The organism is Bordetella bronchiseptica (genome assembly GCF_900636925.1).
Lineage (GTDB): Bacteria > Pseudomonadota > Gammaproteobacteria > Burkholderiales > Burkholderiaceae_B > Bordetella > Bordetella pertussis.
This window is the reverse complement of the sequence record NZ_LR134326.1, coordinates 2499379-2555167: the sequence shown is the minus strand read 5'-3', so window position 1 is coordinate 2555167 and position 55789 is coordinate 2499379. Positions and strand designations below refer to the sequence as shown.

The 55789-nt window shown below is 69.7% G+C and carries 53 protein-coding genes (2 of these 53 running past the window's edge); 25 read left to right on the top strand and 28 right to left on the bottom strand.

Translation table 11 applies throughout. The features are described from left to right. The 6 genes in view from EL288_RS11940 to EL288_RS11915 are tightly spaced (at most 30 nt apart) and all read right to left on the bottom strand, a layout consistent with a single transcriptional unit that may run on beyond the window. Positions 1-1724: the 5' portion of a 3-hydroxyacyl-CoA dehydrogenase NAD-binding domain-containing protein gene (locus EL288_RS11940; protein WP_033459398.1), read on the bottom strand. It extends 361 nt beyond the left edge of the window; the window shows 1724 of its 2085 coding nt (coding positions 1-1724); the start codon lies at positions 1722-1724; its stop codon lies beyond the left edge, outside the window. A gap of 10 nt (positions 1725-1734) precedes the next feature. Beyond that, positions 1735-2709 (bottom strand): Bug family tripartite tricarboxylate transporter substrate binding protein, encoded by a 975-nt coding sequence (locus EL288_RS11935; RefSeq protein ID WP_003811487.1) that lies wholly within the window; start codon positions 2707-2709, stop codon positions 1735-1737. Positions 2710-2739: 30 nt separating this feature from the next. Then, on the bottom strand, positions 2740-3540 hold the full coding sequence (locus EL288_RS11930; RefSeq protein WP_003811489.1) for a crotonase/enoyl-CoA hydratase family protein: 801 nt from the start codon (positions 3538-3540) through the stop codon (positions 2740-2742). Positions 3541-3568: 28 nt separating this feature from the next. Further along, positions 3569-4327, bottom strand: a complete 759-nt coding sequence (locus tag EL288_RS11925; RefSeq protein WP_010926635.1) for an enoyl-CoA hydratase/isomerase family protein — start codon at positions 4325-4327, stop codon at positions 3569-3571. Then, on the bottom strand, positions 4324-5571 hold the full coding sequence (locus EL288_RS11920; protein ID WP_003811492.1) for a CaiB/BaiF CoA transferase family protein: 1248 nt from the start codon (positions 5569-5571) through the stop codon (positions 4324-4326). The genes EL288_RS11925 and EL288_RS11920 overlap by 4 nt, the downstream gene beginning before the upstream one ends. Then, positions 5568-6539, bottom strand: coding sequence for a Bug family tripartite tricarboxylate transporter substrate binding protein (locus EL288_RS11915; protein ID WP_003811494.1), 972 nt, complete (start codon positions 6537-6539; stop codon positions 5568-5570). Before EL288_RS11915 ends, EL288_RS11920 begins: the two co-directional genes overlap by 4 nt. Positions 6540-6685: 146 nt before the next feature. On the opposite strand from EL288_RS11915, the gene EL288_RS11910 reads away from it, so the two are divergent. From EL288_RS11910 to EL288_RS11880, 7 genes are all read left to right on the top strand, one after another. Next, complete coding sequence (locus EL288_RS11910) at positions 6686-7582, top strand: LysR substrate-binding domain-containing protein (protein WP_033446740.1); 897 nt, start codon at positions 6686-6688, stop codon at positions 7580-7582. Between the two features lie 90 nt (positions 7583-7672). Next, a complete protein-coding gene (locus EL288_RS11905) occupies positions 7673-8611 on the top strand; it encodes an SDR family NAD(P)-dependent oxidoreductase (RefSeq protein ID WP_003811499.1) in 939 nt (312 codons plus the stop codon). Positions 8612-8755: 144 nt separating this feature from the next. After that, complete coding sequence (locus EL288_RS11900) at positions 8756-9772, top strand: Bug family tripartite tricarboxylate transporter substrate binding protein (protein ID WP_003811501.1); 1017 nt, start codon at positions 8756-8758, stop codon at positions 9770-9772. Positions 9773-9851: 79 nt separating this feature from the next. After that, positions 9852-10271 (top strand): Zn-ribbon domain-containing OB-fold protein, encoded by a 420-nt coding sequence (locus EL288_RS11895; protein WP_003811503.1) that lies wholly within the window; start codon positions 9852-9854, stop codon positions 10269-10271. Between the two features lie 19 nt (positions 10272-10290). Next, complete coding sequence (locus EL288_RS11890; RefSeq protein ID WP_003811506.1) at positions 10291-11433, top strand: thiolase family protein; 1143 nt, start codon at positions 10291-10293, stop codon at positions 11431-11433. 37 nt (positions 11434-11470) lie between these two features. Next, entirely contained in the window at positions 11471-12697 is a 1227-nt protein-coding gene (locus EL288_RS11885; RefSeq protein ID WP_126621939.1) for a CaiB/BaiF CoA transferase family protein, read from the top strand. 160 nt (positions 12698-12857) lie between these two features. Beyond that, complete coding sequence (locus EL288_RS11880) at positions 12858-13676, top strand: IclR family transcriptional regulator (protein WP_225665637.1); 819 nt, start codon at positions 12858-12860, stop codon at positions 13674-13676. A 13-nt stretch (positions 13677-13689) separates the two neighbouring features. On the opposite strand, the gene EL288_RS11875 is transcribed toward EL288_RS11880, so the two are convergent. The 6 genes from EL288_RS11875 to EL288_RS11850 all read right to left on the bottom strand — a co-directional run bounded on the left by EL288_RS11875 (position 13690) and on the right by EL288_RS11850 (position 19025). Beyond that, entirely contained in the window at positions 13690-14280 is a 591-nt protein-coding gene (locus EL288_RS11875) for a TetR/AcrR family transcriptional regulator (protein WP_003811511.1), read from the bottom strand. Between the two features lie 156 nt (positions 14281-14436). Further along, positions 14437-15141 carry an ABC transporter ATP-binding protein gene (locus EL288_RS11870; protein WP_003811513.1) on the bottom strand — a complete coding sequence of 235 codons (705 nt, stop codon included), beginning with the start codon at positions 15139-15141 and terminating at the stop codon, positions 14437-14439. Positions 15142-15149: 8 nt separating this feature from the next. Beyond that, the gene (locus EL288_RS11865; protein WP_003811516.1) at positions 15150-15902 is read right to left on the bottom strand and encodes an ABC transporter ATP-binding protein; all 753 of its coding nucleotides are present in this window, start codon (positions 15900-15902) and stop codon (positions 15150-15152) included. Next, on the bottom strand, positions 15892-16881 hold the full coding sequence (locus tag EL288_RS11860) for a branched-chain amino acid ABC transporter permease (protein ID WP_003811518.1): 990 nt from the start codon (positions 16879-16881) through the stop codon (positions 15892-15894). Before EL288_RS11860 ends, EL288_RS11865 begins: the two co-directional genes overlap by 11 nt. A gap of 11 nt (positions 16882-16892) precedes the next feature. Then, entirely contained in the window at positions 16893-17768 is an 876-nt protein-coding gene (locus EL288_RS11855; protein ID WP_003811521.1) for a branched-chain amino acid ABC transporter permease, read from the bottom strand. 51 nt (positions 17769-17819) lie between these two features. After that, on the bottom strand, positions 17820-19025 hold the full coding sequence (locus EL288_RS11850) for an ABC transporter substrate-binding protein (protein WP_003811523.1): 1206 nt from the start codon (positions 19023-19025) through the stop codon (positions 17820-17822). A 196-nt stretch (positions 19026-19221) separates the two neighbouring features. Here EL288_RS11850 and EL288_RS11845 point away from each other — a divergent pair, with 196 nt between their 5' ends. The 6 genes from EL288_RS11845 to EL288_RS11820 all read left to right on the top strand — a co-directional run bounded on the left by EL288_RS11845 (position 19222) and on the right by EL288_RS11820 (position 25273). Beyond that, positions 19222-19707, top strand: a complete 486-nt coding sequence (locus EL288_RS11845; RefSeq protein WP_003811524.1) for a VOC family protein — start codon at positions 19222-19224, stop codon at positions 19705-19707. Next, positions 19700-20908 carry an FAD binding domain-containing protein gene (locus EL288_RS11840; protein WP_126622042.1) on the top strand — a complete coding sequence of 403 codons (1209 nt, stop codon included), beginning with the start codon at positions 19700-19702 and terminating at the stop codon, positions 20906-20908. Before EL288_RS11845 ends, EL288_RS11840 begins: the two co-directional genes overlap by 8 nt. A gap of 176 nt (positions 20909-21084) precedes the next feature. Beyond that, entirely contained in the window at positions 21085-22011 is a 927-nt protein-coding gene (locus tag EL288_RS11835; RefSeq protein ID WP_003811527.1) for a LysR family transcriptional regulator, read from the top strand. Between the two features lie 116 nt (positions 22012-22127). After that, the gene (locus EL288_RS11830) at positions 22128-23144 is read left to right on the top strand and encodes an LLM class oxidoreductase (RefSeq protein WP_033459404.1); all 1017 of its coding nucleotides are present in this window, start codon (positions 22128-22130) and stop codon (positions 23142-23144) included. A gap of 7 nt (positions 23145-23151) precedes the next feature. Continuing rightward, on the top strand, positions 23152-24249 hold the full coding sequence (locus EL288_RS11825; RefSeq protein WP_003811530.1) for an alkene reductase: 1098 nt from the start codon (positions 23152-23154) through the stop codon (positions 24247-24249). Positions 24250-24301: 52 nt separating this feature from the next. Then, entirely contained in the window at positions 24302-25273 is a 972-nt protein-coding gene (locus tag EL288_RS11820) for an LLM class flavin-dependent oxidoreductase (protein WP_003811532.1), read from the top strand. 15 nt (positions 25274-25288) lie between these two features. Here EL288_RS11820 and EL288_RS11815 read toward each other — a convergent pair whose 3' ends face one another. The 3 genes from EL288_RS11815 to EL288_RS11805 are packed head-to-tail and all read right to left on the bottom strand — an operon-like array spanning position 25289 to position 28244. Next, positions 25289-25876, bottom strand: coding sequence for a LamB/YcsF family protein (locus tag EL288_RS11815; protein WP_003811534.1), 588 nt, complete (start codon positions 25874-25876; stop codon positions 25289-25291). Further along, positions 25873-27267: an arylsulfatase gene (locus EL288_RS11810; protein WP_003811536.1), complete on the bottom strand. Its 1395-nt coding sequence runs from the start codon at positions 27265-27267 to the stop codon at positions 25873-25875. The genes EL288_RS11815 and EL288_RS11810 overlap by 4 nt, the downstream gene beginning before the upstream one ends. Positions 27268-27281: 14 nt before the next feature. After that, the gene (locus EL288_RS11805) at positions 27282-28244 is read right to left on the bottom strand and encodes a Bug family tripartite tricarboxylate transporter substrate binding protein (RefSeq protein ID WP_003811538.1); all 963 of its coding nucleotides are present in this window, start codon (positions 28242-28244) and stop codon (positions 27282-27284) included. Positions 28245-28361: 117 nt separating this feature from the next. On the opposite strand from EL288_RS11805, the gene EL288_RS11800 reads away from it, so the two are divergent. From EL288_RS11800 to nadS, 4 genes are all read left to right on the top strand, one after another. After that, positions 28362-29315 carry a LysR family transcriptional regulator gene (locus EL288_RS11800; protein WP_033451213.1) on the top strand — a complete coding sequence of 318 codons (954 nt, stop codon included), beginning with the start codon at positions 28362-28364 and terminating at the stop codon, positions 29313-29315. A 118-nt stretch (positions 29316-29433) separates the two neighbouring features. After that, positions 29434-30057, top strand: coding sequence for a glutathione S-transferase family protein (locus EL288_RS11795; RefSeq protein ID WP_003811542.1), 624 nt, complete (start codon positions 29434-29436; stop codon positions 30055-30057). 113 nt (positions 30058-30170) lie between these two features. Beyond that, positions 30171-30482, top strand: coding sequence for a type II toxin-antitoxin system RelE/ParE family toxin (locus tag EL288_RS11790; RefSeq protein ID WP_003811545.1), 312 nt, complete (start codon positions 30171-30173; stop codon positions 30480-30482). A 2-nt stretch (positions 30483-30484) separates the two neighbouring features. Continuing rightward, on the top strand, positions 30485-30784 hold the full coding sequence (gene nadS, locus EL288_RS11785) for a NadS family protein (RefSeq protein WP_003811547.1): 300 nt from the start codon (positions 30485-30487) through the stop codon (positions 30782-30784). Between the two features lie 13 nt (positions 30785-30797). Here nadS and sphB2 read toward each other — a convergent pair whose 3' ends face one another. Then, positions 30798-33872 carry an autotransporter SphB2 gene (sphB2, locus tag EL288_RS11780; RefSeq protein WP_126621938.1) on the bottom strand — a complete coding sequence of 1025 codons (3075 nt, stop codon included), beginning with the start codon at positions 33870-33872 and terminating at the stop codon, positions 30798-30800. Between the two features lie 129 nt (positions 33873-34001). Here sphB2 and EL288_RS11775 point away from each other — a divergent pair, with 129 nt between their 5' ends. Continuing rightward, entirely contained in the window at positions 34002-34676 is a 675-nt protein-coding gene (locus EL288_RS11775) for a response regulator (protein ID WP_003811550.1), read from the top strand. Then, positions 34669-36612, top strand: a complete 1944-nt coding sequence (locus EL288_RS11770; protein ID WP_126621937.1) for a sensor histidine kinase — start codon at positions 34669-34671, stop codon at positions 36610-36612. The genes EL288_RS11775 and EL288_RS11770 overlap by 8 nt, the downstream gene beginning before the upstream one ends. Here EL288_RS11770 and EL288_RS11765 read toward each other — a convergent pair. From EL288_RS11765 to EL288_RS11715, 11 genes are all read right to left on the bottom strand, one after another. Further along, positions 36555-37517: a hypothetical protein gene (locus tag EL288_RS11765; protein WP_010926621.1), complete on the bottom strand. Its 963-nt coding sequence runs from the start codon at positions 37515-37517 to the stop codon at positions 36555-36557. The genes EL288_RS11770 and EL288_RS11765 overlap by 58 nt on opposite strands. Positions 37518-37519: 2 nt before the next feature. Beyond that, positions 37520-40066: a spermidine synthase gene (locus tag EL288_RS11760; RefSeq protein ID WP_126621936.1), complete on the bottom strand. Its 2547-nt coding sequence runs from the start codon at positions 40064-40066 to the stop codon at positions 37520-37522. Between the two features lie 78 nt (positions 40067-40144). Then, complete coding sequence (locus tag EL288_RS11755) at positions 40145-41773, bottom strand: arylsulfatase (protein WP_010926619.1); 1629 nt, start codon at positions 41771-41773, stop codon at positions 40145-40147. A gap of 49 nt (positions 41774-41822) precedes the next feature. Beyond that, the gene (locus tag EL288_RS11750; RefSeq protein WP_010926618.1) at positions 41823-42857 is read right to left on the bottom strand and encodes an HAD family hydrolase; all 1035 of its coding nucleotides are present in this window, start codon (positions 42855-42857) and stop codon (positions 41823-41825) included. Positions 42858-42859: 2 nt separating this feature from the next. Then, a complete protein-coding gene (locus EL288_RS11745) occupies positions 42860-44206 on the bottom strand; it encodes a BatD family protein (protein WP_033461667.1) in 1347 nt (448 codons plus the stop codon). Continuing rightward, a complete protein-coding gene (locus EL288_RS11740; protein ID WP_033458568.1) occupies positions 44203-45717 on the bottom strand; it encodes a VWA domain-containing protein in 1515 nt (504 codons plus the stop codon). Before EL288_RS11740 ends, EL288_RS11745 begins: the two co-directional genes overlap by 4 nt. Next, positions 45708-46718 (bottom strand): vWA domain-containing protein, encoded by a 1011-nt coding sequence (locus EL288_RS11735; protein WP_010926615.1) that lies wholly within the window; start codon positions 46716-46718, stop codon positions 45708-45710. Before EL288_RS11735 ends, EL288_RS11740 begins: the two co-directional genes overlap by 10 nt. After that, positions 46705-47196: a DUF4381 domain-containing protein gene (locus EL288_RS11730; protein ID WP_010926614.1), complete on the bottom strand. Its 492-nt coding sequence runs from the start codon at positions 47194-47196 to the stop codon at positions 46705-46707. The genes EL288_RS11735 and EL288_RS11730 overlap by 14 nt, the downstream gene beginning before the upstream one ends. Next, the gene (locus EL288_RS11725; protein ID WP_010926613.1) at positions 47193-48134 is read right to left on the bottom strand and encodes a DUF58 domain-containing protein; all 942 of its coding nucleotides are present in this window, start codon (positions 48132-48134) and stop codon (positions 47193-47195) included. Before EL288_RS11725 ends, EL288_RS11730 begins: the two co-directional genes overlap by 4 nt. An 8-nt stretch (positions 48135-48142) precedes the next feature. Further along, positions 48143-49111, bottom strand: coding sequence for an AAA family ATPase (locus EL288_RS11720; RefSeq protein ID WP_010926612.1), 969 nt, complete (start codon positions 49109-49111; stop codon positions 48143-48145). A 53-nt stretch (positions 49112-49164) separates the two neighbouring features. Continuing rightward, positions 49165-50307: a formylglycine-generating enzyme family protein gene (locus EL288_RS11715; protein ID WP_015063795.1), complete on the bottom strand. Its 1143-nt coding sequence runs from the start codon at positions 50305-50307 to the stop codon at positions 49165-49167. 343 nt (positions 50308-50650) lie between these two features. Here EL288_RS11715 and EL288_RS11710 point away from each other — a divergent pair, with 343 nt between their 5' ends. From EL288_RS11710 to EL288_RS11695, 4 genes are all read left to right on the top strand, one after another. After that, positions 50651-51619: a SphA family protein gene (locus tag EL288_RS11710; RefSeq protein ID WP_003811555.1), complete on the top strand. Its 969-nt coding sequence runs from the start codon at positions 50651-50653 to the stop codon at positions 51617-51619. Positions 51620-51800: 181 nt separating this feature from the next. Beyond that, positions 51801-52790, top strand: coding sequence for a Bug family tripartite tricarboxylate transporter substrate binding protein (locus EL288_RS11705; protein WP_003811557.1), 990 nt, complete (start codon positions 51801-51803; stop codon positions 52788-52790). Positions 52791-52836: 46 nt separating this feature from the next. Beyond that, the gene (locus EL288_RS11700; RefSeq protein WP_010926609.1) at positions 52837-53595 is read left to right on the top strand and encodes an SDR family NAD(P)-dependent oxidoreductase; all 759 of its coding nucleotides are present in this window, start codon (positions 52837-52839) and stop codon (positions 53593-53595) included. Positions 53596-53784: 189 nt separating this feature from the next. Next, positions 53785-54522, top strand: a complete 738-nt coding sequence (locus EL288_RS11695; RefSeq protein ID WP_003811561.1) for a TerC family protein — start codon at positions 53785-53787, stop codon at positions 54520-54522. Here the strand turns inward: EL288_RS11695 and EL288_RS11690 are convergent. Further along, positions 54519-54974: a PaaI family thioesterase gene (locus EL288_RS11690; RefSeq protein WP_003811562.1), complete on the bottom strand. Its 456-nt coding sequence runs from the start codon at positions 54972-54974 to the stop codon at positions 54519-54521. The two genes, EL288_RS11695 and EL288_RS11690, sit on opposite strands and share 4 nt — an antisense overlap. Positions 54975-55337: 363 nt before the next feature. Here EL288_RS11690 and EL288_RS11685 point away from each other — a divergent pair, with 363 nt between their 5' ends. Both EL288_RS11685 and EL288_RS11680 read left to right on the top strand, forming a co-directional pair. After that, positions 55338-55616 carry a helix-turn-helix domain-containing protein gene (locus EL288_RS11685; protein WP_225665640.1) on the top strand — a complete coding sequence of 93 codons (279 nt, stop codon included), beginning with the start codon at positions 55338-55340 and terminating at the stop codon, positions 55614-55616. After that, a protein-coding gene (locus EL288_RS11680; protein ID WP_126621935.1) for a type II toxin-antitoxin system HipA family toxin crosses the window boundary here: on the top strand, positions 55613-55789 show its 5' end (the start). 1170 nt of this gene lie beyond the right edge of the window; the window shows 177 of its 1347 coding nt (coding positions 1-177); its start codon is at positions 55613-55615; its stop codon lies beyond the right edge, outside the window. The genes EL288_RS11685 and EL288_RS11680 overlap by 4 nt, the downstream gene beginning before the upstream one ends.

Here is a 55789-nt window from a genome sequence, read left to right as displayed (position 1 = left end):
ACCTCGGCATCGCGCCGGGGCTGCCGGCCGCCGTCCGGATAGGCATGGATCCCGCTGCCTCCTTTCAGGCCGAGGCGGCCCGCCGCGCTGACCCGGTCCAGCCAGTCGGGCCAGGGCCTGTGCGGCATCTCGCTGCGCTGCCGCAGGCGGATGCTGTCGCCCACATCCAGGCCCGCCAGGTCGGCGACCTGGAACGGGCCCATGGCAAAGCCCCAGTCGCGCAGCGCCGCGTCGACCTCCATGGGCATGGCGCCCTCGTGCACCATCAAGGCCGCCTGCCGCAGATACTGATGCCACATGCGGTTGCCGATGAAACCGTCGCACACGCCGGCCACCACGGCGGTCTTGCGCAAGCGCCGCGCCAGCCCTTGCGCGGCGGCCACCACATCGGCGTGGGTGGCCGCGCCGCGCACGATCTCGAGCAAGGGCATCACCGGCGCGGGGCTGAAGAAATGCAGCCCCACCACGTCCTGCGGGCGCCGCGTGCTGTGCGCGATCCGGTCGACATCCAGCGTCGACGTGTTGGTGCCCAGGATGGCGCCGGGCTTGAGGACCCGGTCCAGCTCGCGGAAAACCGCGCATTTCACCGCCATGTCCTCGAACACCGCCTCGATGGCGAGATCGGCCTGCGCGATGCCGGCCATCTCGCCGGTTGTCGCGACGGCGGCGACACGCTGCTCGGCCTGCCTGGACGTGAGCCGCTTGCGCGCGGCCAGGCGCTCGAAATGCTGGCATACCTGCGCGCGCCCCTGCGCCAGCCGGTCGGCGTCCACGTCGTGCCAGATCACCGGCAGGCCGGCGTCGGCCAGGCAGATGACAATGCCGGTGCCCATCGTGCCAGCCCCCACGACCGCGACCTGCTCGATGCGCCGGGCCGACACATCGCCGGCCGGCGGGCGCGGCCGCTCGGCAAAAAAGGCATAGCGCAAGGCCCGCGCCTCGGCCCCGTCGCGCAGGCGCGCGAACGACTCGCGCTCCAGCGCCCGCCCGGCGTCGAACGGCCCCTGTGCCGCGGCAAGGCATGCCAGCGCCGCCTCGCGCGCCGCCGCGCTGCCCACCGGCCGGATGGCGGCCGCGCGCGCCGCCTCGGCGATCGATGCCGGCGCCAACGCAGGCAAACTGGCAACGCGGCGCCGCGCCAGCCCGCCCGGCGCGTTGCGCATCCACGCCAGCGCCTGCTCCAGCGTATCGTCGGCAGACAACAGCGCATCGGCCAGTTTGTACCGAAGCGCGGTTTCGCCGCCCACGGGTTCGCCGCCCAGCACCATCTCGACGGCTTGGCGCGCGCCGACCAGGCGCGGCAAGCGCTGCGTGCCGCCGGCGCCAGGCAGCAACCCCAGCTTGATCTCCGGCAACCCCAGCGAGGCGCGCGGCGACGCCAGCCGATAGTGGCACCCCAGCGCAAGCTCCAGCGCGCCGCCCAGCGCCGCGCCATCGAGCAGCGCCACCACGGGCACCGGCGCGTTCTCGATGCGGTCTATCAGTTCGGCCAGCCCGGCATCCTGGTCCGACCCTGCCTGGTCGAACTCCTTGATATCCGCGCCAGCCGAGAAAATGCCCGGACGGGCGCTGACCAGCAGCAGCGCCCGCACGTCCGGCCTGGCGTACACCTGCTCCAGGCATTGCGCCAGGCCGTGCCGCAACGTCCGCCCCAATGCATTCACCGGCGGGCTGTCCAGGGTCACGACTCCTATGTCGCCCCGCATCGCGATCGCTACCGACATATCCAGGCTCCTACTGTTTCTCGATGCCGGCGATCTCGGCCGCGCGGCTCCATTTGGCGATCTCGTCGACCTGGTAGCGCCGCAGCTCGGCGGGCCCTACCGGGAAACTCTCCCAGTTGGTGCCGGCCAGGAACGCCCGCGTCTGCTCGCGTTCGTAGATGGCGACGATGGCCTTGCTCAGCGTGTCGACGATAGGCGCGGGCGTGCCCGCCGGCGCGAACGCGGAGGTCCAGTTCACCATGTCGAACCCCGGATAGCCGGCCTGCGCCACCGTCGGCGTCGCGGGCTCGCTTTCCAGCCGCTCGGCGCTGCTGACGGCCAGCAGGCGCAGCTTGCCCGAGCGCAGGAACGGCACCAGCGCCGCATAGTCGGCGAACGCGAAGTCGACCTGCCGGCCGGCCAGGTCGGTCAATGCCTGGGCCGCGCCCTTGTAGGGAATATGGCTGGCCTTGGCCTGGGCCATCGACAGGAACAGCTCGGTCGTGATCTGGTAGGCCGCGCTGCCCGAGCCATAGTTCAGCGTGCCCGGCTGTTGCCGCATGGCCTGGACCAGGTCGTCCACCGAACGATAGGGAGACTGTGCGTTCACGGCCAGGCCCATCGCGCCTTTCGCCAGGCGCGCCACCGGCGCGAAATCCTTCAGGGGGTCATACGGCAGCGCCTTGAAGATGGCCGCGTTGACCGTCATGGCCGACGATCCAGAGATCAGCAGCGTATAGCCGTCGGGCGCCGCGGCGGCCACCATCTTGGCGGCGATGAAACTGTTGGCGCCAGGGTGGTTCTCGACCACCACCGGCGAACCGAACTCGGCTTCCATCTCGCGCGCCAGATGGCGTGCCGTGTTGTCCGTGCCGCTGCCGGGCGCGAACGGCACGATGAGCCGGATCGGGTGCGTGGGAAACGCCTGTTGCGCCAGGGCCGCGCCGCTCGCGGCCAGCGACGCCGCGCCCAGCAGGAACGACAGAACAAAGTGTTTTTTTCTCATGGTCTCCTCTCGTGCAAGAACGGGACGGCTTCAGCGTCCGTGAAAGACAGGCGGGCGCTTTTCCAGCAAGGCCGCAATGCCCTCCTGGTGGTCCGCGGTGCGGTGCGACAGGGTTTGATACAGCCTGGAGAACTCCAGCATGGCCTCCAGCCGCTGGTGCAGGCCTTCGCGGATCAGCCGCTTGGCGAAGCGCACCTGCTGCGGCGGATTGACGGCGATCCGCTCGGCCAGCTGGCAGGCGGCGTCCATGAGCTGCGCCGCCGGCACGACGCTGGACACCAGGTTCCATTGCAACGCGGTGGCCGCGTCCAGCGTATCGCCGGTAAACGCCATCTCGTAGGTGCGCGCCAGCCCGATGATGCGCGGCAGGAACCACGACCCGCCATCGCCGGGGATGATGCCCAGCTTGACGAAACTCTCGGCGAATCGCGCATCGTCGGCGGCGATGCGGATATCGCACATGCAGGCCAGGTCGCAGCCCGCGCCGATGGCCGCGCCGTTGACCGCCGCGATCAGCGGCACGTCAAGCTGCGCCAGGGCCATGGGAATGCGCTGGATGCCCGTGCTGTACTTCGCGGGAATGCGCGCCGCCGGTCCGCTGTCCGGGCCGTAGTCCGCCAGCATCTTCTTGACATTGCCGCCCGCGCAAAACGACGGGCCGTTGCCGGTCAGGATGGCCGCCCGCACATCCAGGTCCGCGTTGAGCTCGCGCACCAGGTCCTCGAACTCCTGGAACTGCTCGGCATCGGTCAGCGCATTGCGCGCCTCGGGCCGATTCATCCTGACGATACAAACGCGGCCACGCCGCTCCACTTCTAGAAACCGGGTCATTCCGTTCTTTCTCCTCGTTGAGCAATCTTCATCGTCCGCTCCAGCGCGGCGCGCGCTTCTCGCGAAACGCCAGCGCGCCTTCCCGCGCGTCTTCCGAGCGGTATAGCGGCTCCAGGATATGGAAAGCCGTCCGCAGGGCCGCGCCCCGCCCCATCTCGGCCGCGGCATAGACCATCTCCTTGCAGGCCGCCGCGCTCAGCGGCGCCGTGGCCACGATGGCGCGCGCCAGCTCCATGGCCTTGTCCATCAGCTGCGCGGCGGGCACCACATGATTGACGAAGCCGATCTCGGCGGCCCGCTGCGCGCCGATGGGATTGCCGGTCAGCAGCAGCTCCAGCACCAGCTTCTGCGGGATCACCCCCTGCAACCAGACCGCCCAGGCCGGCGCCCGGCCGACCTTGGATTCCGGCATGCCGAACACGGCATGGTCCGCGGCCACCACCAGGTCGCACATTTGCGTGAAGAACCAGCCGCCGCCCAGTGCGGCGCCATTGACCGCCGCGATGACAGGCTTGCTTGCCTGGACGTTGTCGCCGAGTATGGGCAGGAACGTCTTCTGGCTGAGATCCGTGTTCTCGGACAGGTCGCGTCCGGCGCTGAAGCTGCGTTCGCCCGCGCCGGTGAGGATCGCGACCCGCAGCGCCGCATCGTTCTCGAACCGCTCCCAGGCGGCAATCAGCGCCTGCCGCATCTCCAGGTTGATGGCGTTGCGTTTGTCGGGCCGGTTCAGCGTGATGATCGCGATCTGTTCGCGCGTTTCGAATCTTACGGTCGGGGATGTGTTCATTTGGCTTGCGGGTTGGATTGAAGACGGGACGAGGCCAGCGACGACAGCACCGCTTCGGTGTGCTCGCCCAGCACGGTTGGCGCCCGCCCGTGGCGGGCCGGCGTGCGCGACATGCGCAACGCGCTGCCCATCGCGCGGATTTCGCCGAACACCGGGTCCGGCGCTGCGGCCACGAGCGCCCGGTGGCGCACGTGCGGATCGGCCAGCACCTCCGCCACGGTCTGGATCGGCCCGCAGGGAATGCCTTCGGCCAGCAGGCGTTCCAGCCAGTACTGGCGTGTCTGGCCGCGGAAGGCCTCGCGCAGTTGCGCCATCAATGCATTCTTGCCCTGGACGCGCAGCTCGTTGGTCGCATAGCGAGGATCGCGCGCCAGCGACTCGCGGTCCAGATGGCGGCAAAGGCGCTGGAACTGCCGGTCGTTGCCCACCATCAGCATGAGCGGGCCGTCCAGGCACTGGACGGCGTCGCCCGGCACGACGGTCGGATGTTCGTTGCCGTTGCGTTGCGGCGCCTGGCCGCACGCCAGGAAGTTGGCGGCCAGGGTGGACAGCGCCGATACCTGCACGTCCATCAGCGAGAGATCCAGGTGCTGGCCCTGCCCGCTGGCCTCGCGCTCGCGCAAGGCCATCAGCACGCCGCAGCAGGCGTAGACCCCGGTCATCAGGTCGATGATGGGAATCCCGGTTTTCTGCGGACCGCCGCCAGCGGCGTCATCGGGCAGGCCTGTCACGCTCATCATTCCGCCCACGGCCTGGATGATCGAGTCGTAGCCCGGCCTGGCCGCATACGGGCCGGTCTGCCCATAGCCCGTGATCGAGCAGTACACCAGGCGCGGATTCAGCGCCGACAGCGTGGCGTAATCGAGCCCATGCCGCGCCAGCGAGCCGGCCTTGAAATTCTCGACCAGTACGTCGCTGCGCAGCGCCAGTTCGCGCAGCGCCTGGCGGTCCGCCTCGGACTCCAGGTCCAGGCACACGGAGCGCTTGCCCCGGTTGGCGGCGCAGAAGTACGCGGACACCCGTTCATGGCCGTCGGCCGACTCGTAGAACGGCGGCCCCCAGGCCCGGCTGTCGTCGCCCTGCCCTGGCCGCTCGATCTTGATCACATCGGCGCCGAAATCGGCCAGCATCTGCGTGCACCACGGGCCCGCCAGCACGCGCGACAAATCCAGCACCCGGATGCCGTCCATCGGCATGGGCTTGCTTGCACCGCCACCACTCATCTTCGCTCCTTCTTGGGTCACGCGGCCAAGCCGGACTTGCGCACGACGTTGCCCCATTTCTCGTATTCATCGCGCACGAACTGCGCGCATGCCGGCACGTCGCTGGCCACGACGCTGTTGCCCTGCGCCTGCAGAGCCTGGCGCAAGCGCGCATCGCGCATGGCGCCGGCCAGTCCGGCCTGCAGGGCGTCGATGGTCGGCGCGGGCGTGCCGCCCGGCGCGAACAGCGCCTGCCACGTCTCCGACGCAAAGCCGGGCAGCGCCGACTCCGCCAGCGTGGGCAGGTCGGGCATCTGGCTGGAGCGCACCTCGCCCGCGCTGGCCAGGGCAATGGCCTTGCCCGCCTGGATATGCGCCGCCGACGCGGAAATCGTCGTGAACATGACCTGCACATTGCCGGCCATCAGGTCCACCAGGGCGGGTCCGTCGCCCTTGTACGGCACGTGCGTCATTTCCACGCCGGCCATGCTCTTGAACAGCTCGCCGGACAGGTGGAACGGGCCGCCCGTGCCCGAGGACGCATAGTTGAACTTGCCCGGCTCGGCTTTCAGGAGCGCGATCAGTTCCTCCGGCTTGCGCGCCGGCACCGCCGGATTGACCAGCAGCACGACGTCGTTCTTGACCAGCAGGCTGACGGGCGCGAAGTCCTTGAACGGATCGTAGGGAACCTTCTCGAGGTGCGGCGCGATCGTGATCGGGCCTATACCGCCCAGCAGCAGGACATAGCCGTCCGGGGCGGCGCGCGCCACCGCCAGCGTGCCGATCCGCCCGTTGGCGCCGGCGCGGTTGTCGATGATCACCGGCTGGCCCAGCCGGGCCTGCAGGTGTTCGGCGATGACCCGGGCTACGTTGTCGGTGGCTCCGCCCGGCGAATACGGCACGATCAGCGTCACGGGACGCTGCGGGTAAGGCTTGGCGGCCGCGGCGCGGCCCAGCCAGGTCGTGCTTGCCAGCGCGGCGAGCGCGCCCAGCGCATCACGTCGGTTCATTTCCTGTCTCCCGTTGTCCCGCCGATTGCGGGTTCTTGTTGTGACGGGGAGAAGCGTAGCCAACGCAGTGCCATATGAACAAATATTGAATTTATATCCTTCCCATATGAAAATCGACTACCAACATCGAATCGAAGAACAGGACCATGGATCTGAAGCAGATGCGGTATTTCGTGGCGGTGGCCGAAGAGCGCAGTTTCAGCCGCGCCGCCGAGCGCCTGCACATTTCGCAGCCGCCGCTGTCGCAACAGATCAAGGCGCTGGAAGAGGAACTGAACGCGCCGCTCTTTCACCGCCTGCCGCGCGGCGTCTCGCTCACGGCCGCCGGCGCCGCCCTGCTCAAGTCCAGCAGAGCCATCCTGGCCAATGTGCGGCTGGCGGCGCAGGAAACCACCCAGATCGCCGCCGGCATGCTGGGCACCGTGCGCATGGGCACGGTCAGCTCGGCGCTGGCGCATCTGGTTCCGTACATCCTGACCCAGGTGAAGCGATCCATGCCTGGCAGCAAGGTCGAACTGACGGAAATGAGTTCACGCGAACAGACCCTCGCCGTCCTGCGCGATGAACTGGACATCGGACTGGTCCACACCCCCATCGATACGGCCGATCTGCGGACACGCCAGATCCTGCGCGAACCGTTCTACGCCGCCGTGCCCAGCCAGCACCCCTTGGCAAGCCGCGAGGCCGTGCCGGTGGCGGAGCTGGCCAGCGAGGAATTCGTGTTCTTTCCGCGCACGCTGGCCTCGGGGCTGTTCGACAAAATGGTGTCGCTGTGCATGAACGCCGGCTTCAGCCCCAAGATCCACCATACCGCCCGCCACCAGTCGACCATGCTGCAGATGGTGGCCATGGGACTGGGCGTCACCATCGTGCCGCGCTCCCTGCAGCGCATCTACAAGGGCAGCGCGGTCTTCCTGCCGCTGACCGGCACGCCGCACTATCTGGAGCTCAGCCTGATCTGGCGCGAGAGCACCGCGAACGGGCTGGTCGAGCGATTGATCGGCGGCCTGGAGCCGCTACGCGATTTCGACAGCCTGCCCTAGGCCCAGGCGACGCGCGCGCCCGCACGACCGGCGGCGCGCCGGACTCGCACATGTCGACGGCCGCACGCCGCGCCGCGCTCGTGCGCGGCCGTGCTTCCTCGTCCGATCGAATACACTAATTTCCGCTGTAACGAATTCATTTCTGTTAAACGGAAATATGGGGCACCCCTGTATTTGCAGCGCGGGCCCGCGGGCTCCATCGGAAAAAGGAAAACCATGCCGTCCAATGTTCTTGAAAACAAGATCGCCATCGTCGTCGGAGCCGGGCAGACGCCCGGCAGCACCATGGGCAACGGCCGCGCCACCGCGATTGCATTCGCGCGCGCAGGCGCAAGCGTCGTGGCGGTCGACCGCGATATGGCCAGCGCCGGCGAGACGGCCGGACTGATCCTGGCCGAAGGCGGCCAGGCCATGGCGGTACAAGCCGACATCACCAGCGAAGCCGCCATCGTGGCCATGGTGCGGCAAGTCATGGAAACGCACGGCCGCATCGACATTCTTCACAACAATGTCGGCATCGCGGGCGCGGGCGGCGATGCGCCGGTCGAGGATATCTCCGTCGAAGCGTTCGACTTGCTCGCCAATCTCAACTTGAAAGGCATGATGCTGACATGCAAGCACGTGCTGCCAGCCATGCGCGCGCAGCGCAGCGGCTGCGTGCTCAACGTCGCATCGACGGCGGCCTACGCGCTGTATCCCAACGTTGCCTACAAGGCCACGAAGATGGGCGTGCTCGGCCTGACGCAGCACATCGCGATGACCTACGCCGAGCACGGGGTGCGCGCCAACGCCATCCTGCCAGGGTTGATCGATACGCCGATGGCCATCGAGGCTCGCGTCAGGTTGACCGGCAAGCCGCGCGAACAGATCGTCGCCGAACGCAATGCGATGGTGCCGTTGCGCGGGCGCATGGGCACGAGCTGGGACGTCGCCCACGCCGCGGTGTTCCTGGCGTCCGACCAGGCGGGTTTCATTACCGGCGTGCAATTGCCCGTGGACGGCGGAGCCCTGGCGCGCCTCGGGCCCTAGCCACGGGAAAACCCTAGCTATCCCTGTCTTTTGTCGCGCGCTTAGAATTTTGTTTAACGGAAGTCATTTCCGTTCAACGGAATTAACACCAACTATCGCGCGCCAGCGCCCGGCCCCGGGCCGAGAAAAGACAGGAGACTTTCCATGCCGGACCACCACCCCGAAGATGTTGCCGCCCCGCGCCGCCGCGCACTGAAAACCCTCGCGGCGGCGTGCTCGCTCACGTTGGCCCCGCTGGCCGCGCTATCGCCGGCGCACGCCGCGGACGCCTTTCCCGCCAAGCCCATCACCCTGGTCGCTCCCTTCGCCGCGGGCGGATCCACCGACATGCTGGCGCGCGTCGTCGCCAAGGCCCTGGCGGCCGAACTGGGGCAATCGGTCATCGTCGAGAACAAAGGCGGGGCCGGCGGCACGATAGGCGCGGCCTATGTCGCGCGCGCGGCCGCCGACGGCTACACCCTGCTGCTCTCGAACGTCACCCTGACCTCGGCCCCGGCCCTGTACAAGAACATGTCCTACGACTTCAGCAAGGACATGTCGGCGATCTCCCTGCTCGGCCAGGTGCCCTGCGTCCTGGAGATCAACAAGGACCTGCCCGTCAAGGACGGCAAGGCGTTCCTGGACTATCTGCGCGCCAACGACGGCAAGCTGTACTACGGCTCTTCCGGGGTGGGCGCGGCGCTGCACATGGCGACGGCCTCGTTCCTGAGCGCGGCGGGACTCAGCGCGATCCATGTGCCCTACAAGGGGACCGGGCCCATGATGGTGGACCTGATCGCCGGAAACGTGCAGTTCGCCATCGATACGTCGGGCTCGGCATCGGCCCAGGTCCGCGGCGGCAACGTGCGCGGCGTGGCGGTGACGTCCCGCGAGCGCGACCCGGCCTGGCCCGGCGTGCCGACGCTGCGCGAACTTGGCGTGCCGTTCGAGATGACCATCTGGTACGGCATCTCCGCGCCAGCCGGCGTACCCGAGCCCGTCCGCCGGAAACTGCACGCCGCCATCGAGAAGGCCACGCGCACGGACGAAGTGCGCACCGCCTACCAGTCCATGGGCATGCAGGTCGACACCCGCGGCGGCAAGGAATTCGAGCAGGTCATCGCGGAAGATACCGCGCGCTGGATCACGCTGGTCAAGGATGCCGGCATCAATCCGAGCTGAGCGCCATCGGCCCGCACGGCGACACCATCCGGACGGCGAGCGCCCCGCCGCCCCAGACACAGCGACAGGAGCAAGGAAAATGCAGGAAACATCACCGGCAACCGGCGGCCAGCAGTATGCCGACGACGCCCTCCCCATCGAGGACTTGAAAGAAGCCCCGCTACCGCCGTTCGAGGTCAAGGACGCCGTGGTGTACCTGCGCGGCAGCCGTAGCCGGTCCTCGGGCAGCATGGCGTTTCCCGAACGGGAGGTATGCCTGCAGACCGGCGCGCGCGACATGGAGCCGTTCCTGTTCGGCCCCGACGCAACGCTGTATTCGTACACCACCGTCCACGTTTCGTCCGCGCGGCCCGTGCCCTACACGCTCGGCTATGTGGATTTTCCGAACGGGGTGCGCGTGCTCGCGCACGTACTGGCCGACCCCGCCCAGCCCCTGCATTGCGGCCAATCCGTCCGGCTGCGCGCCGATGGCGAGCGCTGGTTCGTCACGCCCGCCTGACCCGGACCAGGAGATATCAATGAGCAAAGTCTACATCGCCGGCGCGGCCATGATCCCCATGGGCAGGCACCGTCAGTCCAGCTACTCGGGCCTCGCCGTCCCCGCCGTGCTCAACGCGCTGCGCTCGGCCGGCATCGCGCCGCGAGATGTCGAAGCCGTGGTCTGCGGCCATGCCTTCGGCGGCATGCTGACCGGCCAGCGCATCGTCAAGGAAATGGGAATAGGCGCGGTCCCCGTCTTCAATGTCGATAACGCGTGTTCCGGCGGCGCCTCGGCGCTGCACCTCGCCTACAAGGATATCCAGGCCGGCATACGCGACATCGTGCTGGTCATCGGCGTGGACAAACTGACCCAGTTCGGCGGCGGGACGCTGCCGCTGGTCGCCGAGGACCCCGAGGTCCGGCTAGGCATCGTGATGCCGGCCGTCTACGCCATGCGCGCGCAACGCTACCTGTACGAACGCGACGCCACCGTGGCGGATCTCGCGCAGGTCAGCGTCAAGGCCCGCCGGCATGGCGCCCGCAATCCCTATGCGCAGTTCCGCTCCGAAGTGACGGTCGACGAAGTACTGGACTCGCGGCCGATCTGCGACCCGCTGACGCTGCTGCAGTGCTGCCCGACCGGCGACGGCGCCGCGGCGGTGATCATGGTCTCCGAAGCGGGCCGGCGCAAACTCGCCGCCCCGGCCGTGCGCGTGGCCGCCTCGGTCGTCCATAGCGGCCAGGTCACCGCGGGATATCGCGACATGCTCAACCCCGAGATCAGCACCGACTCGGCGCGCGACGCCTATGAAGCGGCCGGTTTCGGCCCGCAAGACCTGGACGTGGTCGAACTGCACGACGCATTCTCGATTGCCGAACTGGTCTATTACGAGGCCCTCGGCCTGTGCCCGCGCGGCGAATCCGCCGCGTTCCTGCGCTGCGGCCAGTCCACCTACGGCGGCCAGGTCGTGGTCAACCCCAGCGGCGGCCTGCTCTCCAAGGGGCACCCGGTGGGCGCCAGCGGCGTGGCGCAGGCCGTCGAGGTCTATTGGCACCTGACGGGCCAGGCCGGCGAGCGCCAGGTGCCCGGCGCCAGGCGCGCGCTCAGCCACGTGACCGGCGGCGGCATCGCCGGCCTGGACCATGGCGCATGCACCGTGCATCTGTACGAAGCCGTCTGAGACGCCGCGACAAGAACAAGCCTGGAACAGCAGCAACATGCATGAAGTTCAACAGCAGTCCCCCGCGCCGGCCGCCAAGCCCTTGGCCGGCTATCGCGTGCTGGACCTGACGACCTTTCTGTCAGGCCCCTTCTGCACGCAGATCCTCGCCGACCTCGGCGCCGAGGTCATCAAGGTGGAGGCGCCGGACGGCGACTCCAGCCGGCACATTCCGCCGTACTTCGTGGACGGCGACAGCGCCTACTACCTCGGGATCAACCGGGACAAGAAGAGCCTGGCCGTCGACATGAAGCAGCCCGAGGGGCTGGCCCTGGTCAAGTCGCTGATCGCCCGCAGCCACGTGGTGGTCGAGAACTACCGGCCAGGGGTGGCGGCGCGGATCGGCCTGGATATTGCCGCCCTGATGGCGCAGCACCCGAGCCTGGTCTGGACGTCGATCAGCGGTTTCGGCCAGGTCGGCCCGCTGCGCGACCGTCCCGCCTACGACATGATCGTGCAGGCCATGTCGGGCGTCATGAGCCTGACGGGCGAGGCCGGCCGCCCTGCCGTGCGCCTGGGCATTCCCGCCGGCGACCTGGCGGCCGGCATGTACGCCGCCATCGCCGTCAATGCCGCGCTGGCCGACGCCGCGCGCGGCGGACGGGGACGCCACATCGACATTTCCATGCTCGATTGCCAACTGGCCATGCTCTCGTACCAAAGCACCTACGCGCTGGTGGCCGGCGTGACGCCGCAACGCCAGGCGGCCCGGCACGACTCCATCCCCACCTATCGGTCGTTCCTCGCCGGCGACGGCCGCGAACTGGTGGTCACCGCCAACACCGAGCGCATGTGGAAGGGCCTGTGCGAGGCATTGGGGTTGCGCGAGCTGGCCCAGGATGCCCGGTTCTGCGACGCGGAGATGCGCCTGCAGAACCGCGAGCCATTGTGGGATTTGCTCGAGGCGGCCTTCCTCGCCCGTCCCGCCGCCGAATGGATCGAACCGCTGGCGGCCAACGGCGTGCCGGTGGCCTTGATCAAGACCGTACCCGAGGCGCTGAGCGAAGCGCGCGCCAGCGGACGCGGCATGGTCATGCCCCTGCGGCGGCCAGGCGGACCGGAGATCGAAGTGGTCGGCAACCCGATCAAGTTCCTGGGCGAAGCCGAGCCGCCGGCCCGCTACCCGCCGCGCCTGGGCGAGGACGCGCCGGCGATCCTGGCGCAATGGCTCGGCTGGAGCGAACAGGAGATCCAGGCCATGCAGGCCAGGAAAGTCGTCATGTAGTTCCCGGCCGGCGCCATCCCGTGGCTGTCCGCGCCATGGCGCCCCGCTACAATGTCGGCCATCAGGGCCGGCGCAGGCCTTTCCTGCGCGGCCAGGACGGCGGCGCGCCGGCCGGCCTGGCAGGCCGGCGGCCGCGCTCGTCGCTACCGACATGGGAACTATGGCAAAGACAGACAATACGTTGGGCACCGTCGCGCGCGTGGTCGCATTGCTGCGCATCCTGGCCGAACGCAGCAACCGGGTCACCCTGAGCGACCTGGCGGCGGAACTGGCGCTGGCGCCTTCCACCATCCATCGCCTGCTGGCGCTGCTCAAGGACGAAGGATTGGTGGCCAGGGATCCCGTCACGAAGATGTATTACTGCGATGTCGAATTCGTGCGCATCGCCTCGCTGGTGGTGGATTCGTCGCAGATCAAGGACCTCGCCGCGCCCCTGCTGCAATCCCTGGTGGAACGGTTCAACGAAACCACCCTGCTGTGCCTGTACCTGGCCCAGCAGCGCCGCTACACCATCGTCAGCGTCCACCACGGAACGGAACTCCTGCGCTACGACGTCAAGGAGAACACGCCGCTGCAGATGGCATGGGGCGCCACGGCGCGCAGCATTCTTGCCTTTCTGCCCCAGGACGATATCGACCGCATCCTCGCCGAGGCCGGCCCGTCGGTCACCGGAGCCGGCGTGGCCGATAAAACGGTGCACAAGGACCTGGCCCAGATCCGCAAGCGCGGCTATGCCGTGACCAAGGGGCAACGCATCGCCGGCTCCATCGGCCTGGGCGCGCCGTTTTTCGGCGTCGACGGCAACGTGCTCGGATCTTTGTGCCTGACCATTCCCCAGGGACGGTTCAACGCCAGGCGGGAAGCCGAATACACCCAGGCGCTGATCGAGCATGCGGCGCGGCTGAGCCACAGCCTGGGCTACGTGGCGCCGTCGGAGGCAAAACCCCGGAAACCGGCCGCCGCGGCGCGCCGGGCCTGAGCAGGCAGCGGGCTCAGGCCGGCCGCCCGGCCCGCAGGGCGCGCATGGCCGGCGGCGCGCCGTGCAGGAACATGTCGACCTTCTGCCGCACGACCCGGTCCAGGTCGGTCGGCACCTTCAGGCCGTAGATCCATTTGCGCACGCCCAGGTAGAAAATGGCCGCGTGCAGGCTCCAGATCATCTCGATCTCGGCTTCGACCTCGGCGCGGTCGCGCGGCTCGTCCAGGCCGAACTCCGCGCGCAGCTCGGCCAGCACCGGCAGGAAGACGTGGGTGCGCAGGCGCGTGAGGTAGCGGTTGTTGATGCCGTCGCGCGTCAGGCCGGCGAAGATGAAGATGCGTATCCATTCCTCGCGCAGGATGACCGACGAATAGTCCATGTAGAACGCGTGCAGCCTGTCGCGCAGCGGCACCTTGCGGTCCTTGATCTGCGCCTCCCAGTCGCGCCGCCACTGGAACACCTCGGCGTACACCCGCTCGATCAGGGCTTCCTTGCTGGAAAAATACCGGTACAGCAAGGGCTGGGTCACGCCGATCTGCTTGGCCAGCTCACGGGTGCTGCCCTCGAAGCCGTTCTTCGTGAAGTGCTCGATGGCCTTCTCCACGATCTGTTGCTCCCGTTCCTGCGGCTGCAGCCGTCGCACTTGCTTGCTTGCGGTGTTCAGATCCGCCTCCTAGTCTGGGCTTGCATCGCCCTCGGTCCGGCAATACCGGAAGATTCTACCAACCCGCCCTGCCCTCCGGGCGGCGGGCCGGTCCTGTCACACGGAGCAGTAGCGCTCCTGCATGACTTCGTCGGCCAGCATGGCCTGCGCGCCGCCGCTGTAGACGACCTCGCCCTGGTCCAGGATGTAGGCCCGGTCGGCGATCGCCAGCGCGAGCTCCACGTTCTGTTCGATCAGCAGCATCGTCACGCCCGCGGCCTTCAGGGTTTCGAAGTAGCGGAACATTTCGTCGACCAGCACCGGCATGATGCCTTCCGAGGGTTCGTCCAGCATGATGAACTTGGGCTTCGAGGCCGCGGCGCGGGCGATGGCCAGCATCTGCTGCTCGCCGCCGGACATGGTCACGGCCTGCTGGTCCAGGCGTTCCTTCAGGCGCGGGAAGGTCTCGGCGATTTCGTCGATGACCTCCTTTTCGCGGCGGTGCAAGGGCGAGCGCAGCAGGCCCAGCTGGATGTTCTCGCGCACCGTCAGGCCGGGCACGATGCGCCGCTCTTCCGGCACGTAGGCCAGGCCCATGGCGTAGCGGGCGTGCGCCGGCAGGCCGAGAATGTCCCGGCCATCGAACCGTATCGTTCCGCGCGCCTTGGGGATGAGCCCGGCCACGCTCTTGACCGTGGTGGTCTTGCCCGCGCCATTGCGGCCGACCAGGCAGACCAGCTCTCCGCGCTCCACGTCGAGGCTGACGCCCTGCAGGATGTGGCTGCTGCCGTACCAGGCGTGCAGGTCTTGGATTTTCAGCATGATGTTCCTCAGTGCTTGCCCTGGCCCAGGTAGACGCGCCTGACCTGGTCGTTGTTGCGGATGTCGTCCGGCGAACCCTCGGCCAGCAGCTCGCCGTGGTGCAGCACCACGATCCGGTCGCTGATGCCCATGACCAGCTTCATCTTGTGCTCGACCAGGACCACGCTGCGCGCCTCGACTAGCCGCCGTATCAGGTCCATCATCGCGCGGGTTTCCTCCGGGCTCATGCCCGCGGTGGGCTCGTCCATCAGCAGCAGGCCGGGATCGGCGGCCAGGGCCACCGCGATCTCCAGCGCGCGCTGCTGCCCATGCGCCAGCTCGCGCGCCCTGACCCGGCTCTTGTCGGCCAGCCCCACCGTCTGCAGCAGCGCCATCGCCCGCTCGCGCAACTCGGGCAGGTCGCTGCGCCGGCTCCACAGGTTGTAGCGCGACACCTGCGCCTGCAGGGCGATGCGCACGTTCTCCAGCACGCTGAAACTGGGAAACAGGTTGGTGATCTGGAACGACTTGGCGATGCCGGTGTGCGCGTAGCGATGCTCGGGCAGGCCGGTGATGTCGCGCCCCTCGAACAGCACGCTGCCCTCGCTGGGCGCGAAGGCGCCCGAAAGCAGGTTGAAGTAGGTGCTCTTGCCGGCGCCGTTGGGGCCGATGATAGAGGTCAGGCGGCCGCGCGGAATGCGCACCGATACGTTCCTCAGCGCCACGAAGTCGCCGAAGCGCTTGGTCACCGCGCGGGTTTCGATGATGGGGTCAGCGCTCATGGTCGATCCTTTCCAGCACGGTGCCCCACACGCCCTTGGGGAAGAACAGCACGAAGATCACGAACACCGCTCCGACGTAGAGCTGCCAGTTCTCGGTGTATTCGGATGCGACGTCCTGGATGAAGAGAAACAGGGCCGCGCCCACGAACGGCCCGAAATAGGTGCCCATCCCGCCCAGCAGGCAAAGCATGACGACCATGCCCGAGGTCGTATAGGCCAGGGTCTCGATCGCCACGCTGGACAGGTGGATCGCGTTGAGCGCGCCGGCCAGGCCGCAGAACGCGGCCGACAGCACGAAGGTCAGCAGTTTGCTGCGGTCCACGTCGAAGCCGCAGGCGCGGGCGCGCGATTCGTTCTCGCGTATCGCTTCGACCACGCCGCCGAACGGCGAGGACAGGATGCGCGAGAGCACGGCCATCGCCAGCGCGACGAACCCCAGGATGAAGTAGTACTTCTGCATGGGATCGAGCAGGTCCAGGCGCAGCCCCAGCAGCGAGACCTCGGCCACGTTGACGCCGCGCAGGCCGTTCTCGCCGCCCGAGGCCGGCAACTGGTAGACCAGGAAGTAGACGCACTGCGACAGCGCCAGCGTGACCATCGCGAAGTAGATGCCGCGCGTGCGGATGGCCAGCAGGCCCATGGCCAGCGCGACCAGGGCCGACATGGCGATGGCCGCCGGCACCGCCCACCACCAGGCGGCGCCGTGCTGCGAGATCAGGATGCCGGCCGTGTAGGCGCCCGTGCCGAGAAAGGCCGCATGGCCGAAGGACAGCAGGCCCATGTAGCCGAACAGCAGATTGAAGCCGACGGCGTAGAGCCCGAAGATCAGCACGTTGATGGCAACCGACTGATACGGCATGATCCACGGGAACACGCAGAAGAACGCGATGGCGGCCAGCACGCGGTGGCGCGCGACCAGCCCGCGCAGTACCGTGGCGCCGGAGGGCCTGGCGCCCGCCGCGAATGACAATGAACGCATGAATCCTCTCCTTACGCCAGCAGTCCGGATCGACCGAACAGCCCTTGCGGCCGCCACAGCAGCACCGCGGCCATGATCACGAACATGGACACCTTGGCCGCCTCCGGGAAAAACAGCACCGACATGCTTTCGGCCACGCCGACCAGCAGCCCCGCCACCACCGCGCCCATCAGCGATCCCATCCCGCCGACGACCGTCACCACGAAGGCCACGATCAGCACCGAGGTGCCCATCTCGGGCGACACGCCCTGCAAGGGCGCCGCCAGCACGCCGGCGAGCGCGGCGATGCCGGTGCCCAGGCCGAATACCAGCAGCCAGACGCGCGACACATCGATGCCCAGCACGCGGACGATGACGGGGTCGCGCGCGCCGGCGCGCACGATCAATCCGAACGCGGTCTTTTCGATCAGCAGCCACAGCGCCAGCAGCAGCACGATCGTCACGGCGATGATGAAAAGCCGGTAGGTCGGGAAATCGGCAAAGCCCAGGTTGGTGAAGCCGGCCAGCGCCTCGGGCGTGTCGAAGGGCAGCCCCGCGCGGCCGAACAGCATGCGCACGGCTTCCACCAGCATGTAGGCCAGCCCGAAGGTCAGCAGGAGCGGATAGTCGATTCCGCGTCCGTAGAGCGGGCGTATCAGCCAGCGCTCGCAGACCATGCCCACGGCCGCCACGGCCAGCGGCGCCAGCAGCATGGCCGCCCAGAAGTTCTGCGTCAGGCCCAGCACCACGACGCCCGCGTACGCCCCGAGCATGAAAAAAGCCCCGTGCGCGAAATTCACCACCGTCAGCATGCCGAATATCAGCGACAGGCCGACCGCCAGCAGCACGTAGATGGCTCCCAGCGCCAGCCCGGTAAACAGCTGGAGCAACACCAGATCAACAGTCATTCTCGTCCCCTGCCCCGTCGCCGGCCCAAGCACGGCGGCGGGGCGAAATGCCTACTTGAAGCCCAGCGCCTGGCAGCTGCGCAGGATCTGCTCGCTGGGCGCTTCGGTATGCAGCAGCTTGAATACCTCGTCGGGGTGGGCGTTGTCCTTGCCCACCGACTGGATGACCAGCACCGACTGCACCGATTGCTGGTCGCAGCCGCGGTAATACTGGGCTCCCTTGTAGGTGTCGTACTTCAGCTTGCGCAGCGCCGCCGCGACCTCGTCGGTATCCGTGCTGCCGGCGTCCCGGACCGCCAGCAGAAGCGATTTCACGGCCGAATATGCCATGGCGCCATAGTCGGACGGAAAGCGGCCATTGTTCTCGGCCTGGAAGGCGGCGTTGAACGCCTTGGCCGACGGCACGCTGTCCTGGATCGCCCAGTAGTACTGGGTTCCGCCCACGACATCCTGGTAGGTCGCCGCGCCGCCCGAGACGCGGGCGGTGTAGGTCAGGATCGGGGTGACGAACCTGATATTGCGCTTCATGCCGAAATCGGCCGCCTGCTTGATCGAAATGCGGTTGTCGGCGCCGAAGTTGTTGAACACCAGCACGTCCGGATTGAGCGCCTTCAGGCGCGGCAGGAAAGCCGAATAGTCGGAGGCGCCCAGCGGATGCTTGACCTCGCCGACCACCTCGGCGCCCTGCTGGCGGGCCACCTCGGTAAAGCCGCGCGTCATCTCGTGGCCATACGCATAATCGGCGGTGAGAAAGGCCACCCTCATGCCGGGCTTGAAGACGTACTTGCCCACCGCCTGCGTGGTCATGTGCGGATTGAGCGCCTCATGGAAAGTGTATGGGCTGGCGTCGGCGGCCTCGTTGATCGCGTCGGACTGGCTGATGGAGATATACAGCTTCTTGCGCTGCCTGGTGACGTTGTTGATCGACAGCTGCGTCGCCGCCGAAAGCCCGCCGACGATGAAGTTGACCCCGTCCTTCTCGATCAGCTCCAGCGCGCGGGTGGCGGCCTCGGCCGGGTTGAGGCGGTCGTCGCGCACCAGAAGCTGGGCCTTGCGGCCGTCGAGGCCGCCAGCATCGTTGAACTGCTTGACCGCCAGCTCGGCATTGCGCACCTGGTCTTGCGCTTCCGCGCCGTAAGGACCGCTGAGCGGCACCGGCAGCCCGATCTTGATGGTCTGCGCCTGGGCCGCGCTGGCGGCGCACCAGAGCGCTGCCGCCAGCAGGCCCGAGGCGCGCCATGGGGTTCGCATGGACATTGATGTCTCCTGGTCAGATTGGATCCCGCACGATCCGTTGTTTATCATTTGATAACTATCGTACAGGCCATTCGGCTTGTCAATTTTTTCTTCGCCGGGGAAAACCCTTGGCGTCGTTTTCTTTCCATTCGCTTGCGCAGCGGGAAATCGATCTCTATTATTTATCACTCGATTACTTGGATCAAGGAGGCGCCACATGCCTGTCCGCAAACTCGCCCACTACTCCGTGCGCACGGCGTCCCTGGACGCCTCGCGCCGCTTCTATACCGAAATCCTGGGGTTCAAGGAAGGCTACCGCCCGGCGTTCAAGTTTCCGGGCGTCTGGCTGTACCAGGGCGGCGACGAGGCCGACTACGGCGTGGTCCACCTCATCGGCGTGGACCGCGACGACCCGCAGGGGCTGGCCGACTATCTCGGCGACAAGGACGCCGCCAGCCTGCATGGCAGCGCGGCGATCGACCACCTGGCGTTCCTGGCGACCGACCTGGCCGACATGCGCGCGCGCCTGGCGAACGCCGGCCTCGATTTCCGCGAGCGCACGGTGCCGGACCTCGGGCTGCACCAGGTGTTCGTCGAAGACCCATCCGGCGTGACCATCGAATTGAACTATCCCGCGGCACAGGCGATGGGCGCCGACGCCGCAACCCCGCACAACGGAGACCAGCATGCAACCCGTGCGTAAAGCGGCCGTCATCGGAGGCTCCCTGGGCGGCCTGTTCGCCGCCAACCTGTTGTTGCGCGCGGGCTGGGACGTCCACGTCCACGAGCGGGTGCACGACGAGCTCGACGGCCGTGGCGCCGGTATCGTGACCCATCCCGAGCTGCTGGACGTGCTGCGCCGGATAGGCGTGGCGCCGACCGAATCGATCGGCATCGAGGTGGCGCGCCGCGTCACCCTGGACCTGGACGGCAGCGTACTGGCCAGCCGTGCGCTGCCACAACTGCTGACCGCCTGGGGACGGCTGTTCAGCATCCTGAGAACGCGCTTCCCGGCCGAACGCTACCATCGCGGCCAGGCGCTCGAATCCCTGGAGCAGGACGAGCGCAGGGCCTTGCTGCGGTTTGCCGACGGCGCGCGCGCCGAGGTGGACCTGGTGGTGGCGGCCGACGGCTTGCGCTCGACCCTGCGCCAGGCGCTGCTGCCGCAGGCCAGGCCCGCCTATGCGGGCTACGTGGCCTGGCGGGGGCTGGTCGACGAAGCCAGCCTGAGCGCACGCACGCGCCGCGAGCTGTGCCCCTACTTTGCCTTCGGCCTGCCGACGCACGAGCAGATGATCGCCTATCCCGTGGCAGGCACAGGCTCCGGCGCGCAAGACGCCGCCCGGCGCTTCAACTTCGTGTGGTATCGCCCGGCCGACGAACACACCACGTTCCGGGACATGGTGACCGACGCCCAGGGCCAGGCCTGGATGGACGGCATTCCTCCCCCGCTGATCCGGCCGGAAATCGTGGCGCAGGCGCGCCAGGCCGCCGCGCAGGTACTGGCCCCGCAGTTCGGCGAGGTCGTGGCCAAAACCGCCAACCTGTTCTTCCAGCCGATTTTCGACCTGGAAAGCCCGCGCCTGGCGCTGGGCCGCGTGGCCCTGCTGGGCGACGCGGCGTTCGTGGCGCGCCCGCACTGCGGCATGGGCGTGACCAAGGCCGCCGGCGACGCGCGCGCGCTGGCCGATGCGCTCGCGGGTACGCCGGATATCGGCGCCGCGCTACAGGCGTACGAAGACGAACGCTTGCCGTTCGGCAAGTTCATCGTCGGCCACGCCCGCGACCTGGGCCGCTACATGCAGGCCCAATTGCGCGACGAGGCGGAGCGCGAGATGGCCGAGCGGTACCGGACTCCCGAAGCCATCATGCGCGAAACGGCCGTGGCGCCGGCCTGGCGCTAGCTGCGATGCCAGGGACCGGGTCTTTCCAGGCGGCGCATGACACCGCCCGGAAAAACCGGCCGCCTTCGCGCGCCCGCACTTCGCGCCGCAAGTTGGAATACCATTTCGTCAGTCGGGGAAATGGCTTCCCACGGCAGGCAACGCGCACCATCGCGCCCTTTGGATCGACGGCTTCCATGGAACCCAACCGCTTCGGCGACATCCTGGCTTTCGTGTCGGCGGTGAAAGCCGGCAGCTTCACGTCGGCGGCCGCCACGCTGGGCGTGACCCGCTCGGCGGTCGGCAAGAGCGTCGCCCGGCTCGAGGCGCGCCTGGGCGTGCGGCTCTTGCATCGCACCACGCGCAAGCTGAACGTGACCGGCGAGGGCCTGGTCGTCTTCGAGCGCTGGAGCCAGATCCTCGAAGACCTGGAGGAAGTCGATGCGACCATGGCGCAACGGCGGGGCAAGCCAGCCGGGATCCTGCGGCTGACCGCGCCGCTGTCCTTCGGCCAGCGCCATATCCTGCCCATCCTCAATGCATACGTGACGAATTGGCCGGAAATCCAGGCAGACGTCTGGTTCACCGATCATTACGTGGATCTGATCGAGGAAGGCATCGACGTCGCCGTTCGAATCGGTGGCGTCAAGGACGACGCCCGCATTCTGTCGCGCACCATCGGCGGACAACAGTTCGTCACCTGCGCCGCGCCCGACTACCTGGCCAAGAAGGGCGTGCCGTCGACGCCCGCGGACCTTGCCGGCCACGACACGATCTTCTTTCTGAGCGGACAGCGCCCCATGCCGTGGCGGCTTGGGCAGGGCGACGCGATCGAGGTGTGCGACGGCCCCGGCCGCATGAACATAGACAGTTCGGAGGCGCTGCGCGAGGCCGCGCTTTCCGGCTTCGGGCTGATCCATTTGCCCACCTACATCACGGGCAAGGACCTGCAGCGCGGGGACCTGGTGGAGGTCCTGGAAGCCTACCGTCCTCCCGCCGATCCGATACGGCTCATCTACCCGAGCAAGCGCCACCTTTCCCCGCGCACCCGCGCCTTCATCGATCTGCTGATCGAGCGGTGGCGCGATGGTGTGCCGTGGGAGCGCCTGGAGCCCGCCAGCTGACAAAGACTGCGACGCATTCGGGAATTCAAGTCCCGAGTAAGGGGCATCGCAGGCAGTTTATCCGCCGCCAGGAATCAATCAGACTGCACGGCATGTACTGATTGGAGCCTCACCCGATGGACACCCCGAATTCCGCCCCCCTCGACCGCCCCTCCTTCGAACCGCCTTGCGCAGGCCTGGAAAGCCACGCGGGGTTCGGCCGGCTGTTCCGGCCCGCGGCCCTGAGCATCGGCCTGATTCTGCCGCTGGAAACCCACCCGGACAGGCCCGCGCCCACGATGGCGCGCCACGTCGAGATGGCGCAGCGCGCCGAAGCGCTCGGTTTCGGAGCCCTGTGGCTGCGCGACGTGCCCTTTCATGACCCGGCCTATGGCGACGTCGCCCAGATATTCGAACCGCTGGTCTACATCGGCTACCTCGCCGCGGCCACCCGGCGCATCGCGCTGGGCACGACCGGAATCGTTCTGCCGACCCACGAGCCGATGTACCTGGCCAAACAGGCGGCCTCGCTCGATCAACTGAGCGGCGGGCGTTTCGTGCTGGGCCTGTCGTCGGGCGACCGCCTGAGCGACTACCCCATGCTGGGCATCGATTACGACTCCCGTGGCGCGCGCTACCGCGATGCCTACGGCGTCCTGCGCACGCTTACCGAACAGCGTTTTCCCAACTTCCGATCGGCGCGCTTCGGCGGCTCGGATGGAAAGCTGGACCTCGTGCCCAAGCCGCTGCATGGCCGCGTTCCCGCCATCGCCGTGGGCGCCGCGCAGCAGACCCTGGCATGGCTGGCAAGGAATATGGATGGCTTGCTCACCGGCGCGCCCATGCCGCAGCGCCTCTCGCGGCTGGCGCAGGAATGGCGCGACCACGTCGCGCGGCTGGCCGGCCCGGCGCATTTCAAGCCGCTTGGGCTTGGCGGCTATCTCGACCTGAGCGCCAACCCGGATGAACCCTTCCAGCGTATTCCGGGCGGTTTTCGCGCCGGACGCAACGGATTGCGCGCCTACCTGGAACTGGCGCGCGCGGCCGGCGTGGCGCACGTCGCGCTCAACCCCAAGGTCAGCCGCCAGCCGTATGCGGAAATCCTGGACGAGCTGGCGCAGTACGTGCTGCCCGAATTCCCCTCCCATTCTTGAGGCAGGCATGACCATGGCTTCGATATTCTCCCCTTACGAACTGGGCGAACTGATACTGCCCAACCGGGTGGTCATGGCGCCGATGACGCGCGCCCGGACCCTGGACACCGTGCCCGCGCAAAGCATGGCGCTCTATTACGCGCAACGCGCCAGCGCCGGCCTCATCGTCACCGAAAGCGCCCAGGTCTCGGCGCAGGGGCGCGGCTATCTGTGCACCCCCGGCATCCATACCCCGGAACAGGTCGCGGCATGGCGAAACGTGACCGACGCCGTGCACCGGGCCGGCGGGCGGATCTTCATCCAGTTGTGGCATGTCGGCAGGCTGTCGCACACCAGCCTGCTGCCCGATGGCGGGAGCCCGGTCGGGCCCGTGAGCGTGGCCGCCGCCCACACCCTGGTGCAGGCTTACGGCCACGACGGCCGGCCCGCGCAGGTTCCGGCCAGCCCGCCGGCGGCGCTGGATATCGCCGGCATCCGCCGTATCGTCGCCGACTTCCGCGCCGCTGCCGAAAACGCCGCGCGCGCCGGTTTCGACGGCGTGGAAATCCATGCCGGCAACGGCTTTCTGTTCGAGCAGTTCATCAACGCGGGCCTGAATACGCGCGAGGACCAGTACGGCGGCCCGTCGATCGCCAATCGGCTCCGGCTGCTGCTGGAGACGGTGGATGCCGTCAGTGCCGCCATCGGCAGGCAACGCGTCGGCGTACGCATCTCACCGTTCGCGCACGCGGGCGACCTGCATGAGTTCGACTCTGAAAAGGCAAGCTGGCTGGGCCTGGCCGGGGCGCTTTGCCAGCGGCGGATTGCCTACCTGCACGCCAGCCATCTTGGCCAGGCAGGCTTCCAACGGGATATGCGCAAGGCATTCGGCGGCACCTTCATGCTGGCCGGCGGCTTTACCGCCCAGACGGCTCAGGCCGCGCTCGATGCCGGCGAGGCGGACCTGGTGGTCTTCGGCCGCCCGTTCATCGCAAACCCCGACCTGGTCGAGCGCATGCGCCACGGATGGCCGCTAGCCGAAGCCGGCAAGCATGCCTTCTATGGCGGCGACGACCGCGGTTACACCGACTATCCCCGCTACGCCGCCGCCCAGCCGGCAGCCTGAGCGCGGCGCCTCCCCCTTCCCGTAACCCGTTTTGCATCAACAGGACACCACAATGACCGCGCTTTCCGTTCTCGATCTGGTAATGATCGGCGAAGACAAGGACCTCGCCACCGCCATCGAAGAATCCCGGCAACTTGCCCGCCATGTAGACCGGCATGGCTACACGCGCTACTGGATCGCCGAACACCATGACATGCCCGGCATCGGCTCGGCCGCGACTTCCCTCATCATCGACCAGATCGCCGCCGCCACCTCGCGCATACGGGTGGGAGCGGGCGGCATCATGTTGCCCAACCATGCGCCCCTGGCGATAGCCGAACAGTTCGGCACCCTGAACGCCCTCTATCCCGGCCGGATCGACCTGGGCATGGGGCGGGCCCCGGGCAGCGCCGGCGCCGCGGTGCGCGCGCTGCGCCGCGGCGCGGCCGAGAGCGACTTCGCCGCCGATGTCACGGAAGTCATGGACTATCTCGCCAACAATGGCCGCCAGCCTGCCCGCGGCGTGCCCGGACGGCATGACGTACCGGTGTGGATCCTGGGTTCGAGCATGTACGGCGCCCAGCTGGCCGCGGCGCTGGGCCTGCCCTACGCATTCGCCTCGCATTTCGCGCCGCGGTTCCTGGACCAGGCCGTCGACCACTATCGCAGGAACTTCCGTCCCTCCAGGTGGCTCGCATCCCCGTACGTGATGGTCGGCGCCAACATCTTCGCGGCGGACTCGAACGAGCAGGCGGAATTTCTGGCCAGTTCCCACCGCCAGTGGATGCTCGACCTGCACATGGGGCGCCTCGGGCTGCTGCCCCGTCCCGTGCACGGCTATGTCGAAGGCCTGCCTGACAACGAGCGCCGGGTGCTCGACGAGGTGCTCGCCATGACCGTCGCCGGCGACAAGGCAAAGGTCAGGGCTTGGATACACAGCGTGGTGGAACGGACCGGCGCCGACGAGCTGATGATAGACAGCAGGATCTACGATCCGCACGAAAGGGCCAGGTCCCACGAGTACGTGGCGCAGGCATTGCAATAGGCCGGCGCGCGGCCCCTAGGGGGCCGTGCCCGCGCCCTGCCCTGCGCCGCCGGCGTCCAGGCATAGCCGGTACCGGTCGACACGCACACTGGACATATCGGCGGCGCCGGACGAAGGCGCGCGCGCCCAGGCTTCCCGCACCACGGCGATGCCGCAATGATGCGCCACCGCGATGCCGCGCCGCCCGGCCGGCACCGCCATCGACAGCGCCGGATCGTAGCGTTGCAGCATGCGCGCCACGACCTGCGTGGTGCGTTCGTCGTCGGCCACGTCCAGCGCCAGGGCGCCGTGGCAGCCTACCGTGCGCAGCGAGCGGTCCCAGCGCCGCGCGATGGCCGCGAAGCCGGCCAGCCGCGCCAGCAAGGCGTCTTCCAGCTCGGTGTCCGGCGCCGCCGCGCCGCGCTCGCGTGGGTCCAGCCCGGGCGGATAGTCCAGGCTCAGGCCCACGACGAGATCGGCGGCAAGCGCCCGCACGGCGCGGCCCAGGGCCGGCGCCTGGCCGTCGGCCAGGTAGACGATGCGGCACGCCGGCGGCAGCGCCGCCAATGCAGCGCCGGCGTCCGGGCAGATATGCGCGGCCCATTCGGCCTGGGCGTCGCTCACGGCGCCTCCTGGCCGCCGTCCTTGGCGGCCGGCGGCGTCATGTCGTAGGACGGCGCATAATCGTCCGGCGCGCCGGGCGGAATCGGCGGATAGGACTTGAGCGAGGCCTGGAACGCATTGACCATGCGGCGTATGGGTCCGCGCACCCAGCCTTGCATGGTGTTGACGTCGGTTTCTTCCTTGGGGTCCTGCATCAGGTTGAACACATAAGGCGTCTCCAGGTGGTTGGGCCCGGCATTGGGCTCCACCTCCCAGACAAAGTGCATTTTCCAGTCGCGCCATTTGGCCGCGCGCAGCTCGTTCTTGATGTAGTAGACAAAGCCCTCGCGCGCCGATTTCTCCTCGCGGCCCAGCAGGAAGGCGGACTGGTCGACGCCGTCGATGGGCCGGTCTTGCGGCACCTGCAGGCCGGCGATGCCGGCCAGCGTGGGGAACAGGTCCACCACGTGCACGATCTCGTTGGTCTGCCGGCCGGCCGGCACCTTGCCAGGCCAGCGCACGATGAGCGGGACCCGCAGCGCCCCTTCCATCGCCGTGTGATAGGTGCCGGTCCACATGCCGGCGCTGCCGCGCCAGGGCCGGCGGTACTCCGGTCCGTTGTCGCTGGCGAAGATGAAGACGGTATCGTCGGCGATGCCGTGCTGGTCGACCGCATCCAGGATCTGCCCGATGCGCGCGTCCATCTCCACCAGGGAGTCGGCAAAATCGCCCTTGCCGGTGCGGCCTTCGAATTCGCGGTGCGGAATGGTGGGGAAATGCAGCTGCGTCAGCGGCACGTAGAGGAAGAACGGGGCCTTGCCCGCGTGGCGGCCGATGAACTCGCAGCTGCGTTGCGTGAGCACCTCGTCGATGCGGCGGCGCATTTCCAGGTCGTAGCGTTCGCGCCTTTCGGCCGGACTGCCCTTGCGGCCCTCCATGACGTACGGCACTTCCACCACGTCGGGGTCGAAGCCCACCGCCTCCATGAACATGCTTTCGTTGGTGGTGCGCGGGATCCCGTACCACTCGTCGAAGCCGCGGTCCTTGGGGTAACGGCCCTCCTTGTCGCCCAGGTGCCATTTGCCGTACATGGCGGTGGCGTAGCCTTGCTCGGAGAAGGCCTGCGCCAAGGTGCGCTCCCAGGGAACAAGGCCCTGCGGCAGGCCGGCCGGCACCGACTGCATGGCGCCGGTGCGCACCGGGTGGCGCCCGGTCATGAGCGCCGAACGCGTGGGCACGCAATCGCTTTCCACGTTGAAGTTGAGAAACTGCGTGCCCTGCGCGGCCAGCGCATCGATACGCGGCGTGGGCGCCCCGCGGATGGCGCCGCCGCCATAGCACCCCAGCTCGCCCCAGCCAAGGTTGTCGGCCAGGATCAGTACCACGTTGGGATGTTGCGTCACTTGCGACATGAAATACCTCCGAATCAGTCCAGCTTGATGTTCAGTTCCGTGACCAGGCGGCCCCAGTCGGCCACGTCCTTGTGGATGAAGGCGTCGAACTGCGCGGCATCCATCGACTTGGGCGTCAGGCCGATCTCGCGCAGCTTGTCCTGTATCGCCGGCTGCGCGCCGATGGCGGCCATGGCGTCGGACAGGCGCTTGACGATCGCCGGCGGCGTGTCGCGCGGCGCCACCACGCCCACCCATTGCGAGCGCGTGATCTGCGGGTAGCCCAGTTCGGTCAGCGTCGGCACCTCCGGCATGGCGGGGTTGCGTTCGGCAGTGGTGACGGCAACGATGCGTATCCCGCCGCTGCGCGCCTGCCCCAGCAGGGGCGCGAAGCCCAGCACCGCCGCCGGGGTGGTGCCCGACACCAGGTCGGTGACCGCCTGGCCGCCGCCCTTGTAGGGCACGTGGATCATCTGCACGCCGGCCAGGTGGGTCAGCCACTCGCCGACGATATGCTGCGAGGTGCCCAGGCCGGAGGTGCCGAAAGCAATGGTTCCCGGTTCCTTGCGGGCCGCGGCCAGCAGCTCGTCCAGGCTGGCGTACGGCGCGCGCATCGAGACGGCCACGCCGATGGGCTGGTCGCCCACCATCGCCACGCCAGCCATGTCATGGTCGAGCCGCCAGTCCATCTTGCGGGTGGCGCTGAGGATGGAAGCCGTGTCGGACGCAATGGCCAGGGTGTAGCCGTCGGCGGGCGAGCGCGACGCCAGCTGCATGCCGATGGCGCCGGAGGCGCCGGGCCGGTTCTCCACTACCACGGTCTGGCCCAGGGCCTTGCCCAGCTCCACGCCCATCAGGCGCGCAACCGTATCGTTGGTGCCGCCGGCCGCCTGCGGCACGATGATCTTGATGGGCTGGTCCGCCGGCCACTCGGCGCTGGCCGCCGCGGCGCCCAGCAGGCCGGCGCCAAGCAGCAGGATACGTAAGACTGTTTTCATGCGCTTCCCCTTTTCGTCTGCATAGCGAAAGACCTGAGTGTAGGGATTGGGCTGCAAAGTTAATATTCAAAAAATCCTCTTATGTGATAACCAATACCTTTCACTCTCCCCTCCGCCATGGTCCAACGTTCGCGCGCGGCGCTCTCGCACCTGAAGTTCCGCCACATCGCCCTCATCCAGTACCTGCTGCAGGAAGGCACGCTGCGCAAGGCGGCGCGGCGGCTGAGCATCAGCCAGCCGGCCGCCACCGCCATGCTCAGCGACATCGAGAACCTGCTCGGCGTGCAGCTGTTCACGCGCAGCCGCCAGGGCGTGGCGCCCACGGCGCAAACGCTGGCGCTGGCGCCGCGGCTGCGCATCCTCATGAACGACTTCGACGAACTGGGCGCCATGCTGGACCGGCTGGACACCGGCGAGCACGAGGTGCTGCGGGTCGGCGTGGTGCCGCAGGCGTTCACCGTCCTGCTGCCGCGCGCCATCGAGGGCTTTCGCCAGGCCGGCGGCTGTCATCTGCATACGGTGGAAGGCAGCGCGCAAGACTTGCTGGCGCGGCTGCTGGCCGGCGAACTGGACTGCGTGCTGGGGCGCCTGCCGCCGGACGTGGCCAAGCTGGGCCGCGACATCGCCTCGCTGACCTTCGTCAACCTGTACGAGGATGACGTGTGCGTGGTGTGCGGGCCCGACCATCCGGCGGCGCGCCTGAAGAAACCGGGCTACGCCCGGCTGGCGCAGTGCGACTGGGTGCTGCAGCGGATCAGCTCGAGCGTGCGCCAGGCGCTGACCGAGGCCTTCCTGCGCCAAGGGCTGCTGCTGCCCCACCCCGTGGTGGAAACCCCCACCTACACCCAGGCGCTGGACATCGTCGCCGCCACCCGCCTGCTGACCGCGGCGCCCCGCCACACCGCCATGGCGCACGCGCGCAGCGGCCGCGTGAAGGTACTGGACATCGCGCTGGGGGTGGCGCCGATGCAGGTCTGCCTGATCCTGCGCAAAAGCGCCGAGACCCATCCGCAGATCGTGCGCTTTCGCTCGGTCTTCGAGGCCATGCCCATGCGGTTTCCCGGCGCCTGAGCGGCGGCGCCGGGCATGGGCGGGGCTTTGCTTGGCGGTCCACGCCGGCTACTCTGTACGCAGTCCGCCGCGGCAACGCGGCGATACCGCTGGCAAACGACACACGACGAGGATGACGATGTCCCGCTGGACCTTCTATACCGCCCCTGGCACCTGTGCGCTGGCGACGCACATCGCGCTGCACGAAGCCGGCGCCGATTTCGATCTGGTCAAGCTGGATTTCGGCGCCACGCAGCAGCAAAGCCCCGACTACCTGCGCGTCAACCCCAAGGGCCGCGTGCCGGCGCTGGCCACCGAACATGGCGTGCTGACCGAGAATCCCGCCCTGCTCGCTTTCATCGCGCAGAGCTTTCCGCAGGCGCAGCTGGCGCCGCTGGGCGATCCGTTCGCGTTCGCGCGCATGCAGGAACTGGCCAACTACCTGGCCTCCACCGCGCACGTCGCGCACGCGCACAAACGGCGCGGCGCGCGCTGGGCCGACGACCCGGCCGCGCACGAGGCCATGCGCGCCAAGATCCCCGAGAACATGACGGCCATCGCCGGCTACCTGGAATCGCAGATCGTCGGTCCCTGGGCACTGGGCGAGCGCTTCAGCGTGGTCGACGGCTATCTGTACACCGTCGGCAGCTGGATGGAAGGCGACAGCGTCGACATGACGCGCTTTCCCAAGCTGGCCGACTACCTGGCGCGCGTCGGCGCGCGGCCGGCCGTGCAGCGCGCGCTGGCCGAGATGAACGGCTGAGCGGCGCGTCGCCGCAGGCAGCACTGGGTCCCGTTCGGAACCGCCAGCGCAGCACCGCGCTGGCGGTGTGCTGGAGGTTGAAATATACGTCAATGACGTATATCCTTCCATGAATGGAGTTCATCGAAACCCCAATTTTCACGCAATTGATCACCGCGTTGCTGTCGGATGAGGAATATTCCAGGCTGCAACAGCTGCTGATCGACAACCCCGAAAGGGGCGATCTGCTGCGTGGGGGCGGCGGTATACGAAAGATGCGTTACGGCCGGCAAGGCACGGGCAAGCGAGGTGGCATCCGGGTCATTTATTACTGGATCAGCCAGGATTGTCAGATCTACATGCTTGCGGCTTATGCAAAGTCGAAGAAGATCAACCTGACCCCGGACGAAATCGCGGCGCTGCGCGAACTGGTCAAGGAGCTGTAACGATGAAAAAAGACAACACGGTGTTCAACGACCTGCAAGCCAGCCTGAAGCAAGCCGTGGCCATTCGCCAAGGCAAGATGCCGCCATCGCGTGTATTCAAGGTTGAGACTGTGGATGTGAAGGCAACGCGCGAAAAAACGCACATGTCTCAAACGGAATTCGCCAAAGCCATCCACGTCAGTGTCCGTACGCTGCAGAACTGGGAGCAAGGTCACCGCAATCCGACGGGCCCTGCCGTGGCGCTTCTGAAAATCGTGGCAAGCGCCCCGGACATTGCCGTGCGAGCGCTGCGGACCGCGTAAGGCAAGCCGCGATTCAGAACCGCCAGCGCAGCACCGCGTTGGCGGTGTGCTGGCGGTTGCCGCCGCCGAATTCCCCCGCGTACGCCACGTCCAGGAAGGCATTGCGCGCCACCTCGATCCCGGCGCCCACGCCCAGCAAGGCCGCATCGCGCGCGATCGGCGCGCCGGCCACCTCGAAGGCGCTGCCCTGGCCGAAGGCCAGCGTGCTTTGCGGCGTGCGATCGCCGAAGGCATGCCGCCAGCCGGCCATCGCCCGCAGCGTGGCACCGGCGCCGAGCGGCACCGCCACGCGCGCCCCGAGAGTCGTGGTGGCCATGTCGTCGCGGCTGCTTGCGCCGCTCAACGCGGCGCTGCCGCCCGTCTCGGTGAAGCCGCGCACGCGCAACTGGTTCCAGGCCAGCCCCGCGAATGGCTCCAGTTCGGCTGTCATGCCCAGCGGCATGGCGTAGCTCAGTTCGGTGAACAGCTGCGTGGTGCTGGCGCCGTAGTCCGCCGTCAGTTCCTGCCGCAGGTCGCCCACGTCGACGCGGCGCTCGCTGGCGATGTCGTGCCAGGTATAGGCGGCGCCAGCCAGCAGGTTCAGGCGTCCGGCGCCCGTATCCCAGGCGCGGCCGCCATAGAGCGCGGCGGTGTAGCTGGCGACGTCGGTTTGCGAGGCGCGTGCGTCGACCTCGATCCGGCCATCGGTAAAGCCCAGCGAACCGCCCACGCGCCAGCCGTTGGCCAGCGCGGTGTCGGCGCCGACGAACAGCCCGCCGACATGCTGGCGCACCTGCGCCGCGTTGCCGTCGCCGTCCAGGCGTTGCCAGGCGCCGACCACCTCGGCCCAGGCCGGCGACAGCGCGCCCGGCAGCGCCGCCGCGCCGGGCGCGCTGCCGCTGGCCGCCATCGGCGCGCCAGCCTGCCAGGCCAGGCCCAGGTGGTCGCGCAAACGCCCCAGGTTGACCTGCTGCGCCTGGCGCGCGCCCGTCAGCAGCGCGCTGCGCGTGCTGGCGTGCACCTCGCCCGACAAGGCATCGAAGGCCGCCGGCGGCGCGCCTTCGGGCAGCGTCTCTATGGCGCGGTAGACCGGGTGGGCAGCCGGCAGCGTCTCGGCGGCGCGGGCGGTGGCGCGCTGGTTGGCCGTATCGGCCAGGTCGGCGAAAGCCAGTTCGCCGCTGCCTGGCGCGCCGCGGCGCTGCAGGGTCAGCGCCACGCTGGTCGCGTCATACGACAGCGCCGGCGCGAGATAGGCGTAGCCCGAACCGACGGCATCGAACTGGCCGAGCCGCCGGCCCGCGGTGAGGATCACGTAGCGCTGGCGCGCCTCGAACCCGCCTTCCGGCCCGACATGCAGGACCGTGCCGCCGCGGATGTCGGCCGTGCCGCTGACCGTCACGCGATCGCTGGCCGTGCCGGCCGGGTCGGCTTCGACCTCGAAGCGCGAACCCGGCTCGAACACCAGGTCGCCCGCCACGCGCAATGTGCCGATGGAATTGCCCGGCGCCAGCGCGCCGCCGGCCCGGACGGTGGTGTCGCCCACCGTGCCGGTGCCGCCCAGCGTGCCGCCGGCGGCCACCGTCATGGCCGAGCCCGCCATCTCGGCATCCACGGCCAGGCGTCCGGCGCGTACGGTCCAGGACAGGGCCGCCGCGTTGCCGCCGGTCAGGCGCCAGGAGCCCGTGCCGGTCTTCTCGTACGCCGTGAAGCCGCCATACCGGGCCACGCCGCTCCACGCGGCCGGCGCGCCGGCCACCAGCGCCGACACGTCGAAGACGCCCGGCTGCGCGCCCCCCAGGGCCAGCACGTTGGCGCCGCCCGTGGCGACGGCATTGCCTTGCAGGACGGACCCCGCGCGCAGCTCGAAGGTGTTGCCCGCGCCATCGATACGCACCGCGTCGGCCTGCTGGCCGTCCGCGGACAGGCCGCCGGCGATGCGGCCGGCGTTGACCAGGCGATTGCCGTTGCCGGCGATCCGCACGCCGGCGCCGCCCGCGCCCGCCGCGCCGGGCGCGGCCCGGTCGCTCGTGCCGCCCGTCGCGCCCGAGCCACCCCGGATCTCGCCGCGGTTGACCAGCCGGCCCGTATCGCCGGCCAGCGCGATGCCCGCGCCGCCCGCGCCGCCATCGCCGCCGTCGAATTCCCGGCTGGCCTCGCCCCGGGCCCCGTTGCCGCCCTGGATCAGGCCCGCGGTTTCCACCTGCCACCGCGACGCCGACACGAACAGGCCGGCCCCGCCGGCGCCGCCCGCGCCCGCCCTGTGGGTAACCGGCCACGTGGCGCCGCCATCGCCGCCGCGCAGGCTGCTGTCCGCGCCTACGCGCAGGCGCAGATCGTTCGCCGCGCCCGCCAGGCCGTGCCCGCCGTCGCCGCCGCCGCCGCTGCCCCCGGAACCGGCGCCGCCGTCTCCGCCCTGCCCGCCCGCGACCTGCGTGGCGAACAAGTCGATCCGTACATCCGCCGCATCGACGCGTATGCCATGCCCGCCGCCCCCGCCGCCGCCCGACTCGAACCCCGCGCCGCCCGTCCCCCCACGCCCGCCCACGACGGCCGCGCCCAGCGCACGATAACCGCCGCCGGCCAGCACGGCCGCGCCACTTCCGCCGCCGCCACCGCCACCGCCGGGCTCCATGCCGTAGCGCCCGGCGCCGCCGTCGTCGCCCGCGCCGCCGCGACTAGACTGCAGATCCGCGCCGACGCTGAGCGCCTGGGCCACGCCGCCGCCGTTGCCGCCGGCCGCCCCCATCGGGTCGATGATCGATGCACCGCCGCCTCCGCCGCTGTCGCTGCCGCCGCCACCCCCGCCATAGTGAGTCGATTCGCTGCTGCCGCCCGCGGCGCCGGCACCGCCGCCGGCGCCGCCGTTACCGCCGGGTACGGGCGTCGTCCTGTCGCCGCCCAGGCCCGGCGCGGGTCCGTTGCCTGGCTGTCCCGCCAGCCCCGGGCCGCTGGCGCCCGCGCCGCCGGACGGCCCGCCGCCGTCCACGCCCAGCAGCTCGGCATGCGCGGCAGCGCAACAGGCCAGCGCGCCGGCCAGCAGCAGTCCGCCGCGCGCGGCCCGCGCGGGCAACGATCCAAATGGGTGTTCGATTCGAAAAATCGGTTTCATGAACGAGCATCGAGTCCGGGTCGTCGCGACCCTGGGGCCGCGCTACAGTGCAGCAAAAGTTACGATTACTTTCGCTCTGTGTCTGTCCCCCGAACGGGGGACAGCCGGGGCCGCACGGAGACGCACGCCATGCAAACCTGTACGCCGACGCGGCCGGCCGGATCGCTGCGTATCGCCATCGTGGAGGACGACCCGGCGTTTCGCCACGCCGTGGTCGCGGCGATCGCGCACGAGCCCGGCATGTCCGTGCTGGCCCAGGCGCAGACCTGCGCCCAGGCGCGGGCCATGCTGCAAGGCCCGCCGGCCGACGTGCTGCTGGTCGACCTGGGGCTGCCCGACGGATCGGGCATCGACGTCATCCGGCAGGCGCGGCGGCTCTGGGACGATTGCGACATCATGGTCAACACCATGTTCGGCGACGAGGCGCACGTGATGCGCTCCATCGAGGCCGGCGCCTGCGGCTACCTGCTCAAGGACAGCGAACCGGCCGGCATCGTGCGCGACATCCGCGCCCTGCGCGACGGCGGCAGCCCGATCAACCCGCTGATCGCGCGCCAGTTGCTCGACCGGCTGCGCCAGGGCTTGCCTGCCGCCGCGCCGCCCGCCGCGATGGCGCTGTCGCCACGCGAGCATCAGGTGCTCGAACGGATCACGCTGGGCTACACCTACGACGAAATCGCCCGCGACCTCGAGGTTTCGCGCCACACGGTGCAGACCTTCGTGCGGCGCATCTACCGCAAACTGCAGGTCCACTCCAAGGTCGACGCCATCAATGCCGCGCGCGGCCTGCGCCCGGATGGCTGAGCGCCGGCGCCTGGCGCGGCGGGCCTGGGCGCTGCTGGCCTGGCTGTGCCTGGCGCTGCCCGCGGCCGTGCTGGCCGAGCCGCGGCATTTCACGGCCGCGCAGTTCCTGCTGCAGGACGAGGCAGCGGCCGCTGCGCCGGATCGCGTGCCGGCGTTGGGCCCGCCCGGCGACTGGCAAAGCGTGGCGCTGCCCCATGCCGGCCTGCAGCGCCGCGTGGTGCCCGATCCGCAGGCCGGCGACGCGGCGCTGGCCTGGTACCGGCTGGACCTCGACGCCAGCGGTGTCGACGACCCCGTGCTGTATCTGCCGCGCTGGCAGACCGTCGGCCGCCTGGCCGTCTACGGCGACGGCAAGTTGCTGTATCGCTCGGGCGGCAGCGCGCAATGGAGCGGCTTCAACCGGCCGGTGTGGCTGCCCCTGGCTGCCGGCGGCCCGCCGCCCGCGACGCTGCTGCTGCGCATCAGCAGCCTGGACGGCGCGGGCGCGGGGCTGTCGACCGCCTGGGTCGGCGCCGCCGGCGAACTGCGTTGGCGCTACGAGCTGCGCCGCTGGCTGCAGCAGGACCTGCCGTACCTGGCCAGCGCGGTGTTCCTGGCGATCGGGCTGTTCGCGCTGGGCGTGTGGGCGGTGCGCCGCAAGGAGTCCATCTACGGCCTGTTCTTCGCGGCTTCCGTGGTGTTCTACCTGCGTTGCCTGCATTACCACGCCGGGCCGTTCCAGTTGCTGCTCGACGACGAATGGTTCAGCTGGCTGACCATCACCTCGGTCGGCTGGCTGGCGATTGCGTCCTATTTCTTCGCGTTCCGCCTGCACGGCCGCGCCTATCCGCGCAGCGAGCGCGCCATGCTGGCCGGCATGGGCGCGCTGACGGCCGCCATGCTGCCGGTGTGGCAGATCCATCCGCATCTGGTGCTGCTGGCGCCGCTGGCCTACCTGGGCATTACGGCGGTCAGCCTGTTCGCCTGCCTGCTGGCGGTCTGGGGCGCGTGGCGGGCCGGTTCGCGCGACGGCCTGGCGCTGGCCTGCTGGAACCTGGCGGCCATCCCGGTGGCGGTGCACGACATGCTCCTGCAGAGCTACAGGCTCAGCATGGAACACGTCTACCTGCTGCCCTATACCGGCATCGGCATGTTCGTCATCTTCCTGTATGTGGCCTACCGCCGCTACCTCAACGCGCTGGCCGAGGCCGCCGGCGCGCAGGCCACGCTGCAGCGCCGCCTGACCGAGCGCGAACGGGAGCTGGAGCACAGCCACCGCCGCCTGCGCGACGTCGAGCGCATCCGCATCCTGGCCGGCGAGCGCGAACGCCTGATGCAGGACATGCACGACGGCCTGGGTTCCTCGCTGGTGTCGGCGCTGCGCATGGTCCAGCACGGCAACAGTTCGGAGGGCGCGGTCGCTCAGGTGTTGCAGGAATGCCTGGATGATCTCAGGCTGACCATCGATTCGCTCGAACCCGCCCAGACCGACCTGGCCCTGCTGCTGGCCACGCTGCGCTTTCGGCTCGGACCGCGCCTGCAGGCCGCCGGGCTGGCGATCGACTGGCGGGTCGGCCCGCTGCCGCCGGTCTCCTGGCTGACGCCGCCGGCCGCCCTGCACGTGCTGCGCATCCTGCAGGAGGTGTTCACCAATATCCTCAAGCATGCGCGCGCGCGCCGCCTGACCGTGAGCACCCGGCTCGAGCCTGCGCACGCGGTCATCGCCATCATCGACGACGGCGCGGGGTTTTGCGGTCCGCGCCAGGCGCCGGCCGCATCCAGGCCCGGGCGCGGCCTGACCGGCATGCAGGCGCGCGCGCGCGCCATCGAGGCGCGCCTTCTCTGGCGCGAGGTGGCGCACGGCAGCCATTTCGAACTGCATGTGCCGCGCGGCCCCGCTCAGAAGCTGACCGCCAGGCCGACCGAAAACCCCGATACGTTGTTGCCGAACACATAGCGGCCGACCAGCCGCGTGCGGGTGATGAATACGTCGTAGGCGCTGGAATCGAGCTCCAGGCCCGCGCCCACCGAGGTCAGGCGATCGAAACCCAGGATGCCGCGCTGATCGCCCAGGAATTCCGAATGCGTCAGCTCCAGCACGTAGCGCAGCGGCCGCTGCAGCAGCGTCGCGCCGGTGGGCGCCCGATAGCGCGCCCACAGATTGGCCGATTGCGCCGTGGCCTGGCCGCGCACCGCCGCCGAGCTGTCGAAACTGCGCAGCCGGATATCCGAGTAGCGCAATTCCACGTCCACCTCGTAGCCCGGCCGGTAATGCTCATAGTCCAGCATCAGCGACCCGCCCAGCCCGTAGGCGTTGAGCGAGCCGCGGTCCAGGAAGTCGATGTCCTGCCCGGTCTGCCGCCCCACGTACCAGCTGGCCGCGCGCAGGTCGCTGGTCACGTTGCCCAGCGCCACGTTGAAGATGGGCCGCAGCTTCAGCTCGTCGGTCAGCGGGAAATCCCAGCCTATGCCGCCGGTGGCCGAGACGCTGTTCCACTTGGCGGGGATGCGGCGCGATTCGACGCCTTGGGTGGCGATGAAGGTGGGGTCGTAGCGGCTGGCCGCCAGCACGCCTTCCAGGTAGAGGGGCACCGATTTCGAGATAGTGTCGCCGCCGCCCAGCTGCGTCATGTAGAACTCGGTCGACCCGCTGGTCGAGCCCCCGCCGCCGGCGATGTTCAAGGCGCTGGTGGTGATGTCGGGAACGATGGAAAACGACATCAGCGCCAGCACGCCATTGGCGCGCTTTTGCAGGTCGTCCTTGCTCAGCCGCAAGCCTTGCTGGCCCCATGCGGCGGATGCCGCGGCGCAGGCCGCAAGCGCCATCAGCCACGAGCCCAGCCGCCTGGCCGCCGGCCGCATGCCTAGCGCTCCCCGGCCCCGCCCACGAACCAGCGCAGATACGGATTGTCGCGGCTGGCGCGCGCCAGCGCCGGCGCATGGCTGGCCCATGCCTGCCGGTCGCCCTGGTAGGCGGCCAGGGCGCTGCGGTACAGCACGTCCAGCTCGGCGCGCGCGCGGGCGATCTCGGCGGCGGCGATGACGCCGTCGCCCTGCAGGGGCGGCGCGCCGCGCAGCGCCATCAGCGCCGGCAGCGTGCGCGCCACTTCGCGCGGCCGCACCCAGCCGGCATACTCGATGGCGGGCCGGTCGTCGGTCACCGCGGGCGTCTGGCCGGCAAAGCGCGCCAGCCCCGCGCGGTCGGTGACCCAGGTCGCCAGCAGCGCCGCCGGCGAATCCACCCCCACTTCCGACAGCGCTTCGCGCACGCCGGGCTGGGCGTAGCGCGCGGCGATGCGGGCGGCGTCCAGCGGCAGGGGCGCCAGCGAGCCGACCAGCAGCATTTCGTGGAACTCCGTGGTCCACAGCGTGGCGTGCGGGAACACCTCGATGAAGCTGGCCACCAGCGCGCGCGTATCGTCCAGGTTCTGCGTGGGCAGCGGCAGCCATTGCGCGACGATGCCGTACATGTTCAGCCGCCGGGCGGCCAGCGCGTAGAAGTCGCGCGAATACAGGTTGACCACGCCGGCGGCCGACGGCGGCGGCGGCTCCAGGGTGATGAGGTCGTAGCGTTCGGGGCTGGCCAGCAGCTCGCGCCGCCCGTCGCGCAGCCGCACTTGCAGGCCGGGGTCGCCGGCCGCGCCGTAGGCGCCCTGGAACAGCGGCGCGGCGTGCAGCACGCCGGGCAGCAGTTCGGCCACCACGCGCTGGCGCAGCCCCGGATAGCGCGACAGCGCGCCGGCCGTGATGCCGGTGCCATAGCCGATCACCAGCGCCGAGCGCGGTTCGCCGGCATGCACGATGAGCGGCAGCAAGGCCTGCAGCCGCATGTAGCGCAGCGAAGGCATGGCGTCGCCCGAGTTGGAGACGCCCTGGATGTAGAGACGATGGAAGCGCTGCTCGCCCTGCCCGCTTTCCACCACCGCCACGGTGCCGCCATGATTCTCTTCGTAGAACAGCAGCCTGCCGCCCTGGGCGCCGGGCAGCAGCCGCGCCAGGTGCGAGGCGGGCAAGGCCCAGGCCAGGATCAGCGCCGCGCCGGTCAGCGCCGCCACCAACGCCCGCGCCATCGCGGCCGGGGCCGGCGCGCGCCACGCCGCCAGCGCGCCCACGCAGCATGCCGCCAGCGCCAGCAGCGCCAGGGCCCGCACCGTGCCCAGGTACGGCAGCAGCACGAAGGCCGTCAGCGCGGTGCCGGCGATACCGCCCAGCGTATTGCCGGCCAGCACCGCGCCGGCGCCCTGGCCGCGCCGCCCGGGCGGCACGGCAATGCGCAGCACGGCCGGAAACGCCGCGCCCAGCAATAGCGTCGGCGCCAGCACCACCGCCGCCGCGGCCACGGCGAAGCGCGCGCTCATGCCGGCCAGGCCGCTGGCGGTCCAGTCCACCACGGCGGCCTCGGCCACGCTTTGCGCGGCCACCAGCCAGCGGCCCAGCAAGGCCGCCTCGACCAGCGCGGCCACCCCGGCGCCGGCGATCAGCAGGCCGAACACCCGCCACGGATCGCCCAGCCGGCTCTCCCAGCGGGCATACCAGGCCGCGCCGCCGGCCAGCCCCGCCAGGTACACCGCCAGCACGATGGAAAACGCGAACGCGCGCGTGCTCATGAAGGGCACGATCATCTGCGACCACAGCACTTCGTAGCCCATGGCGATGGCGCCGGCCACGCTGTACAGGCCGATGGCCAGGCGGGCTCCCGGCGACCATTCGCCAGCCGCGGGCGTCGCCACGGGCTGCTCGGCGAGTCCGGCGACCGCGCCGCGCCGATGGTCCAGCCAGCAGGCGCCCAGCGCGGCCAGCAGGTTCAGGCCCGCGGCCGCCCAGGCGCTGCCCTGCACGCCCAGCACGGGAATCAGCAGGAAGGCCGGCAAGAGCGCGCCGGCGATGGCCCCGCCGGTATTGGCCGCGTACAGCGTGGCCCCGGCGCGCCCCACCCGGCCCGCGCCGGCCGCGCGCAGCAGCACCGGCAAGGTGCCGCCCATGAGAAACGGCGCCGCGCCCACCAGCAGCAGCACCGCCAGCCAGGCCAGCCAGGGGCTGTACTGCTCGCCCTGCACGAAGAGCGGCGCGGCGCGCGCCAGCGCCAGCGTGACCGCCAGCGCCAGGACCGCCACGCCGGCCTCGATGGCCGCGTACAGGCGCAGCGGGCGCAGGCTGCGGTCGGCCCGGCGCCCCAGCCACCAGCCGCCGGCCGCCAGGCCCAGGAAGAAGGCGCTGAGCGCCAGCGCGATGGCGTGCACTTCCACGCCGACGATCAGCGACAACTGCTTGATCCACAGGATCTGGAATATCAGCGCCGCGGTGCCGGACAGCGCCAGCAAGAGGGCCGGCGCCCACAGTCCGGCCAGCGGCCGCGCTTCGGCGCGCGGCGGCGCCGCCGCGCGCCCGGCCCGCAAGGGTGTACTGCTCATGTCGAGTGATCCGTAAAAGACATGCCCATGGCGTGCGCGACGCAAGCGGGCGCGGGGCCTGCCCGCGCCCGCCCGCGCCTACTTGCCCTGCTTCTTCTTCTGCTCTTCGAAGTACTGCATGATCTTGCGATCCACCTCTTCCTGCACCTGGTCCACGCTGAAGCTGGCAGGACGCTGGCTGGGCGGCCACTCGACGAAGGTCTCCAGGAACTCCGAGGCCTTGGCCGAGCCGATGAAAGCCAGGTAGGCGTTCTTGGACAGCCAGTCGTAGTACTGGTCGGACACGATATCGGCGCGCTCGTAGGGGTCCATCCTCAGATTGAACACCTTGGGCACCCGCAGGCACACGAAGGGATCCTTCCACACGTCGAAGCCGCCGGGCGCGCGCTGTTCGCAGAACACGATTTTCCAGTTCTCCATCCGCATGGCGACCAGCAGGCCGTCGTCGTTGAAGTAATAGAAGTCGTTGCGCGCGCTCTTGTCGCTCTTGCCGGTCAGGTACTCGAGCTGGTTGTAGCCGTCCAGGTGCACTTTGTAGTTCTTGCCGCCGTTGCCCGCGGCCCAGCCCTTGAGCAGCTTTTCCTTGATGTCGCCCTCGCCCGCCGCGGCCAGCAGCGTCGGGAACCAGTCCAGCCCGGACACCATGCCGTTCCTGGTCACGCCCGCCGGGATGTGGCCGGGCCAGCGCACCATGGCAGGCACCCGGAACGCGCCTTCCCAGTTCGAGTCCTTCTCGTTGCGAAACGGCGTGGTGGCGGCGTCCGGCCAGCTGAACTGGTTGGGCCCGTTGTCTGTCGTGTAGACCACGATGGTGTTGTCGGCGATGCCCAGGTCGTCCAGCTTCTTGAGCAGCTTGCCGACATCCTGGTCGTGCTCCCACATGCCGTCGGCGTAGTCGTTGCCGGGCATGCCGCTCTTGCCCTGGTGCTCGGGCCGGATATGCGTATAGATATGCATGCGCGTGGTGTTCATCCACACGAAGAACGGCTTGTCGCCCTTGCCGTGCTTGTCGATGTAGTCCAGCGCGGCGCCCACGGTTTCGTCGTCGATGGTCTCCATGCGCTTGGAGGTCAGCGCGCCGGTGTCCTCGATCTTGCCGTCGGCGCTGGCCTTGATGACGCCTCGCGGCTTGTACGCCTTGACCACCGGATCCTTGGGATCCTTGGGCCAGTATGGCCGCTCGGGTTCTTCCTCGGCATTGAGGTGATAGAGGTTGCCGAAGAACTCGTCGAAGCCGTGCTTGGTGGGCAGGTATTCGTCGCGGTCGCCCAGGTGGTTCTTGCCGAATTGCGCGGTCACGTAGCCGTGCGCCTTGAGCGCCTGCGCGATGGTGACGTCGCGGTCCTGCAGGCCGACGTCGACGCCGGGCACGCCGACCTTGGACAGGCCGGTGCGCCGCGGCGACTGGCCGGTGATGAACGAGGACCGGCCCGCCGTGCAACTGTTCTCGGCGTAGTAGTCCGTGAAGATGATGCCCTCCTTGGCGATTCGGTCGATATTGGGCGTGGTGTAGCCGACCACGCCGCGCGTATACGCGCTGATGTTGGCCTGTCCGATATCGTCGCCGAAGATCACCAGGATATTGGGCGGCTTGCCGGAGGCTTGCGGCTTGGCCGCATCGCCCTGGGCCTGCGCATGCGCGCCGGCCGCCACCGCCAGCCCCCCGGCGGCCACCAGCGCCGCCGTCAACCATCGTCTTGCATTCATGACTGCTCTCCTCGCCCGACAGGGCCTTGTGCCGCCAAGTCAACAAACTTCAGGGTTGTTCGAATGCGTATACGCGCTTCCACTCGGTCTTCATGTCCACCACGGTCCAGTCCTGCCGCCGCGCTTCGTCCAGCGCGCGATCGAGCCTGCCGATCCGGGAATCGCGGTCATAGGCCCATTCGCGCTGCGCATCGGTGTGATGCACCAGGCCGGCGAAACGCTTGCCATCGCCCGCCGCGGTCCATTGCAGCATCTGCAGGTCGCCGTCCGAATTACCGAACGCCAGGATCGGGCGCCGGCCGATGTAGCGCTGGATGGCCACCGGCTTGCCCGGTCCGTCGTCGTTGAATTCCAGCTTGCCGTGGCGCCACAGCGTGGGCTCGCCATCGCGCACGCCGTAGGTCGTGACGAAGCTGGAGCCGATGACCTGCTCCGGCGGAATGCCATAGGCCTGCTGCGTCCAGGGCCGCATGAACTCGGTTTCGCCGCCCGAGACGATATAGGTCTTGAAGCCGTGGGCGCGCAGATAGTCCAGCAGTTCGCGCATGGGCGCGAAAGTCAGTTCCGTATAGAGCCGGTCGAAGCGCGGATGGCGGGCGGTCGAGGCCCAGTACCTGACGCTGCGGGTAAAAGTGTCGGTGCTCATGTCGGTGTGCGTGGCGCCGACGATTTTCATCAACGCCGCGTCGCCGCCCTTGGCCAGCGCCGCGTGGTCGTCCTGGAGCGCGGCCTTGAACGGCTGGCGGCGCGCCCAGTCGGGATGGCGCGGGGCCATGCTCTTGACGCGGTCCAGCGCGAACAGCATCTGGAAGTACATGGGCTGCTCGCTCCACAGCGTGCCATCGTTGTCGAACACGGCGATGCGTTCGTCGGCGGCGACGAAATCCGGCCCGCCGGAGCGCGTGACCGCGCGCACGAACTCGACGATGGCCGTGCGCGACGGTCCGTCGTTCCAGGACGGCAGCTCGTCGACGGACGCGGCCTGCTGGCGCGGCGCCGCGCAGGCGGCCAGCAGCAAGGCCATGGCGGCCGCGCCCAGGCGCGCCGCCCAGCGGCGCCAACCCTCGGTCGTATGTCTGTTCATCGTCAGCTCCTTGGACGCGCGGCGCGCGCGGGGTTGAGAACCTCAGGCAGGCCATGCGCCGGCGCGGCGGCGCGGCGCGCCCGCCAATTGCCGCGCCATTGCCGTGACGCCATGCCCAGGCGGGCCCGCCAGCCGGCCCGGGCCGGGGCGCGGCCATAGGCGTCGCGCAGCGCGGCTGCCGCCGCGCCTTGCGCCGCCTCGTCCAGCGTCGCCGTGGCGCCGCGCATATCGGGCGCGCCGGCGGCCAGCGCCAGCCAGCGGTAGAACGCGCTCAGCGTGCCGCTGTCGCGCCGCGCCTCGCGGCGCCAGGCGCGCCAGTGCCAGGGCTCGCCGGCCCGCCGCCGCGCGCGCCGGCGTAGCGCCGTCGCGCGCAGCCGGCACAGGCCCTGGCGCCACCAGGGCCAACCCAGCCAGAGCGCCAGCAAGGCCAGCGCACCGCCGGCGGCCCAGGCCAGCCAGGCCGCCGGCAGCACCCAGCGCAAGCCGTGGCGCAGCCGGGCCAGATCGTCGGTCAGCGAGAACGGCGGCGCGACGGCCGGCGCGGCCGCCACCGCGAAGGTGCGGCCGGGCAGCGCCTGCTGGCGCGGCTGCCCGCCGGCGCCGTCGCGCCAGGCCAGCGTCACTGCCGGCAGGCTCAGCTCGCCGGCCTGCTCGGCCACGTAATCGGCGCGATCGATACGTTGCCCGCCCACGAAACCGCCACGGCCATCGGTCAGCGTGGTCACCTCCGGTTCGCGCGCATAGCGCTTGAAACCGGGCACATCGGCCAACGGCGCCGGCGGCAGCAGCATGGCCTGCACCCCTTCGGCGCGCTGCGTAATGCTGCGCGTCACCCGGCCGCCTGCCACCAGCGGGTCCGGCGCCAGCGCGAAGTCCTGCGACACCGTCAGCGCGCCGTGCGGGGCCGGCTGCCCGCCCGCCGCGCCGCCGACGGTGAACGACAGCGGCGCGCTGCTGGCGCTGGCCGGCGTCTTGCCCGGCCCCACCTCGGCGCTGACCGCCAGCGCCGGCACCTGCACCTGGCCCGCGGCGGTGGGACTGAGCAGATAGGTGTAGCGCAGCCCGCTGTACGCCACGCCATTGTGTTCGGCGCGCACCAGCTCGCCTTCGCCCGACGGCGGCGTCACCATCACGCCCGGCAGCGTCAGCGCGGGCAGCCGCGGCGGCTGTGTGAACCAGGTGGTGGTCATCACATCCAGCTCCAGGCGCAGCGTGGCGCCAGCCTGCGCCTGCGCGCCTGCGGGCAGGCGCGCTGTCACGCGCAGCGGCGGCGCGTCCTGGGCGCGCGGCGCGCCGGCCAGCCCCAATGCCAGCAAGGCCGCGCAGGCGAGCGGCAGCCAGCGCCTCATGGCCGCGCTCCGGCCGCCGCGTCCTCGGCGGCGAACTTGCTGCGCAGGAAGCGCGCCGGCGACAGCGTCAGATTGCGCAGCCAGGCCTCTTCCGAGCCGGCCTGCGCCACCGGCGCCTGGCTCATCTTGCCCGCCTGCGCGGTCAGGTCGGCAATCGTCTGGTCCGGCGGCTCGGCCGGCTGGTCCTGCTGCGTCTGCGCCATGGCGGCCAGCAGGCGCGCGACGATGCCGCGGTTCACCACGGCCGGCTGCCAGCCCGGCTTCAGCGCCAGCGCCCGGTCGTAGGCCGCCAGCGCGGCGTCGTACCGATGCAGGCGAGTCTGGGTATTGCCGACATAGAAATAGCCCTCGGCGCTGGGCAGGGTCGAGAATGCCGCCAGCGCGGCCTTGTAATCGCCGGCCTCGTAGGCCGCCCGGCCTTTCCAGTACGGATCATGGAAATGCCGCGCCGCTTCGTCGTAGCGCCCGTGCTCGAAGGCCAGGCGGCCCTGCTGGTCGGCGGTCAGGAAGGCATCGGCCAGCGCATCGGCGCGCGCCGGCTGCGGCATGCCGGCCATGGCCACGACCAGCACGCCGGCGCTCCAGGCCACGCTCCAGCCGCGGCGCACCGCCAGCAGGGCCAGCAAGGCCAATGGCCAGCACAGCCAGTATCCCGCGTCCTTCCAATGCACCGGCCCGGACTGCGCATCCTGCACCGCACGGAAATGCGCCTGCGCATGCAGCGCGATCCAGTCCTGGTCGTCCGGCCCGCCCGTCAGGCTGCCCAGCGCCGCGCCGGCGGCGCGCGCCAGTTCCTGCAGGGCCTGCGTATCGATGCCGTTCACGCCCACCGCCATGACCAGCACCTGCATGTCGCGCGCGGCCTGGGCCTGCCGGCGCACGGCGTCCATGCGCGCGCGGTCGGCGCCGTCGGTCAGGATCAGCAAGGTGCCGCCGGCGCGCTCGGCCGCCAGGGCCTGTGCGGCCAGCGCAATCGCGCCGTCGGCGTCGCGGCCCGGGCGCTCGATCAGGCCGGTGGCCAGGGCCTGCGCAAACAGGTCCAGCAAGCCCGCGTCGTCGGTGGGCGGCAGCACCAGATGACTGCTGCCCGCATAGGCGATCAACCCGGTTCGGGCGGCCGTGCGCCGCGCCGCCAGGTCGCGCAGCACGCGCCTGGCCGCTTCCAGCCGCGTGGGCGGCACGTCCGCGCCGTCCATGGAAGCGGACAGATCCAGCGCCACGATGAGCGGCGCCACGTTGTCCAGATAGGCCGGCTCGTCGCGCTGCCAGGCGGGCCCCGCCGCGGCGACGCCGCCTAGCGCCAGGAACAGCGCCAGCGCATCGATGGGACGCGGCCCGCGGCTGCCCGGCGTGCGCAGCACCAGGTACGGCAGCAGCGCCGGCGCGATGCGCAGGTCGCGCCCGGGCGCGCCGCGCTCGCCGCGGCGCGCCCACCACAGCAGCGCGGCCAGCGGCACGGCCAGCAGCCACCATGGGCGCAGGAAATGGAAGGCGCTCAGGTCTATGTCCATGCGTCCTCCCGGCGCGCCTGCCGGTCCGGGCGCGCCGAGCGCCAGGCGGCCAGGGCCGCCCCGCCATGCCACAGCGCCAGCAACGCCAGCGCCGCGCCCAGCGGCATCCAGAAATCCTCGCGCTTGGGCTGGTGGCGCAGCGTGCGCACTTCGTGCGGCGTGATGCGGTCCAGCGTGGCGTACACCTCCTGCAGCGACGCCTGGTCGCGGGCGCGGAAGAAACGCCCGCCGGCGATGCGCGCGATGTCGCGCAAGGCGTCGAAATCCACCCGGTCCTCGCCGCTGGCGGCGGGGTCGCCGATGCCGATGGTGTGCACCACGACCCGATGCTGCGCGGCCAGCTCGGCCGCGCGCGCCGGCGGCACGGCGCTGGCCGTGTCATTGCCGTCGGTCAGCAGGATCAGTATCTTGTCGCGCTCCCGGGCGTGGTCCAGCATGCGGATGCCCAGGCCGATGGCGTCGCCCAGCGCGGTGTTGGGTCCGGCCATGCCCACCGCCGTGCGCTGCAGCAGCAGGCGCAGCGCGGCGTGGTCGCGCGTCAGCGGCGCCTGCGGGTAGGCGCCGGCGCCGAACACGATCAGCCCCAGCCGGTCGTCCGGCCGTTTGTCGATGAAGTCGCCCACTACCGCCTGGACCGCCTGCCAGCGCGACGCCGGCCGGCCCTGCGCATCGCGGAAATCCTCGCTGTCCATGGACTGCGAGATATCCACGGCCAGCAGGATGTCGCGCATGGGCTCTACGTGCGTGAGCGGCGGCTCGACCCATTGCGGACGCGCCAGCGCCAGCGCCAGCAGCAGCCACACGGCGACGTTCACCCACAACTGGGCCCGGCCGCGCTGCACGCCCGGGCGCGTGGGCGACTTGCCGGTCAGCGTGGCCATGGCGTCGAAAAAAGGCAGGCGCAGCGCCTGCCGGCCCTGCACGTAGGCCGGCAGCCAGCGATAGGCCGCCAGCGCCAGCGGCGCGGCGGCGAGCAGCCAGGGATACTCAAGCCGCCACATGATGGCTCTCCACCCAGCGGCGGCTGGCCGCGAACAGGCGCGCCAGCGCCGGCGCGTCCAGCGCCCGCACGGCGCCGTCGGGCGCATAGGCCAGCAGCGCCAGCATGCGCGCGCTGTCGTCCGGGAACGCGGCGCCTGCGGCATCCTGCGCGAGGCGCGCCAGCCACGCCTGGCCGCCCAGCGGCGCCACGGCGGGCTGGCCGGCCGCCAGCGCGGTCCGCTTGAGCAGGCCCGGCAAGGCGCGCGCGGCCAGCGGATCGGCGGCCGCGGCGCGCGCCAGCCGCTGCAGCTCGGCCAGCGCCTGGCGCCGGTACCGGTTGCGGCGCCGGCGCCGCCAGCCCGCGTAGCCGGCCCATGCCGCGCCGGCCAGCACAAGCGCCGCCAGCACCGCCCAGCCCCAGGTCTGCGGCCAATACGGCACCGCCGCCGGCAGCGGCAGCTCCTGCAACTGGTCCAGGCCGGGCAGCGCGTCGCTCATCGCCGTGCTCCCGTCTGCAGGCGCCCCAGCGCGCGGCGCAGCTGCACCACTTCGTCCTCGGCCGTGTCGATCGACAGCAGCGGCACACGGCTGCGCCGCAGCAGGTCGGCCACTTCGCGCAGGCGGCCGCTGAAGAAGTCGGCCAGCGGCTGGCGCTCGCGCTGCCGGCCCACGGCAATCTCCAGCTGCAATTCGCCCTGCGTCACCACCAGCCGGCCGCGGCGCGGCAGATCCTGCGCCATGGGATCGAACACCAGCATCGCCACCACGTCGTTGTGCCGCGCCAGCAGGCGCAGCGTGCGCAAGGTCTCGGCGTCGGCGCCGGCGAAGTCGCTCACGATGCACACCAGGCAATCGTGCGGCGCATGCGCCAGCGCGCCGCGCAGCGCCGCGTTCAGTCCGGCGCCCGCCGGCCGCTCGGGCCGCGCCGCGGACAGCCCGGCGTTGGCGCGCGCCACTTCCGCCAGCAGCGCCTGCACCCGGTCGCGGCTGCGCAGCGGCTTGAACGCCCGCACGCCGTCGTCGTCGAACACCAGGCCGCCGACGCGGTCGCCGCCGCGATAGGCGGTCCAGGCCGCCAGCGCCGCCAGACGGGCCGCCACCGCGCACTTGAAGGCGCGCACCGACCCGAAATACATGCTCATGCGCTGGTCCGCCACGATCATCGCGGGCCGGTCGCGCTCCTCGGTATAGGCGCGCACGTACGGCTTGCCGTAGCGCAGCGACGCGCGCGGGTCGAGCTGGCGCAGGTCGTCGCCCGGCACATAGCGCCGCAGTTCGGCGAAGTCCAGCCCGCGGCCGCGCAGCCGCGAGCCATGCAGGCCGGCCAGCACGCTGCCCAGCGGCTGGCCGGCCACGAACGACAGGCCGCCCACGGCCGCTTCCAGCGCCATCAGTTCGGGCAACGGCGGGTGGACGGGATGGGCGGCGCGCGGCATCGGCGTTCCTAGGCGGGCACGGCCACGGTGTCCAGCAGCCGGTCGATGACCTGTTCGGCCGTGACGCCGTCGGCCACCGCGTCGTACGACAGGTGCAGGCGATGGCGCAGCACGGGATGCGCCACGGCGCGCACATCGTCGGGCGAACTGAAGTCTGCGCCGGCCAGCCAGCCATGCGCGCGCGCCGCGCGGTCCAGCGCGATGGCGCCGCGCGGGCTGGCGCCGATCTGTATCCAGCGGCCCAGCTCGGCGTCGTAGTCGGCCGGCCGCCGCGTCGCGTTGACCAGATCCACGATGTAGCGGTCGACCGCCGGCGCCACATACAGGGCGGCCGCTGCGTCCCGGCAGGCAAACAACTCCTCCTGCGCAAGCCGCGTCGCGGCGGCCGCGCCGGGCTGGGGCGCGGCGCGCAGCAAGGCCAGCATCGCGCTCTCGTCGTCGGCGGCCGGATAGTCCAGCCGGATCTTCATCAGGAAACGGTCCATCTGCGCTTCCGGCAGCGGATACGTGCCCTCCTGCTCGATGGGGTTCTGGGTGGCCAGCACCATGAACAGCGGCGCCATCGGCCGCGTCACCCCGCCCACCGTGATCTGCCGCTCCTCCATCGCCTCCAGCAGGGCCGATTGCACCTTGGCCGGCGCGCGGTTGATCTCGTCGGCCAGCACCAGGTTGCCGAACAGCGGCCCCTGCTGGAACTCGATGCGCTGGCGGCCTTCGGCGTCCTGCTGCAGCACGTCGGCGCCGGTGATGTCCGAAGGCAGCAGGTCGGGCGTGAACTGGATGCGCCGCATGGTCGCGTCCAGGTGCGCCGCCAGCGCCTTGACCGTGCGCGTCTTGGCCAGGCCCGGCAGGCTTTCGAGCAACACGTGGCCATCGGCCAGCAAGGCGACCAGCACGTGGCGGATCACCGCCGCCTGCCCCAGCACCGCCGCCGACACCGCCTGCTCCAACGCCAGAATGCCATCACGATTGGCCATGCATGCTCCTGTGTGTGTCCGCGCCCACGTGCGCGGGCCGCCGGCGCGCCGGCTCAGCGGCTGGCGAGGCGGCCCTGGCGGGCCTGGGCCAGCTTCCATTGCTCCGGCGTCATCACCGTTCGAAAGCCCAGGTGCGACATGGGATTGAGCGGATCGGTGCCCCGCCGCGCGCTGGCGCGGTAGCTGATGCAATAGGTGTCGCTGCACAGGAAGGAACCGCCGCGCGTCACGCGCTTGGGCGCCGCGGCCGGCACATTGCCGTCGTCCGGGTCGAAACTGTCGGCGGGGCCGGCCGGATCGAGCGGGGGTTCGCGGTACTGGGCCTGGATCCGGAACGCGTCGGCCCGATACCAGTCGGCCGTCCATTGCCACACATTGCCGGCCATGTCGTAAAGGCCATAGCCATTGGGCGCGAAGCTGCCCACCGGCGTCGTGCCGACCTGCACTTTCTCGTCCTTGACGACCGGAAACGGCTGCTGCTGGCGGGTATCCCAGATGTTGGCCATGGCCTGGCCCTGCGGCAGCAGCTCGTCGCCCCAGGTGTAGGTGGCCTGCTCCAGCCCGCCGCGCGCGGCGAATTCCCATTCGGCCTCGGTGGGCAGGCGCTTGCCGGCCCAGCGGGCATAGGCCTGCGCGTCTTCGTACGACACCTGCACGACCGGGTGGTCGTCCTTGCCGTCGATGCCGCTGCCCGGCCCTTGCGGATGGCGCCAGCTGGCGCCCGGCACGAAGCGCCACCAGCGCGAATAGTCGCGCAGCGAGACTTCGCTCCGGGTGCCCACGAATACCATGGCGCCGGGCGCCAGCTGGCTGTCGTCCGGACGCGGCGTGCCGGGCGGCAGCTGCGGCCGCAGGTCTTCCCAGCGCGGCTTGCGTTCGGCGGTCGTCAGGTAGCCGGTGGCTTGCACGAAGCGGCGGAACTGTGCGTTGGTGACATCGTGCACGTCCATCCAGAACCCGCTGACCCGCACCTGGTGCGCGGGGCGCTCGTTGGGCTGCGACAGCTTGTGGTCATTGCCCATGAGGAACTGGTGGCCGGGAATCCAGGCCATGCCGGCCGGCCCCGCCTTGCCGTCGCCCAGCCTGACGGCGGGCGCCTGCGGCGCATCGGACGTGCTCGCCACATAGGCGCCCAGCGCGCCCGCGGCGCCCACGATGGCCGCCATGGCCAATGCGATCTTCAGCTGCTGCTTCACGGCCCTTCTCCGTCACGCGTCTGAGAACGGAGCGCCCCACAGAGGCGCCATCGCCAACACGGTACCGCCAAGGCTTGCCAGATCCAGCTGAATGTCCCCCGATCCGCGCCCAGGGAGATATTCGACCCTGGCAGGATACCCAGTTTTGTTTTCAGTTGTCATCAACTTTGGGGCAATCGGTAACCTTGCGCACCGGCTTGACGGCCCTGGGGAATCGGCAGAAACTCGCCGGGCAGGCAGCGAGCCAGCGCGCATCCACCGACCAGCCCCCCATGCTCCGGATGCCATCCGCCGCCTGGCTGCTCGTCCGTCCGGCTTCCTACGCAGCGATCGTGGAGACAATATGCGCAGCAGGTTTGCATGGCGCGTTTGCAACGCCGGTCTGGCCCTGGCGCTGGCCGCCCTGCCCGGCGCGGCACGCGCCACCGAAGGCGCGCTGGGCAGGCTGGTCACGGGCACGACGGTGCAGCCCAATGCCGGTGTGGTGTCGCCGCAACCCATTACGGTGCTGAGCCTGGGCCAGCTCTATCTCGACGGCAGGATAGGCGGCAGCCGCGAAGTGCCGGTGGCGGGCAAGACCTCGCTGGGCCTGGACGCCGAAATGGCCCTGACCCTGGCCACGCTCATGAAGACCTGGGACACCGGCCCCGGACGCTGGAACTTCGCCTCCAGCCTGACCGTCCCCTACCTGTGGCTCAAGACCACCGCCACGCTGGCCGGCGAGCGCGGACGCGCGGCCCGCGAAAGCGACATCGCGTCCAATCTGTTCGACCTGAACTTCACGCCCCTGATCGCCGGCTACCACTTCTCCGAGACCCAGCACCTGGCCCTGAGCCTGAGCATCTGGGCGCCCACGGGCAAGTACGACGCCGACGCGCTGGCCAACCCCAGCCTGAACAACTGGACCTTCATTCCGCAGGTCGCCTATACCGGCATGTTCCCCGAACACGGCCTGCAGCTCGACGCCGTGGCCAACGTGCAGTTCTATACCCGCAATACGGCCACCGACTACCGCAACGCGCCGATCTTCGGCCTGGAGCTGATGGGCCGCAAGCTGTTCGGCAACGGCGTGGGCGCCGGGCTCATCGTCGGCACCCAGCAGCAGCTGGGGCCGGACAAGGGCCCGACGGCCGACCGCCTCAACGGCTTCGAGGGCCGCGACTGGGCGCTCGGCCCCATCCTCACCTATGACCGCAAGCTGGCGGACCAGCGTTCGCTGTCGTTCAGCCTGCGCTGGACCCCCACCATCAGCAGCACGCGCCGGCTCGACAGCGACAGCACCGTGCTGGGCACCGTCGCGCTGATCTTCTGACCCGCCGGGATCTCGCGGACTTTCCAGGCCGCGCCGCGCGGCCGCGCGCATTCATAAAATATTCTGCTGAATCCATAAAAAGATTTGGTTTTGCCCGCCCGCCCGGGTCTGCCTTAATGTGCGCCTGGCGCGGGCGAGATCGTCGCCTGCCTTCAGTCACGACAACAAGATGGAGACTCGCATGCGATTGATTCGCCGATTTGCCCATGCCTTGGCCGTGGTGGGCTCGGCTGGATTCCTGGCCGCCCCGGCGGCCGCCAGTACCGGTACCTACCCCGACAAGCCGATTCACCTGCTGGTGGCGTTCTCCACCGGCGGCGTGCTGGACACGCTGGCGCGCACCATGGCCAGCGAACTGTCCACCCGCTACGGCCAGTCGATCGTGGTGGAAAACCGCACCGGCGCCAGCGGCAATATCGGCACCGACCTGCTGGCGCGCGCCAAGCCCGATGGCTACACCATCGGCATGGGCACCATCGCCACCCACGGCATCAACCCCGCGCTCTATGGCGAGCGCCTGCCCTACGATCCGGTCAAGGGTTTCACCCCGCTGGCCCTGCTGGCCGAGCAGACCAATATCGTGCTGGTCAACAACGACCTGCCGGTAACCTCGATCCCGACATTGATCGAATACCTGCGCGCCAACCCCGGCAAGGTCGCCTATGGGTCGGCCGGCAACGGCAGCTCGCAGCACCTGTCGGGCCAGCTGTTCAAGCTGGCCGCCGGCGTCGAGCTGCTGCACGTGCCGTATCGCGGCAGCGTGCCGGCGCTGACCGACCTGGTGTCGGGCCAGGTGCAGCTGATGTTCGTCGACGTGCCCGCGGCGCTGCCCTTCATCAAGAGCGGCAAGGTGCGCCCGATCGCGGTCACCGCCGCGCATCGCTCGTCGGCCTTCCCCGATCTGCCCACGGTGGCCGAGCAAGGGCTGGAAGGCTTCAACGTGCGCGCCTGGTTCGGCGTGCTGGCTCCGGCGGGCACGCCCGCGCCGATCGCCGAGAAACTGTCGGCTGATATGATCGCCGCCGTGCAGCAGCCGGCCATCCGCGAGCGCCTGGAAGCGCTGGGCATGGACATCAAGACGCTCGATGGCCCGGCCTTCGGCCAGTTCATCCAGGACGAGATCGCCCGCTGGGACGAGATCGTCAAGCGCTCGGGCACCCGGCTCGAATGAACCATCGGGCCGGGCCGAAGCGGCCCGGCCCTCACCAGGACACACTATGGGACGACTTTCGGGGCGCAACGCCCTCATCACCGGCGCGGCCGTCGGTATCGGCGCGGCCATGGCGCGCCGCTTCTGCGCCGAGGGCGCGAGCGTGCTGCTGGGCGATATCGATGCCGAGCGCGGCCAGGCGCTGGCCGCGGAGCTGGCCGCAACCGGCGCGCGCGCGCGTTTCGCGCGCCTGGACGTGACCGACGAGGACAGCGTGCGGCAAGCGATGGAGCTGGCCGAGGCCGAGCATGGGCCGCTGCACATCCTGGTCAACAACGCCGGCGGCTCCAGCCTGAACGACCGCTCGGTGGTGGAATTCGCGCTGGAGGAATTCTGGCGCGCCATCAACATCGACCTGCTGGGCACCGTGCTGTGCTGCCGCCATGCCATCCCGCGCATCGCCGCGGCCGGCGGCGGCGCGGTCGTCAACATGGGGTCGATCGCGGCCCTGCGCGGCCTGAAAGGGCGCGACGCCTACACGGCCGCCAAGGGCGGCGTGCATGCGCTCACGCGCTCGATGGCGGTGGAGTTCGCCGAGCAGCGCGTGCGCTGCAACGCCATCGCGCCCGGCGCCGTGCTGTCCGAGCGCATGGCGCGCTTCATCGATGAGGATCCGCGCGTGGCCGCGGCGGTGTCGCGCCACCTGCTGGGCCTGCCCGAACCAGACGAAATCGCCGCGATGGCGGTGTTCCTGGCCAGCGAGGAATCGCGCCACGTGACCGGCTCGATCTTCCAGATCGACGGCGGGCGCGCCGCGGCCGCGTAAGAACCGCGCAACGGCCGCGCCGCGACGACCGGCGCGCGCCGCGCCCCGGCCCAGTAACCCTGAGCGCGTCACCGGTACTGGCCGATCCGCCCGCCGCCCTGCCTAGAATCGGCAGGAGCGTGTCTTTCAAGGGAGCGGCCTGCGGGCCGCGTCGATGCGGCGCTCCATCGTCCTTTCGGCGGACTACTTATGGTCGAGGCCATCGAGACGTTCCATTGGGGCGCCATATTCCAGATCGTTCTGATCGACATCCTGCTCGGCGGCGATAACGCCGTCGTGATCGCGCTGGCCTGTCGCAACCTGCCGCACCGGCAACGCATCAAGGGCATCCTGTGGGGCACGGCCGGCGCGGTGCTGCTGCGCGTGCTGCTGATCGCCTTCGCGCTGGTCCTGCTCGACATTCCGTTTCTCAAGGCCCTGGGCTGCCTGCTGCTGGTCTGGATAGGCGTCAAGCTGCTGGCCCCGCATGAGGACGCGCACGGCAACATCACCGGCGGCACCTCGGTGCTGGCCGCGATCCGCACCATCATCCTGGCCGATTTCGCCATGAGCCTGGACAACGTCATCGCCATCGCCGGCGCGGCCCAGAACGCGCAGGCCGACCACCAGCTGTACTACGTGATCTTCGGGCTGTGCGTGAGCGTGCCCATCATCGTCTGGGGCAGCACGCTGGTGCTCAAGCTGATCGACCGCTTCCCGCTGGTCGTCACCCTGGGCGCCGGCCTGCTGGGCTGGATCGCCGGCGGCATGCTCATCACCGACATCTACGTGGTCGAGCGCTGGGGCGAGCCCGCGCCCATGCTGAAGCTGGCCGTGGAAGCCGCCGGGGCGCTGGTGGTGGTGGCGGCCGGCAAGTGGCTGGCGGCCCGCCGCCGCCATGCCCGGCCGGCCCACGACGAATCGGCCTCCACCACGCCGGGCGGCTAGCCGTCCGAAACCGGCGCCGGCGCCGCCCGCACGGCGAACACCGCGTTGGCCTTGAGCATCAGCCTGTCTTCGACCTGCAGCAGGCAAGTGGCGTAGATGAGCCGGCGCCCCTGCTTGTCGATGCGCACCTGCGCCTGCAGCCAGTCGCCCGGCTTGACCGCGCTCAGGTATTCGACCGACATCTGCACCGTCACCACCGACGCCTGTGCCCGCCGCGAGATACAGTAGCCCAGCGCGCTGTCGGCCAGCGTGGCCAGCAGCCCGCCGTGCGCGATGCCGTGCATGTTGGTATGCGGCGGTCCCACGCGCACGGCCAGCGCGTCGTCGGCCTCGCGCACGTAGAAGGTGCCTAGATCGGCCAGATGGGCCATGAAGGGGCTGCCCGGCCGCCAGGGCGCGAAACCGTCGGGAATGGAATCGTTCATAAACAGGGATGGTTGGAGGAATGCCATCCAGCGTACCACCAGCCCGGCGTGCGTGCGCGCTCATGGGCTGCGGAAATCACTTCCGTGTTTTATTTAATATATTTAATATCAATAAGTTAAGTATATTTTTTAATCTTGATTATTTAAAGTGACTTCTAAACAAATGGTAGCCCGGACGAGCCGGGCTGCGGCGCCTTGCGCCGCAGCCCATGGGAGCGCGCAAGGAGAATTATGCTGATGAACGCATAATTTTCAGATTAACTGCTAAAATATGCTACCGATCGCATAAATTAAGACGTGCTCATCAGATCGCTGCTCTTCGATTTATGCGTTTCACAGCATTTTTTTCTTGGTCGGGTGTATTTTATGCCTCTTGCCGCATATATTTCGATGAAGACCTTGCCGGACGTGGGCGCGCGCTTCAGAACCTTGCGCAAACAGGCCCGCAAAACCCAGCGCGAGCTGGCCGCCGCGACGGGCATGCGCCAGGAAGCCATCTCCCGCTTCGAGGCCGGTTCGGCGAGCGACTTTTCCCTGAACAAGCTGCTGACGCTGCTGCAGGCCCTGGACCTGGAATTCGACTTCAAGCCGGCCGTGCGCCGCCCCGATCTCGACGATCTGCTGGCCGAGCGACGCGGCCGCCTGGACGACGCCAAGGACCCGTCTTGAAGCTGAACGTCTTCGTCCACGGGACCCGAGTCGCCCTCCTCGACAGCCCCGATGGCTTCCAGCATCGGCTGGCCTACCTGCCCGAAACGGACCCGGCCAGATTCGCATCGCTGACGATGCCGGTGCGCGCCGAGCCCTGGCGCTGGCCAACGCTGCATCCCTTCTTCCAGGTA

What these genes read in the sequence shown, in the direction of transcription:
- EL288_RS11705 (WP_003811557.1), top strand. Translation starts at nt 51,801, where the DNA reads ATGCGATTGATTCGCCGATTTGCCCATGCCTTGGCCGTGGTGGGCTCG.
- EL288_RS11900 (WP_003811501.1), top strand. Translation starts at nt 8,756, where the DNA reads ATGCCGGACCACCACCCCGAAGATGTTGCCGCCCCGCGCCGCCGCGCA.
- EL288_RS11755 (WP_010926619.1), bottom strand. Translation starts at nt 41,773, where the DNA reads ATGAATGCAAGACGATGGTTGACGGCGGCGCTGGTGGCCGCCGGGGGG.
- EL288_RS11925 (WP_010926635.1), bottom strand. Translation starts at nt 4,327, where the DNA reads ATGAACACATCCCCGACCGTAAGATTCGAAACGCGCGAACAGATCGCG.
- EL288_RS11880 (WP_225665637.1), top strand. Translation starts at nt 12,858, where the DNA reads ATGGCAAAGACAGACAATACGTTGGGCACCGTCGCGCGCGTGGTCGCA.
- sphB2 (WP_126621938.1), bottom strand. Translation starts at nt 33,872, where the DNA reads ATGAAACCGATTTTTCGAATCGAACACCCATTTGGATCGTTGCCCGCG.
- EL288_RS11885 (WP_126621939.1), top strand. Translation starts at nt 11,471, where the DNA reads ATGCATGAAGTTCAACAGCAGTCCCCCGCGCCGGCCGCCAAGCCCTTG.
- EL288_RS11865 (WP_003811516.1), bottom strand. Translation starts at nt 15,902, where the DNA reads ATGAGCGCTGACCCCATCATCGAAACCCGCGCGGTGACCAAGCGCTTC.
- EL288_RS11915 (WP_003811494.1), bottom strand. Translation starts at nt 6,539, where the DNA reads ATGAACCGACGTGATGCGCTGGGCGCGCTCGCCGCGCTGGCAAGCACG.
- EL288_RS11835 (WP_003811527.1), top strand. Translation starts at nt 21,085, where the DNA reads ATGGAACCCAACCGCTTCGGCGACATCCTGGCTTTCGTGTCGGCGGTG.
- EL288_RS11700 (WP_010926609.1), top strand. Translation starts at nt 52,837, where the DNA reads ATGGGACGACTTTCGGGGCGCAACGCCCTCATCACCGGCGCGGCCGTC.
- EL288_RS11765 (WP_010926621.1), bottom strand. Translation starts at nt 37,517, where the DNA reads ATGCGGCCGGCGGCCAGGCGGCTGGGCTCGTGGCTGATGGCGCTTGCG.
- EL288_RS11690 (WP_003811562.1), bottom strand. Translation starts at nt 54,974, where the DNA reads ATGGCATTCCTCCAACCATCCCTGTTTATGAACGATTCCATTCCCGAC.
- EL288_RS11805 (WP_003811538.1), bottom strand. Translation starts at nt 28,244, where the DNA reads ATGAAAACAGTCTTACGTATCCTGCTGCTTGGCGCCGGCCTGCTGGGC.
- EL288_RS11830 (WP_033459404.1), top strand. Translation starts at nt 22,128, where the DNA reads ATGGACACCCCGAATTCCGCCCCCCTCGACCGCCCCTCCTTCGAACCG.
- EL288_RS11735 (WP_010926615.1), bottom strand. Translation starts at nt 46,718, where the DNA reads ATGTGGCGGCTTGAGTATCCCTGGCTGCTCGCCGCCGCGCCGCTGGCG.
- EL288_RS11730 (WP_010926614.1), bottom strand. Translation starts at nt 47,196, where the DNA reads ATGAGCGACGCGCTGCCCGGCCTGGACCAGTTGCAGGAGCTGCCGCTG.
- EL288_RS11870 (WP_003811513.1), bottom strand. Translation starts at nt 15,141, where the DNA reads ATGCTGAAAATCCAAGACCTGCACGCCTGGTACGGCAGCAGCCACATC.
- EL288_RS11850 (WP_003811523.1), bottom strand. Translation starts at nt 19,025, where the DNA reads ATGTCCATGCGAACCCCATGGCGCGCCTCGGGCCTGCTGGCGGCAGCG.
- EL288_RS11825 (WP_003811530.1), top strand. Translation starts at nt 23,152, where the DNA reads ATGACCATGGCTTCGATATTCTCCCCTTACGAACTGGGCGAACTGATA.
- EL288_RS11860 (WP_003811518.1), bottom strand. Translation starts at nt 16,881, where the DNA reads ATGCGTTCATTGTCATTCGCGGCGGGCGCCAGGCCCTCCGGCGCCACG.
- EL288_RS11890 (WP_003811506.1), top strand. Translation starts at nt 10,291, where the DNA reads ATGAGCAAAGTCTACATCGCCGGCGCGGCCATGATCCCCATGGGCAGG.
- EL288_RS11930 (WP_003811489.1), bottom strand. Translation starts at nt 3,540, where the DNA reads ATGACCCGGTTTCTAGAAGTGGAGCGGCGTGGCCGCGTTTGTATCGTC.
- EL288_RS11725 (WP_010926613.1), bottom strand. Translation starts at nt 48,134, where the DNA reads ATGCCGCGCGCCGCCCATCCCGTCCACCCGCCGTTGCCCGAACTGATG.
- EL288_RS11775 (WP_003811550.1), top strand. Translation starts at nt 34,002, where the DNA reads ATGCAAACCTGTACGCCGACGCGGCCGGCCGGATCGCTGCGTATCGCC.
- EL288_RS11685 (WP_225665640.1), top strand. Translation starts at nt 55,338, where the DNA reads ATGAAGACCTTGCCGGACGTGGGCGCGCGCTTCAGAACCTTGCGCAAA.
- EL288_RS11855 (WP_003811521.1), bottom strand. Translation starts at nt 17,768, where the DNA reads ATGACTGTTGATCTGGTGTTGCTCCAGCTGTTTACCGGGCTGGCGCTG.
- EL288_RS11795 (WP_003811542.1), top strand. Translation starts at nt 29,434, where the DNA reads ATGTCCCGCTGGACCTTCTATACCGCCCCTGGCACCTGTGCGCTGGCG.
- EL288_RS11745 (WP_033461667.1), bottom strand. Translation starts at nt 44,206, where the DNA reads ATGAGGCGCTGGCTGCCGCTCGCCTGCGCGGCCTTGCTGGCATTGGGG.
- EL288_RS11740 (WP_033458568.1), bottom strand. Translation starts at nt 45,717, where the DNA reads ATGGACATAGACCTGAGCGCCTTCCATTTCCTGCGCCCATGGTGGCTG.
- EL288_RS11800 (WP_033451213.1), top strand. Translation starts at nt 28,362, where the DNA reads ATGGTCCAACGTTCGCGCGCGGCGCTCTCGCACCTGAAGTTCCGCCAC.
- EL288_RS11845 (WP_003811524.1), top strand. Translation starts at nt 19,222, where the DNA reads ATGCCTGTCCGCAAACTCGCCCACTACTCCGTGCGCACGGCGTCCCTG.
- EL288_RS11750 (WP_010926618.1), bottom strand. Translation starts at nt 42,857, where the DNA reads ATGAACAGACATACGACCGAGGGTTGGCGCCGCTGGGCGGCGCGCCTG.
- EL288_RS11810 (WP_003811536.1), bottom strand. Translation starts at nt 27,267, where the DNA reads ATGTCGCAAGTGACGCAACATCCCAACGTGGTACTGATCCTGGCCGAC.
- EL288_RS11790 (WP_003811545.1), top strand. Translation starts at nt 30,171, where the DNA reads ATGGAGTTCATCGAAACCCCAATTTTCACGCAATTGATCACCGCGTTG.
- EL288_RS11710 (WP_003811555.1), top strand. Translation starts at nt 50,651, where the DNA reads ATGCGCAGCAGGTTTGCATGGCGCGTTTGCAACGCCGGTCTGGCCCTG.
- EL288_RS11770 (WP_126621937.1), top strand. Translation starts at nt 34,669, where the DNA reads ATGGCTGAGCGCCGGCGCCTGGCGCGGCGGGCCTGGGCGCTGCTGGCC.
- EL288_RS11760 (WP_126621936.1), bottom strand. Translation starts at nt 40,066, where the DNA reads ATGAGCAGTACACCCTTGCGGGCCGGGCGCGCGGCGGCGCCGCCGCGC.
- EL288_RS11695 (WP_003811561.1), top strand. Translation starts at nt 53,785, where the DNA reads ATGGTCGAGGCCATCGAGACGTTCCATTGGGGCGCCATATTCCAGATC.
- EL288_RS11820 (WP_003811532.1), top strand. Translation starts at nt 24,302, where the DNA reads ATGACCGCGCTTTCCGTTCTCGATCTGGTAATGATCGGCGAAGACAAG.
- nadS (WP_003811547.1), top strand. Translation starts at nt 30,485, where the DNA reads ATGAAAAAAGACAACACGGTGTTCAACGACCTGCAAGCCAGCCTGAAG.
- EL288_RS11935 (WP_003811487.1), bottom strand. Translation starts at nt 2,709, where the DNA reads ATGAGAAAAAAACACTTTGTTCTGTCGTTCCTGCTGGGCGCGGCGTCG.
- EL288_RS11895 (WP_003811503.1), top strand. Translation starts at nt 9,852, where the DNA reads ATGCAGGAAACATCACCGGCAACCGGCGGCCAGCAGTATGCCGACGAC.
- EL288_RS11910 (WP_033446740.1), top strand. Translation starts at nt 6,686, where the DNA reads ATGGATCTGAAGCAGATGCGGTATTTCGTGGCGGTGGCCGAAGAGCGC.
- EL288_RS11720 (WP_010926612.1), bottom strand. Translation starts at nt 49,111, where the DNA reads ATGGCCAATCGTGATGGCATTCTGGCGTTGGAGCAGGCGGTGTCGGCG.